This is a genomic window from Amycolatopsis sp. NPDC039088, from assembly GCF_055598845.1.
This window is the reverse complement of sequence record NZ_JBVKAE010000013.1, coordinates 115,039-171,297: the sequence shown is the minus strand read 5'-3', so window position 1 is coordinate 171,297 and position 56,259 is coordinate 115,039. Positions and strand designations below refer to the sequence as shown.

The 56,259-nt window shown below is 67.5% G+C and carries 51 protein-coding genes and 1 pseudogene (2 of these 52 cut by a window edge); 21 read left to right on the top strand and 31 right to left on the bottom strand.

Annotated elements, in window-relative coordinates:
• A protein-coding gene (locus ACZ7KI_RS18945) for an FAD-dependent oxidoreductase (RefSeq protein ID WP_470274415.1) crosses the window boundary here: on the bottom strand, positions 1–246 show its 5' end (the start). It extends 879 nt beyond the left edge of the window; only the first 246 of its 1,125 coding nucleotides appear in the window; the start codon lies at positions 244–246; the stop codon falls past the left edge of the window.
• A gap of 82 nt (positions 247–328) precedes the next feature.
• Here ACZ7KI_RS18945 and ACZ7KI_RS18940 point away from each other — a divergent pair, with 82 nt between their 5' ends.
• The gene (locus tag ACZ7KI_RS18940) at positions 329–1,024 is read left to right on the top strand and encodes a TetR/AcrR family transcriptional regulator C-terminal domain-containing protein (RefSeq protein WP_470274414.1); all 696 of its coding nucleotides are present in this window, start codon (positions 329–331) and stop codon (positions 1,022–1,024) included.
• A 15-nt stretch (positions 1,025–1,039) separates the two neighbouring features.
• Here ACZ7KI_RS18940 and ACZ7KI_RS18935 read toward each other — a convergent pair whose 3' ends face one another.
• Positions 1,040–1,357, bottom strand: a complete 318-nt coding sequence (locus ACZ7KI_RS18935) for a sporulation protein (RefSeq protein WP_470274413.1) — start codon at positions 1,355–1,357, stop codon at positions 1,040–1,042.
• Between the two features lie 5 nt (positions 1,358–1,362).
• Positions 1,363–2,022, bottom strand: coding sequence for a GntR family transcriptional regulator (locus tag ACZ7KI_RS18930; protein ID WP_470274412.1), 660 nt, complete (start codon positions 2,020–2,022; stop codon positions 1,363–1,365).
• A 102-nt stretch (positions 2,023–2,124) separates the two neighbouring features.
• On the opposite strand from ACZ7KI_RS18930, the gene ACZ7KI_RS18925 reads away from it, so the two are divergent.
• A complete protein-coding gene (locus ACZ7KI_RS18925; RefSeq protein WP_470274411.1) occupies positions 2,125–2,925 on the top strand; it encodes a carbon-nitrogen hydrolase family protein in 801 nt (266 codons plus the stop codon).
• A gap of 132 nt (positions 2,926–3,057) precedes the next feature.
• Here ACZ7KI_RS18925 and ACZ7KI_RS18920 read toward each other — a convergent pair whose 3' ends face one another.
• Positions 3,058–5,379, bottom strand: a complete 2,322-nt coding sequence (locus tag ACZ7KI_RS18920) for a penicillin acylase family protein (RefSeq protein ID WP_470274410.1) — start codon at positions 5,377–5,379, stop codon at positions 3,058–3,060.
• A gap of 95 nt (positions 5,380–5,474) precedes the next feature.
• Entirely contained in the window at positions 5,475–6,065 is a 591-nt protein-coding gene (locus ACZ7KI_RS18915) for an ArsR/SmtB family transcription factor (protein WP_470274409.1), read from the bottom strand.
• Between the two features lie 250 nt (positions 6,066–6,315).
• Between ACZ7KI_RS18915 and ACZ7KI_RS18910 the strand changes: the two genes are divergently transcribed.
• Together ACZ7KI_RS18910 and ACZ7KI_RS18905 are read left to right on the top strand one after the other, a co-directional pair.
• The gene (locus ACZ7KI_RS18910; RefSeq protein ID WP_470274408.1) at positions 6,316–7,515 is read left to right on the top strand and encodes a lytic transglycosylase domain-containing protein; all 1,200 of its coding nucleotides are present in this window, start codon (positions 6,316–6,318) and stop codon (positions 7,513–7,515) included.
• Between the two features lie 108 nt (positions 7,516–7,623).
• Complete coding sequence (locus ACZ7KI_RS18905) at positions 7,624–8,052, top strand: pyridoxamine 5'-phosphate oxidase family protein (protein ID WP_470274407.1); 429 nt, start codon at positions 7,624–7,626, stop codon at positions 8,050–8,052.
• A gap of 66 nt (positions 8,053–8,118) precedes the next feature.
• On the opposite strand, the gene gcl is transcribed toward ACZ7KI_RS18905, so the two are convergent.
• The 7 genes from gcl to ACZ7KI_RS18870 form a co-directional block, all read right to left on the bottom strand.
• Entirely contained in the window at positions 8,119–9,813 is a 1,695-nt protein-coding gene (gcl, locus tag ACZ7KI_RS18900; protein ID WP_470274406.1) for a glyoxylate carboligase, read from the bottom strand.
• A 3-nt stretch (positions 9,814–9,816) separates the two neighbouring features.
• A complete protein-coding gene (locus tag ACZ7KI_RS18895; RefSeq protein ID WP_470274405.1) occupies positions 9,817–10,704 on the bottom strand; it encodes a 2-hydroxy-3-oxopropionate reductase in 888 nt (295 codons plus the stop codon).
• Positions 10,701–11,528 carry a hydroxypyruvate isomerase family protein gene (locus tag ACZ7KI_RS18890; RefSeq protein ID WP_470274404.1) on the bottom strand — a complete coding sequence of 276 codons (828 nt, stop codon included), beginning with the start codon at positions 11,526–11,528 and terminating at the stop codon, positions 10,701–10,703. The genes ACZ7KI_RS18895 and ACZ7KI_RS18890 overlap by 4 nt, the downstream gene beginning before the upstream one ends.
• A 1,158-nt stretch (positions 11,529–12,686) precedes the next feature.
• Positions 12,687–13,610 (bottom strand): 2Fe-2S iron-sulfur cluster-binding protein, encoded by a 924-nt coding sequence (locus tag ACZ7KI_RS18885; protein WP_470274403.1) that lies wholly within the window; start codon positions 13,608–13,610, stop codon positions 12,687–12,689.
• Positions 13,607–15,382, bottom strand: coding sequence for an NAD(P)H-dependent oxidoreductase subunit E (locus ACZ7KI_RS18880; protein WP_470274402.1), 1,776 nt, complete (start codon positions 15,380–15,382; stop codon positions 13,607–13,609). Before ACZ7KI_RS18880 ends, ACZ7KI_RS18885 begins: the two co-directional genes overlap by 4 nt.
• 11 nt (positions 15,383–15,393) lie before the next feature.
• Positions 15,394–17,313: a molybdopterin oxidoreductase family protein gene (locus ACZ7KI_RS18875; protein WP_470274401.1), complete on the bottom strand. Its 1,920-nt coding sequence runs from the start codon at positions 17,311–17,313 to the stop codon at positions 15,394–15,396.
• Positions 17,314–17,327: 14 nt separating this feature from the next.
• Complete coding sequence (locus tag ACZ7KI_RS18870) at positions 17,328–18,320, bottom strand: 2-dehydropantoate 2-reductase (RefSeq protein WP_470274400.1); 993 nt, start codon at positions 18,318–18,320, stop codon at positions 17,328–17,330.
• 222 nt (positions 18,321–18,542) lie between these two features.
• Between ACZ7KI_RS18870 and ACZ7KI_RS18865 the strand changes: the two genes are divergently transcribed.
• Positions 18,543–19,271, top strand: coding sequence for a GntR family transcriptional regulator (locus ACZ7KI_RS18865; RefSeq protein WP_470274399.1), 729 nt, complete (start codon positions 18,543–18,545; stop codon positions 19,269–19,271).
• Here the strand turns inward: ACZ7KI_RS18865 and ACZ7KI_RS18860 are convergent, their stop codons facing one another.
• The 4 genes from ACZ7KI_RS18860 to ACZ7KI_RS18845 form a co-directional block, all read right to left on the bottom strand.
• Positions 19,272–20,657 (bottom strand): OFA family MFS transporter, encoded by a 1,386-nt coding sequence (locus ACZ7KI_RS18860; RefSeq protein WP_470274398.1) that lies wholly within the window; start codon positions 20,655–20,657, stop codon positions 19,272–19,274.
• A gap of 76 nt (positions 20,658–20,733) precedes the next feature.
• Entirely contained in the window at positions 20,734–22,863 is a 2,130-nt protein-coding gene (locus ACZ7KI_RS18855) for an acetate--CoA ligase family protein (protein ID WP_470274397.1), read from the bottom strand.
• 12 nt (positions 22,864–22,875) lie between these two features.
• On the bottom strand, positions 22,876–24,105 hold the full coding sequence (gene frc / locus ACZ7KI_RS18850; RefSeq protein WP_470274396.1) for a formyl-CoA transferase: 1,230 nt from the start codon (positions 24,103–24,105) through the stop codon (positions 22,876–22,878).
• Between the two features lie 16 nt (positions 24,106–24,121).
• A complete protein-coding gene (locus ACZ7KI_RS18845) occupies positions 24,122–25,861 on the bottom strand; it encodes a thiamine pyrophosphate-binding protein (protein ID WP_470274395.1) in 1,740 nt (579 codons plus the stop codon).
• A 404-nt stretch (positions 25,862–26,265) separates the two neighbouring features.
• On the opposite strand from ACZ7KI_RS18845, the gene sucC reads away from it, so the two are divergent.
• Both sucC and sucD read left to right on the top strand, forming a co-directional pair.
• Positions 26,266–27,426 (top strand): ADP-forming succinate--CoA ligase subunit beta, encoded by a 1,161-nt coding sequence (gene sucC, locus ACZ7KI_RS18840; RefSeq protein ID WP_470274394.1) that lies wholly within the window; start codon positions 26,266–26,268, stop codon positions 27,424–27,426.
• Position 27,427: 1 nt separating this feature from the next.
• A complete protein-coding gene (sucD, locus tag ACZ7KI_RS18835) occupies positions 27,428–28,306 on the top strand; it encodes a succinate--CoA ligase subunit alpha (RefSeq protein ID WP_470274393.1) in 879 nt (292 codons plus the stop codon).
• A 69-nt stretch (positions 28,307–28,375) separates the two neighbouring features.
• Here the strand turns inward: sucD and fdhD are convergent, their stop codons facing one another.
• Together fdhD and ACZ7KI_RS18825 are read right to left on the bottom strand one after the other, a co-directional pair.
• Positions 28,376–29,203 (bottom strand): formate dehydrogenase accessory sulfurtransferase FdhD, encoded by an 828-nt coding sequence (gene fdhD, locus ACZ7KI_RS18830; protein WP_470274392.1) that lies wholly within the window; start codon positions 29,201–29,203, stop codon positions 28,376–28,378.
• Entirely contained in the window at positions 29,203–30,534 is a 1,332-nt protein-coding gene (locus tag ACZ7KI_RS18825; protein WP_470274391.1) for an OFA family MFS transporter, read from the bottom strand. The genes fdhD and ACZ7KI_RS18825 overlap by 1 nt, the downstream gene beginning before the upstream one ends.
• A 109-nt stretch (positions 30,535–30,643) precedes the next feature.
• On the opposite strand from ACZ7KI_RS18825, the gene ACZ7KI_RS18820 reads away from it, so the two are divergent.
• Positions 30,644–31,798 carry an epoxide hydrolase family protein gene (locus ACZ7KI_RS18820; RefSeq protein ID WP_470274390.1) on the top strand — a complete coding sequence of 385 codons (1,155 nt, stop codon included), beginning with the start codon at positions 30,644–30,646 and terminating at the stop codon, positions 31,796–31,798.
• A 45-nt stretch (positions 31,799–31,843) separates the two neighbouring features.
• Positions 31,844–32,658: pseudogene (locus ACZ7KI_RS18815) on the top strand (MerR family transcriptional regulator).
• A gap of 388 nt (positions 32,659–33,046) precedes the next feature.
• On the opposite strand, the gene ACZ7KI_RS18810 reads toward ACZ7KI_RS18815, so the two are convergent.
• Complete coding sequence (locus ACZ7KI_RS18810) at positions 33,047–33,865, bottom strand: alpha/beta fold hydrolase (protein ID WP_470274389.1); 819 nt, start codon at positions 33,863–33,865, stop codon at positions 33,047–33,049.
• A gap of 50 nt (positions 33,866–33,915) precedes the next feature.
• Here ACZ7KI_RS18810 and ACZ7KI_RS18805 point away from each other — a divergent pair, with 50 nt between their 5' ends.
• Both ACZ7KI_RS18805 and ACZ7KI_RS18800 read left to right on the top strand, forming a co-directional pair.
• On the top strand, positions 33,916–34,482 hold the full coding sequence (locus ACZ7KI_RS18805; RefSeq protein WP_470274388.1) for a GNAT family N-acetyltransferase: 567 nt from the start codon (positions 33,916–33,918) through the stop codon (positions 34,480–34,482).
• Positions 34,479–35,105 (top strand): LysE family translocator, encoded by a 627-nt coding sequence (locus tag ACZ7KI_RS18800; RefSeq protein ID WP_470274387.1) that lies wholly within the window; start codon positions 34,479–34,481, stop codon positions 35,103–35,105. Before ACZ7KI_RS18805 ends, ACZ7KI_RS18800 begins: the two co-directional genes overlap by 4 nt.
• Before the next feature lie 19 nt (positions 35,106–35,124).
• On the opposite strand, the gene ACZ7KI_RS18795 is transcribed toward ACZ7KI_RS18800, so the two are convergent.
• Positions 35,125–36,183 (bottom strand): cobalamin-independent methionine synthase II family protein, encoded by a 1,059-nt coding sequence (locus ACZ7KI_RS18795; protein WP_470274386.1) that lies wholly within the window; start codon positions 36,181–36,183, stop codon positions 35,125–35,127.
• 242 nt (positions 36,184–36,425) lie between these two features.
• Here ACZ7KI_RS18795 and ACZ7KI_RS18790 point away from each other — a divergent pair, with 242 nt between their 5' ends.
• From ACZ7KI_RS18790 to ACZ7KI_RS18765, 6 genes are all read left to right on the top strand, one after another.
• Positions 36,426–36,692: a DUF3040 domain-containing protein gene (locus tag ACZ7KI_RS18790; RefSeq protein ID WP_470274385.1), complete on the top strand. Its 267-nt coding sequence runs from the start codon at positions 36,426–36,428 to the stop codon at positions 36,690–36,692.
• Positions 36,693–36,751: 59 nt separating this feature from the next.
• The gene (locus ACZ7KI_RS18785) at positions 36,752–37,177 is read left to right on the top strand and encodes a YciI family protein (RefSeq protein WP_470274384.1); all 426 of its coding nucleotides are present in this window, start codon (positions 36,752–36,754) and stop codon (positions 37,175–37,177) included.
• 9 nt (positions 37,178–37,186) lie between these two features.
• Entirely contained in the window at positions 37,187–38,239 is a 1,053-nt protein-coding gene (locus ACZ7KI_RS18780; protein WP_470274383.1) for a DNA polymerase IV, read from the top strand.
• 253 nt (positions 38,240–38,492) lie between these two features.
• Positions 38,493–39,968: an adenosylhomocysteinase gene (ahcY, locus tag ACZ7KI_RS18775; RefSeq protein ID WP_470274382.1), complete on the top strand. Its 1,476-nt coding sequence runs from the start codon at positions 38,493–38,495 to the stop codon at positions 39,966–39,968.
• 729 nt (positions 39,969–40,697) lie between these two features.
• Positions 40,698–40,853, top strand: coding sequence for a DUF6131 family protein (locus tag ACZ7KI_RS18770; protein WP_005159014.1), 156 nt, complete (start codon positions 40,698–40,700; stop codon positions 40,851–40,853).
• A 148-nt stretch (positions 40,854–41,001) separates the two neighbouring features.
• Positions 41,002–41,223 carry a DUF2795 domain-containing protein gene (locus ACZ7KI_RS18765; protein ID WP_470274381.1) on the top strand — a complete coding sequence of 74 codons (222 nt, stop codon included), beginning with the start codon at positions 41,002–41,004 and terminating at the stop codon, positions 41,221–41,223.
• A gap of 157 nt (positions 41,224–41,380) precedes the next feature.
• Here ACZ7KI_RS18765 and ACZ7KI_RS18760 read toward each other — a convergent pair whose 3' ends face one another.
• The 7 genes from ACZ7KI_RS18760 to ACZ7KI_RS18730 all read right to left on the bottom strand — a co-directional run bounded on the left by ACZ7KI_RS18760 (position 41,381) and on the right by ACZ7KI_RS18730 (position 46,623).
• Complete coding sequence (locus tag ACZ7KI_RS18760) at positions 41,381–41,593, bottom strand: hypothetical protein (protein WP_470274380.1); 213 nt, start codon at positions 41,591–41,593, stop codon at positions 41,381–41,383.
• A gap of 149 nt (positions 41,594–41,742) precedes the next feature.
• Positions 41,743–42,603: a non-homologous end joining protein Ku gene (gene ku, locus ACZ7KI_RS18755; protein WP_465503142.1), complete on the bottom strand. Its 861-nt coding sequence runs from the start codon at positions 42,601–42,603 to the stop codon at positions 41,743–41,745.
• A gap of 118 nt (positions 42,604–42,721) precedes the next feature.
• Positions 42,722–43,948: a styrene monooxygenase/indole monooxygenase family protein gene (locus ACZ7KI_RS18750; protein ID WP_470274379.1), complete on the bottom strand. Its 1,227-nt coding sequence runs from the start codon at positions 43,946–43,948 to the stop codon at positions 42,722–42,724.
• Positions 43,949–43,973: 25 nt separating this feature from the next.
• Positions 43,974–44,594, bottom strand: coding sequence for a GTP-binding protein (locus ACZ7KI_RS18745; RefSeq protein WP_470274378.1), 621 nt, complete (start codon positions 44,592–44,594; stop codon positions 43,974–43,976).
• Positions 44,569–44,952 carry a DUF742 domain-containing protein gene (locus ACZ7KI_RS18740; RefSeq protein ID WP_044855021.1) on the bottom strand — a complete coding sequence of 128 codons (384 nt, stop codon included), beginning with the start codon at positions 44,950–44,952 and terminating at the stop codon, positions 44,569–44,571. Before ACZ7KI_RS18740 ends, ACZ7KI_RS18745 begins: the two co-directional genes overlap by 26 nt.
• 19 nt (positions 44,953–44,971) lie before the next feature.
• The gene (locus ACZ7KI_RS18735) at positions 44,972–45,406 is read right to left on the bottom strand and encodes a roadblock/LC7 domain-containing protein (RefSeq protein WP_465465010.1); all 435 of its coding nucleotides are present in this window, start codon (positions 45,404–45,406) and stop codon (positions 44,972–44,974) included.
• Positions 45,403–46,623 carry a sensor histidine kinase gene (locus tag ACZ7KI_RS18730; protein WP_470274377.1) on the bottom strand — a complete coding sequence of 407 codons (1,221 nt, stop codon included), beginning with the start codon at positions 46,621–46,623 and terminating at the stop codon, positions 45,403–45,405. Before ACZ7KI_RS18730 ends, ACZ7KI_RS18735 begins: the two co-directional genes overlap by 4 nt.
• 273 nt (positions 46,624–46,896) lie before the next feature.
• Between ACZ7KI_RS18730 and ACZ7KI_RS18725 the strand changes: the two genes are divergently transcribed.
• The 4 genes from ACZ7KI_RS18725 (at position 46,897) to ACZ7KI_RS18710 (ending at position 52,921) form a co-directional block, all read left to right on the top strand.
• Complete coding sequence (locus ACZ7KI_RS18725; protein ID WP_470274376.1) at positions 46,897–47,544, top strand: TetR/AcrR family transcriptional regulator; 648 nt, start codon at positions 46,897–46,899, stop codon at positions 47,542–47,544.
• A gap of 31 nt (positions 47,545–47,575) precedes the next feature.
• Positions 47,576–49,309, top strand: coding sequence for an ABC transporter ATP-binding protein (locus ACZ7KI_RS18720; protein ID WP_470274375.1), 1,734 nt, complete (start codon positions 47,576–47,578; stop codon positions 49,307–49,309).
• On the top strand, positions 49,309–51,354 hold the full coding sequence (locus ACZ7KI_RS18715) for an ABC transporter ATP-binding protein (RefSeq protein ID WP_470274374.1): 2,046 nt from the start codon (positions 49,309–49,311) through the stop codon (positions 51,352–51,354). Before ACZ7KI_RS18720 ends, ACZ7KI_RS18715 begins: the two co-directional genes overlap by 1 nt.
• 112 nt (positions 51,355–51,466) lie before the next feature.
• Positions 51,467–52,921, top strand: a complete 1,455-nt coding sequence (locus tag ACZ7KI_RS18710; RefSeq protein WP_470274373.1) for a DNA polymerase ligase N-terminal domain-containing protein — start codon at positions 51,467–51,469, stop codon at positions 52,919–52,921.
• Positions 52,922–52,949: 28 nt separating this feature from the next.
• On the opposite strand, the gene ACZ7KI_RS18705 is transcribed toward ACZ7KI_RS18710, so the two are convergent.
• The 4 genes from ACZ7KI_RS18705 to ACZ7KI_RS18690 form a co-directional block, all read right to left on the bottom strand.
• Positions 52,950–53,342 carry an SPW repeat protein gene (locus ACZ7KI_RS18705; RefSeq protein ID WP_470274372.1) on the bottom strand — a complete coding sequence of 131 codons (393 nt, stop codon included), beginning with the start codon at positions 53,340–53,342 and terminating at the stop codon, positions 52,950–52,952.
• A gap of 79 nt (positions 53,343–53,421) precedes the next feature.
• The gene (locus ACZ7KI_RS18700) at positions 53,422–53,775 is read right to left on the bottom strand and encodes an STAS domain-containing protein (protein ID WP_470274371.1); all 354 of its coding nucleotides are present in this window, start codon (positions 53,773–53,775) and stop codon (positions 53,422–53,424) included.
• Between the two features lie 75 nt (positions 53,776–53,850).
• Entirely contained in the window at positions 53,851–55,359 is a 1,509-nt protein-coding gene (locus ACZ7KI_RS18695) for a CYTH and CHAD domain-containing protein (protein ID WP_470274370.1), read from the bottom strand.
• A gap of 70 nt (positions 55,360–55,429) precedes the next feature.
• A protein-coding gene (locus ACZ7KI_RS18690) for a helix-turn-helix domain-containing protein (RefSeq protein ID WP_470274369.1) crosses the window boundary here: on the bottom strand, positions 55,430–56,259 show its 3' portion. 184 nt of this gene lie beyond the right edge of the window; 830 of the gene's 1,014 nt are visible here — the last part of the coding sequence; its start codon lies beyond the right edge, outside the window — the gene reads right to left on this strand; its stop codon occupies positions 55,430–55,432.

The following is a 56,259-nucleotide window of genomic DNA, read 5'->3' as shown; positions in this document are numbered from 1 at the left end:
CGGGGCGAGGACCCGCATCGCTTCGCGGCCCTCCAACACGAGGCCGCGGAACTCCTCCATCAGGCCTGCCGCCTGGATGGCGAGCTGCCCGTTGTAGTCGTGGATGTCGAGCATCCCGCCCTGTGCGCGGTCCTCCGGCGAACCCTCTGCCTCGTAGACCACCCCCGGAATGCCGTGTACGTGCAGGACACGGGCCAGGGTGAGCCCGCTGAGCCCAGCGCCGACGATCGTGACGGTCGACTGCATGACACCTCTTCTGGAATGACGTTCCATGATGGAATTTCGTTCCATAGTGGAACGGTGCTCCAGCCGTGTCAAGATGGACGGCATGGCCACACGGACAAGCCGGACACCGCGGCGCACGGAGGCGCTCTCCCGCGAGCGCATCGTCGAGGCCGCCGTCGCACTGCTCGACGCGGACGGCGAGAACGGGCTGACCTTCCGGACACTGACCGAACGCCTCGCCACCGGGCCGGGAGCGATCTACTGGCATGTGGCGAACAAGGCCGAACTGCTCGACGCCGCGACCGACTCCGTCATCACGGACGTCTTGGCCATCGAGCACGACGAGGCATCGGACACGCCTCAGGACGAGATCCGCACCATCGCACTCGGCCTGTTCGACGCGATCGCGGCACACCCGTGGCTTTCCGCGCAACTCGCCGTTCAGCTTTCCCGCAGCCCTTGGGGCTCGGTGACGCCGCGGATCTTCGAAAGCTTCGGACAACGGGTCGCCGCGCTCGGCGTACCCGAAGCCACCTGGTTCACGGCGGCCTCGGCGCTCACGCACTACGTCTTCGGCGCCGCCGGCCAGAACGCCGCGAACGCCCGCGCACTCGGGCCCGGAGTGGACCGGGCCGAATTCCTCCACGCCGCGGCGACGGCGTGGGAAGAACTCGACTCCGGCGAATACCCGTTCATGAAGTCCATCGCCGACCAGGTGCGCGAGCACGACGACCGGGAGCAGTTCCTCACCGGGGTCGATCTCATTCTCACCGGCATCACCGCCCCGAACCGGGCATGAGCGGACCGCCGGGCGTCAAGCTTTCCGGCGCCGGGCCTTATGGATCGTCGCGACCATGATCGCGAAAACCGCCCCAAGGAAGGTCACGTCCACCGCGGGCACCCAGCGCACGTCGCCACCCTTGAGCACGTACGCGCCGACAGGCCGCGCGGCCAGGATGAAGCCGCCGCCCTCGCCTTCCTTGTCCTGTTCGGTGCCGTGCCCGCCGCCACCACCGCCGATGACGCTCGCGGCGGGGATCACCACCACCCCGTCGCGCTCCACCGGTTCGCCGTAGACGCGGCGGACGGTGAGGTTGTCGCGCAGGACGCCGGCGACCTTCTCGAGTCCCATCGCGGTCAGCCTTCCTGCGGCAGAACCGACATGACTTCGGACACCGGGCGCAGATGCTCTTCCAGCAGCCGTGACGCTTCCTTCGCGTCATGGGCGTTCAAGGCAGCGACCAATTCCCGGTGTTCTTCGTTGATCACCGTCAGCCTCTCCGGCCGAGCCTCCAGCGCGCGGACCGTGACGCGTTGCTGCCGCGAGCGGAGGGTGTCGTACAGCTCGGTCAGGACGGAGTTGCCCGCGGCGTTCACGATGGCGCGATGAAAGCGGCGGTCGAAGCCCGAAACGGCGAACCAGTCGCGTTCGTTCCCGGCGTTCACCATCGCTTCGATGAGTTCCGGCAATTCGGCGGGCGCTCCGGCCCGGTTCGCGCAGAGCGCCGCGATCGCGTGGCCTTCGATCAGCCGCCTGCTCTGATAGACCTCTTCCAGTTCGCGTGCGGTGACCGTGCGCACCTGGGCACCCTTGCGCGGCAAGAGACTGATGAACCGTTCGGCGGCCAGCCGGTGGAACGCCTCGCGCACCGGGGTCCGCGAAACGCCGATCTCTCCGGAAACCCACATTTCGTCGAGGAAGCGGCCGCCTTCCAGCTCACCCGAGATGATCCCGTCGCGCAGCCATGTGTAGACCCGCTCGCGTGCCGGGCCGCCTCCTTCGGCGGTCACAGTCATCTCGTCCCCCTCCAAGCCGTCACTTTCCGCGACGGAGCCTACACCTGGACCACTCAAGTATCCATCATGTACACAAGAGTTCCACTTATCGGAAGGGTCCCCATGGTGCACGTCGCGGTGGCGCAGTTCGCGCCCGGCAACGACAAACAGGCCAATCTCGCCCGCATCGCCTCCCTCGTCGGTGAAGCGGCCGACCGCGGGGCGCGAGTGGTCGTACTGCCCGAGTACTCGCTGTTCACCGTACCGACGATGAGCCGGGAATTCGTGACCTCGGCCGAAGAACTCGACGGCCCGTTCGTCACCGAACTCCGAGGCCTCGCGAAGGACCGGCAGATCACCGTCGTCGCGGGCATCAACGAAGCGCTCCCCGAGGGTGAGCGGATCTCGAACACACTCGTCGCGGCCGGTCCCGACGGGGCGATCGCCGCGCTCTACCGCAAACTGCACCTGTACGACGCCTTCGGTTTCCGCGAGTCGGAACTGGTGCGGCCCGGCGACATCGAAGCGCCGGAGACCTTCGGGGCCGACGGCTTCGTCTTCGGTCTGCAGACCTGTTACGACCTGCGCTTCCCGGAGGTCACCCGGCGGCTGGTCGACGCGGGCGCGGACGCGGTACTGCTTCCGGCGGAATGGATGCCGGGGCCGCTCAAGGAGGACCACTGGACCACCTTGGTCCGGGCGCGGGCGATCGAGAACACGATCTATCTGGTCGCGGCGGGGCAGGCGGCGCCGACCGGGTCGGGACACAGCATGATCGTCGACCCGATGGGCGTCGTGCTCGCCTCCGTCGGTGAGCGCACGGGGACCGCCGCCGCCGAGCTTTCGGCCGACCGGGTTTCCGAAGTCCGCGCCAAGAACCCGGCACTGGAACTGCGCCGGTTCGCCGTCACCCCGAAGTCCTGAGTATCTTCTCCAGCCGGGAGTCCGTTCGTGAAGACACGCCCTCGGGCGTGGTGACGCGGCTTCCGTTCGCCTGGGTGCCGGGTGGCCGCCCGGCACCCAGGCTCACTGCTCACGGCACGAGCAACGTGGCGGTCATCGCCTGCTCACACGGACCACCTCGAGCGACGGCGACGCGAGGATGTCCTTCTCGCAGTACCGTTCGGTGACCCACTGCTTGCGCGAGTACAGCTCCGTCTGGTCGCGGTGATGCGCGGACTTCGGATTCGCGGACTGGGAGTAGGTCAGCAACGTCGTCGTGTCCGGGCAGCCGGTGCCGTTGAAGGCCACCACGTGCAGATACGTTCCGCCGTGCACGACGTCGGCGTAACCGTGTGCCGGATCCCATGGCCCGCCCAAGGAGTCGTAGACGCCACGCCCGGCCGTCCCACCGCCCAGCGGGATCTTCTTGCCGCCGCGCACCACATAGTGGTTGTCGCCGTACGGCGCGTCGAGCGGGATCTTCGCCGCGGTCAACTCGGCGACCGCGTCGGTGAGGGCCTTCCGGATCGCGGCGTTCCCGGTGTCGAGGGTGTTCGGCGTGTGGACAGGATCCTTGACGTCGAAGGGCACCTTCCAGATACCGGGCCCCAACCGGGCCACCGCGGACCAGAACCGGTCGAACAGCAACGCGCCCCTGCTCCCGGTGTCCGAACGCCCGTCCCAGCCAGCCAAAGCGGCGCAAGCCGCGTCCATTCCCGGCATCGCGGCGCACATCCCGACGACGTCGGCCCGCACGAGTTCGGCCGCGTGGTCGCGGTGCGAGAACATCAGGTCTCGCATCGCCTGCCCGGTGAAGCCGCCCTTCCGCAACTGGTCGGCGATAGCGACGAAGCCGCCCCGTGTCCGCAGGTTCTGCTCGGAGCGGACCGGCCCCACGATCCGCGCGTAGCCGGTCTTCGGCTCGGCAGGATTGAAGAGCCAGTAACTGTCGTTCGAGTTCGCCAGGTAGTCGTCCCGGCTCAGGTTCGGCAGGCTGGACGGGCCGAAGACGCCGGGCCGCACCGCGTCACGGTCGCTGCCCCACGCACAGGACGTCTTGGCACCGTCGAGCACGGCGACCCCGTTGGCGCCGAACAGTTCCTTGCCCAACGGGGTGTTGCAGCGCGCCGCCTTCTCGTCGGTGACGTGAGGGACCCCGTGGATCTGGCTGTACTCCACGCCGCCGCGATCGTCGGTGGCGAGGATGTTCATCCACGGCAGCCCCTGCGTCTTACGGACCGCGTCGATCATCTCCCCCGCCGTCCGGCCGCGGGCGATCTCGAACATCGAGTTCGTCATCCCGAGGTTCCCGGCGTTGGCGTCGGCGATCGCGAACGCGCTCGAAGCCGTCCACGGCAGTTCCCGTTGCCCGACCCGGGTCGTCACCGGGCCGTATCTTGTCGTCCACTGTGGACGCGTGACCCGCTCCAGGGTCCCGTCCGCTTTGCGCGCCAGGACACTCACGTCCTTGCGCCGCATCGGCTCGGGCTTCCCGTCGACCAGGTAGGTGGTCGGCGAGCCGGGCACGAGCTTCAGCTCGAACAGCGTGTAGGTGCGGGTCTTGTCGGTGGCCGTACCGCTCCAGGCGGCGGTCTCGTTGTGTCCCAGCCACATCAACGGAATCCCGGGGATGCCCGCGCCACTGACGTTGAGCTTGCCCGGCAGGCTCAGCTGCGACTGCCACAGCCTGGTCCCGCTCAGCTGCCACGGCAGATGCGGATTTGCCAGCGAGACCCCGCGTCCGTTCGCCGACGCGGCCGAACCGATCGCGATGGCGTTACTGCCGATCCCGGACTCCCCGAGCATCTGCTCGGTACCGCCGCCCGGCGGCCGCGCGCCCGGCAGCGACGCGGTGATCGAATCCGCCACCCCGCCCTGGCCGAAGATCATCCCGACCGCGTGACCGTGCCGGTGGACGTCGAGTTCGGTGATCGGCTTCAGCCAGCCCGCGCCCCGGCAGGCCGGATCGGTGATCTCGCCGTCGCGCAGGTACTTGTTGACGCCCTCGACGTAACCGCGGATCAGCTCGCGGACCTCGCGGTACGGACCGCGCGGCGCCGGCTCGGTCAGCATCCGCTCGACGGCACCGCTCTCGTTGAGCCCCTGGAAATACAGATCGCTGGCAAGGTTCGTACTCGCCTGGCTCACGCCGCTCGTCGGCGCCGCGTCCGGGCCGAGCCAGCGGGACCGCCCGGCCCGGGTGGTGAGCGCGACGCCCGCGATCGAGCAGATGTTGTCCTTGGCCGCGGCGTAGCCTTGCCCGAAGCCCAGGTTCACGTAATCGTTCGCGACGATATGCGGGATGCCGTACTCGGTGTAGCGGATGGTGGCATCCGCGCGGGATACTCCGTCCGGCGGCTGCGCGGCCGTCGCGGTCCCCGCCGTGAGCAGGCTCATCACGGCACCGACGGCCGCGATTCTCTTCCAGAGCAGCATGCTGCTCCCCCTTGTCTGTGAAGTCGTTCGTGAAGACACGCCGTCCGGCGTGGTGACGCGATCCCGGCGGTCGAGTGGCCGCTCTCCCACCGGCTTCAGTTCCCCTTCTCCCCTTCCTCCCACACTTCCCCGTCCGGATCCGGAAACGCCGTCCAGCGGACGAAGACCTTCCGCGTGTCCGCGCCGGGCTCCACCCGCCGGTAGCGGTGCAGCAGCTCCAGGTACTCCTCCCAGAACTGCTTGAGCTCTTCGATGTTCACGTGCACCGCGCCGCGAGAGAACACCAGGCCATCGCCCCATTCGCCCAGCTCGTCGCGGCGTTCGAGGAAACGCGCCATCTGTTCGAGGTCTTCGGTGAACGCGGCACGCTGCGCCTCGTCGAACACCGCGCGCATCTCTTCGCTCTGCTCGCTGTGTCGTGGCCAGCGGATGTCCCGCGACCTGGCGCGCCACCAGCGTTCCTTGCCGTGCGCGAGTTCCGGTGCCTCCTCGACGAAGTTGTACTTCGCCAGTTCCCGCAGGTGATAGCTGGTGGCGCCCGAGCTCTCCCCCAGTTCCTTCGCCAGCTTCGTCGCTGTCGCGGGACCCCGGCCCAGCGACTCCATGATCCGTCTGCGCAACGGATGCATCACCGCCTTCAGCACGGCGGGGTCGGTGATCTCTTCGGGTGGCGGCGGACCGGTCATGACACCAAGGTAACCATGCAAAGAAGATTGTGCAAAGGCGTCTTTGCACACGGTTCAGACCAGTCCCACAGGGCGGCCGAGGATTCTGCTGGCGTTTCGGTGAACTCAGCGTGAAATTGACAACTTCACTACGAAGGTCTTGTGCCGGGCGGACGAAATCCCGCCGGGCTCGCAGGTTTTTCGTTGTGTCTTCCCCGAAATTCGGTTGTATCGGATAGTTTTGCGCGGAGTCGACCTAGCGGGAGAGAACATGCCGAAGCACCGCCCTCGACAGCCGGACAGGTTGTCCGCCCGGCACCGGACGGCCTTCGCGCTCGCCGGTGGCGCGCTCGCCGTCCTGCCCGCGGTCACTGCGTCGGCCGGTCCCGACACCCCGATCGCGGCGGCGAAGGAACCCGCGCCGCAGAATCAGGCGACGCCCTGGCAGCCGCCGGCGGGCATCGTCCCGGAGATCGCGGTCGACGGCAGCCTCCCCGAGCCGCCCAACCCGGATCCGCTGACCGTCCCCGGCGGCACCGGCAACGTCGGCGGCTCGTTCGCGCCGTCGGGTGCGCTCGGCATCCCCGCCAGCATGATGAAGGCCTACCGCAACGCGGCGGACATCCTCGCGAAGGAACTGCCGGGCTGTCACATCGACTGGGCGCTCATCGCCAGCATCGGCCGGATCGAGTCCAACCACGCGCGCGGCGGCTACGTCGACGCCAAGGGCAACACCCTCGAACCGATCCTCGGCCCGCAGCTCAACGGCGCCGGTCCGTTCGCGGCCATCCCGGACACCGACGGCGGCAAGTACGACGGCGACGCGGTCTGGGATCGCGCCGTCGGCCCGACGCAGTTCATCCCGTCCACGTGGAAGGGCTACGCCTCCGACGGCAACGGCGACGGCGAGTCGAACCCGAACAACATCTACGACGCGACCCTGGGTTCGGGCCGGTACCTCTGCTCCGGCGGAGTCGATCTGACGTCCGAGCAGACCCAACGGGTCGCCGTGTACCGCTACAACCACTCGCTGTCCTATGTGGACACCGTGATCCGGTGGGCGGTCGCCTATCGCGGCGGTGTCGCCACGTTCCCGGACAGCCAGGTCCCCGTCGGCGCCCCCGACTCCCAGGACGTCGCCGCCGGCACGCCCGGCGGGCAGGTCCCGGTGCCGACGCTGCCCGGCGCTCCCCCGCCCGGCACGACCACGCCGCCGCCGACCGCGCCGCCCGGCTCGTCGCTCCCGCCGAGCAGCAGTGCGCCGTCGAGCAGCACATCGCCGTCGAAGCCGAGCAGCACGCCGCCTTCGTCGACACCGCCCTCGTCGAACCCGCCCTCTTCGACACCGCCTTCGAGCACCCCGCCGTCGTCGACGCCTCCGCCGTCCAGCACCACGCCGCCGCCTTCCTCCACCCCGGCGGGCAACACCGGCGACGCGACGCCGACCAGCTCCGCTTCGCCCACGCCGTAACGCCCGCATTCAGTCCTCTGAATGCGGGGTTCACTGACCGGAATGTCCTGATGTCGTCCCGCGTTGTCTTCTCTCGTAGATCATCGAGCCGAGAGAAGCGAGACACGGATGTCGTCTTTCGTCATGACCGCCGAGGAACGGGAAGCCTTTCTGAGTGAGGTCCACATCGGGGTCCTGGCCGTGGAACGGGAAGGCCGGGCCCCGCTGGCCGTGCCGGTCTGGTACGACTACGAGCCCGGCGGGGAACTCCTGATCTGGATGGACGGCGGATCGGTCAAGGACAAGGCGATCAAGAAGGCGGGCAGGCTCAGCCTGGTCGCTCAGTCGGAGACGCTGCCGTACAAGTACGTCACGGCCGAAGGGCCGGTCATCGCGAACGACGCGCCGCCGACCCGCGAGCAGGCGCTGAAGATCGCACACCGCTATCTGCCTGAGGAAGACGGCACGAAGTACGTCGACGGCGCCCTCAACGACAACTCCGTACTGGTCAGGGTCCGGCCGGAGAAGTGGCTGAGCAACGACCAGGGCAAGGCCTGACACCGGATGAGATGAACGGGACTTTCCTCTCGTTTTTGCGATGAAAGTCCCGTTCATCTCACTCTTTTATCCCGCGATCGGCTCGAACTCGACCACGCTGTCGAGCGCCTTGCCCATCGCGGCGTTCCCTTCGCGTTCGATCATGATCTCCACCAGCACCGGCCGCGAGGTCCGCTCGGCCTCCTTGCGCGCCCACTCCAGCGACGCCTGGATCTCGCCAGGCTCGGTCACCCGGGTGCCGGAACAACCGTAGGCCTCCATGATCTTCACGTTGTCCGTGCCGATCTTGTCGTAGTGGATGTCGACCTCGAAGTTCATCTCGTAACCGGTCTCGGCTTGCCGGATGAGCCCGAGGTACTCGTTGTTCAGCATGATCAGCACGAACCCGACGTCGTACTGCGCGGCCACCGCCAGTTCCTCCACCAGGAACTGGAACGAGTAGTCCCCGACGACACCGACGACTTCGGCCTCCGGCTTCGCCTTCTTGACGCCGATCGCCGCCGGGATCTCCCAGCCGAGCGGGCCGGCCTGGCCGCACACCTGGTAGTGGCGGGGCTTGTGCGCGCGCTGGAACTGCCCCGACCAGATCTGGTACAGCCCGATGGCGGTGACGAAGTAGGCGTCCTCGCCGTAGAACTCGTTGATCTCCTTGAACACCCGGGGCGCCTTGATCGGCGTGTCTTCGAAGTCCTCGCGTCGCGGCAAGCTCGTCTTGAGTTCGCCGATCCGGCGCGGCCACGCCCGATCCCGCGCCGGGGAACGTTTCGACGCCGCCTCGATCAGCGCGTCCAGGAAGGCGCCCGTATCCGACACGATCCCGAGATCCGGCCCGAACACCTTGCCCAGCTGTGTCGGCTCGATGTCGACGTGGATGAATTTGCGGCTGCCGCGGTAGACGTCGAGGTCACCGGTGTGCCGATCGCCGAACCTGGCGCCCAGCGCGAGCACCAGATCCGCTTCGAGGAAGGCCGCGTTCGCCCACCGCTGCGACGTCTGGATGCCCGCCATCCCGGCGAACAGCTCGTGGTCCTCGGGGAAGGTCCCCTTGCCCATCAACGTCACGCCGACCGGGACGCCGAGCAGCTCGGCCGCCGTCCGCAGCCGGTCGCTCGCGCCGCCGAGGACCACGCCGCCACCGGCGAGGATCAGCGGCCGTTCCGCGGCGAGCAGCAGATCGAGTGCCCGCTCCACCCTGGCGGGCGACGGCGTCACCGTGGTGACCGGCAGCGGCGAATCGATGCTGGAGTCCCATTCGATCTCCTGCCGCTGGACGTCGATCGGCAGGTCGATCAGCACCGGCCCTGGACGGCCGGACCGGGCGACGCGGAACGCCTCCCGGAACACCCACGGCAGCTGCGCCGCCTCCTTCACCTGGACCGCCCACTTGGTCACCGGCTTGGCGATCTCGACGATGTCGACGGCCTGGAACGCCTCGGTGTGCAGCTTGCGCGAATCGGCCTGCCCGGTGATGCACAGGATCGGGATGGAGTCGGCCTGCGCGGTGTAGAGACCGGTGATCATATTCGTCCCGGCAGGCCCGGAGGTACCGATCGCGACGCCGACGTTGCCGGTGGTCCTCGACCAGCCGTCGGCCATATGGGTCGCGCCCTCCTCGTGGCGCACGATCAGATGCTCGATGCCGCTGCCCTGCATCGCCTGGTACAGCGGGAGGATCGCGGCGCCGGGGCAGCCGAACGCGGTGTCGACGCCCTCACTGACCAGGACGTCGACGACGGCCTGCATGGCGGGGATTCTGGGCATGCGTCACACCTTGCTTTCCGCGCCGGACAGCGCTTCGACGACCTTCAGCAGAGCTGAGTGATCCAGCGAGCCGTGCCCCATCGCCCGTCCGGCGGCGACGAGCTGGGCGACCAGTCCGGTGATCGGCAGCGCGACCTCGGCCTGCCTCGCGGCGGCGAGCGCGATCCCCATGTCCTTGTGGTGCAGGTCGATCCGGAAACCCGGCGCGAATTCCCGTGCCACCATGGACTTCCGTTTGAGTTCGAGGATCCGGCTGCCCGCCAGGCCGCCCGCGAGCACGTCCAGCCCGACCCCCGCGTCCACACCGGACGCTTCGAGCAGCACGATCGCCTCGGCGATCAGCCCGTAGGTCCCGCCGACCACCAGCTGGTTGGCCGCTTTGACGACCTGACCGGCACCGTGCGGTCCCACATGGACGATCGTCTTGCCGACGGCTTCCAGTATCGGTCGCGCGGCCGCGAAGTCCTCGTCCTCGCCACCGACCATAATGGACAGTGACGCCTGCTGGGCGCCCGCTTGACCACCCGAGACGGGCGCGTCGAGCACCCGGATCTCGCGTTCGCCCGCCCGTTCGGCCACCTCGATGGAGGTCTCCGGCCGGATCGTGCTCATGTCGATCAGCAGGGTCCCCGGTTTCGCCGATTCCAGCACCCCGCCCGGGGCCAGCACGACGGCCTCGACCTGCGGGTGGTCCGGCAGCATGGTGATGACGACTTCCGCGTCCGAGACGGCGTCCGTCACCCCGCTCGCGGCCCGGCCGCCCGCCGCTTCCAGCCTCGCGAGCGCGTCGGCTTTCGTGTCGAATCCGCTCACCTGGTGCCCGGCCGCGGCGAGATGTCCCGCCATCGGCCCGCCCATGATCCCCAGTCCGATGAATCCCAGCTTGGTCATGCCAGTCCCCTTCGTTCGAAAGGCAGCCACGACAGCGATTCCGCGCTCGGCCCATCGGGCTTGTACTCCACGCCGACCTGCCCGCGGTAGCCCGCCGTCTGCAGCTTTTCCAGGTACCCCTCGATGTCCAGCGTTCCGGTCCCCGGCTGGTGCCGCCCTGGGGCATCGGCGATCTGCACATGGCCGATCCGTCCGGTGTGGACGGACACGACCCGGTCGAGGTCATCACCGTTGACCGCCAGGTGGTACAGGTCGGCCAGCAGCTTCACGTTGTCCCGCCCGAGTTCGTCGAGCACCTTCAGCACATCGTCCGCGGTCTTGAGCGGGTACTTCTCCGCTCCCGACAACGGCTCCAGGACGATCTCCGCACCGATCCGCGCGGCGGCGTCCGAGGCGAGCGCCAGGTTCTCCCGGCCGAGCTTGTCCTGCTCGGCGGGGTCGGCACCGCCGAGGCGGTTGCCGTAGAGCGCGTTGAACCGGCGGCAACCGAGCCGCTCGCCGAGCTCGATCGCGGAAGCGACGCCGTGGGCGAACTCGTCCTCCCGGCCGATCCAGGTGACCAGGCCACGATCACCGGCGGCCATGTCACCGGGAAAGAAGTTCAGCCCGGTCACCGCGACACCCGCCTTTTCGACCGACGCCACGAACCGGTCGACCTCGGCGGCGTCCGGTACCGGCGTCTCGAACGGCCACCAGTACTCGACGGCGGTGAACCCCGCCGCCCTCGCCGCCTCCGCGCGCTCGAGGAGCGGCAACTCGGTGAAGACCATCGACAGGTTCAGCACGTACGGCAGCGCATGACCCGAACCGGCAAGATCAGCCATCGAAACCTCTGTAATTTCGCTATGCGGAAACTTTCTTTCGTATATCGAGAATAGCCCGCTGACCTGGTCGCGGTCAACGGGCAGGCCTGGGAGCGAAAGGGAGGTTGCGGTGCGCCGGGCGCGAAGGGCACCGGTGGGCGTTCGATGCGGGTGGTCGCAAGTGGCGATTCGGGTTATTGAGGGGAAAGGCAAAACGTGTCGTGGCGTGGGGCCGGTGTCGCTCCTGTGAACACGTTCTTCTGGTAGTGAAGGCCTCCGGTCGTGAAGTACATGAAGGCCTCCTTCCGTGCGCTAGGCGCCAGGGCCCCCGGCAAAGTCGTACCACTGCTGGTCCGTATCGCTCTTGGCGATCCGAAGTCGTGCGTGGCTGCCTGATTCCGGGCTGGCCGGCCGCACCCCGAGTGTCCACAAGGGACACCACTGCCGGACACAATGCCCGATGTGAGCACTTCACGTGGGGGTCGCGAGTGTTTTGTGACGTTAGAACGAACCCTCTCTCAGGTACCTACTCGTAGCCTGCGGGCTTGCTCGCGTGAAGTACATGATGGCCCCCTTCCTTGCGCTAGGCGCAGCAAAGGGGGCCTTCATGTACTGGGGAAGGTGTGAGGGTCGAGTTTCCTCGGCTGAGCCGAGGGAAGGGGTCCTTCACGCGCCGCTGTTGTGACTGGTGGTGCCGCTGGGGTTTGTGATGGGGTTTCGGGTCCGTGAAGGACTCCTTGAGGGACTCTGGGTCCCTCAAGGAGTCCTTCACGGACCAGCGCTACCCAGCTCACCCGCCGTAGGTAACCAAAACACCGTTGGCCAGAACGACACAAAACACTCACGACCCCCACGCAGACCTGTACATATCACATCAATCGGACACTCGGCCGCCAGGAAGCGTCCCTGTGGAAACTCAGAACCCGATCGGTGCGCGCCTACCTGCCGCGGTCACCCGCACGAAGATCGACGAGTGCCGGAATCACCACTTGCAACCCACCTGACCGGCGATTATGCGACTTTGCCGGGACCCTGCGCCAGGCGCCAAGGAAGGAGGCCTTCATGTACTTCGGTAAGCCAGTGCGGTGCCGCGTCACCCAGCCCACCGCCTCGCCCGAGACACGACGCGTTTGCCCTGCCTCTCAATAACCCGGATCGCCACTAGCGACCCACTCGACGTCAGCGGTTCTGGACGTGCTGCCAGCCGAAGCGGCCCTTGATGCAGAGGTTTCCGTGGGTCACCGAACTCTCGTGCGGCGAGGTGACCTTGACGATCTCGTTGTCCTGGACGTGCAGGGTCAGGTTGCAGCCGACCCCGCAGAAGGTGCAGACCGTCGTCGTGGCCGCCTGCCGTGCCTCGTCCCAGGTGCCGTCTTCGCGTTTGTCGTACTCACGCTTGAAACTCAGCGCCCCGGTCGGGCAGACCTCGATACAGTTTCCACAGTAGACACAAGCGCTGTCCGGCAACGGGTTCGCGAACTCGGTCGAGATCCGCGCGTCGAATCCCCGCCCGGCCATGGTGATGGCGAAGGTGTTCTGCCACTGCTCACCGCAGGCATCGACGCATTTGTAGCACTGGATGCATTTCCCGTAGTCGCGGACATAGAGTTCGTTGTCCACTTTGACCGGCTGGCGCACGGTCGCCGCCGTCAGCCCGTCCGGGATCTCGTGTTCCCCCGCTCGCCGTTCGTCCCGGTCGTCCGACGGTGGCGCCGGAGGGCCGAACCGTCCGGGTTCGGCGCCGCACTCGGCCATCCAGTCCGCGACGTCGGGTGTCGTGGACAGGTCCGTCGCCGAACCCAGGAGTTCGAGGACGACCTTGCGACTGAGCCGCGTCCGGTCGGTTTCGGTCCGCACCACCATTCCCGGTTCGGCTTTGCGGGAGCACGACGGCACGAGCGTGCGCGAGCCTTCGACCTCCACCATGCAGACGCGACAGGCGTTCGCGGGTTCGAGGGTGTCGCCGTAACAGAGCGTCGGAATGCTTTTGCCCGCCGCGGTGCAGGCGTCGAGAATGGTGGAGCCTTCGGGTACCCGGACAGCCTCACCGTCCACAGTGAACTCGACGAGCCGACGCGGGAGTCCTATTTCGACGATGCTCATGACTGCTCCTCCAGTACGCCGAGCCGGTCGATCGCCGATTCGATGGCGTTCCAGGCGGTCTGCCCGAGACCGCAGATGGACGAATCCCGCATCACCTGGCCGACTTCGCGCAGCAGCGCGAGATCATCGCCGCCGGTGCCGAGCTTCCGGCGGCCGACGATCCGGTGCAACGCCTCCTCCTGCCGGACGGTGCCGATCCGGCAGGGCACGCATTGCCCGCACGACTCGTCACGGAAGAACGCGGCGATCCGCAACAGGAAGCCGCCGAGATCGGCCTGGTCGTCCAGCGCCAGCACGACACCGGAACCGAGCGTGGTGCCCGCCGCGCGGGTGTCCTCCATGGTCAGCGGCAGGGCGATCTCGTCCGGCCGGACGAAACCGCCCGCCGCACCGCCGAGCAGGATCGCCCGAAGTTCACGGCCTTCGGGCACTCCCCCGGCCAGTTCGAGCAGCTCGGCCAGCGTCGTCCCGAACGGGACCTCGTACACGCCAGGACGCCGGACATTGCCGGACAGGCAGAACAGCTTCGGCCCGGACGAGCGCTCGGTCCCGATCCGGCGATAGGCCTCGCAGCCCTCCGTGAGGATCAGCGGGACGTTGACCAGGGTCTCGACGTTGTTCACCACCGTCGGCTTGCCGAACAACCCTTTCTCGACCGGGAACGGCGGTTTGGTCCTCGGCTCGCCGCGGAAGCCCTCGATGGAGTTGAAGATCGCCGTTTCCTCGCCGCAGATGTAGGCGCCCGCTCCCCTCCTGATCTCGATGTTAAACGAGAACCCTTGCCGTCCCATGATGTTCTCGCCAAGGAAGCCGCGTTCGCGGGCGACGTCGATGGCGTTGCGGAGCAAGCGCAGCGCCCGCGGGTACTCGCCGCGCAGATAGACGTATCCCTTCGTCGCTCCGATCGCGAAAGCGGCGATGGTCATCGCCTCGACCAGCGCGAACGGGTCACCTTCGATCAGCACGCGATCCTTGAACGTGCCCGGTTCGCTCTCGTCGGCGTTGCACACCAGGTACCGGATCCGCTCCGCCTGCCGGGCGGTGGCGTCCCATTTCCGGCCGGTCGGGAACGCCGCGCCACCGCGACCCATCAGTCCCGCGTCGGTCACCTCACGGATCACCCCGGCCGGGCCGAGCAGCAAGGCGTTCCGCAAGGCGGCGTAACCACCGGCGGCACGGTAGGCGTCCAAGCTTTCCGGGTCGACGACCCCGACACGCCGCAACAGCCGAAGCTCCGGATCTCCTTGCTGTGGAACGGAAATCGGCGCTTTGTCCAGTTCGGACACACCGGTGGCCGCCCGGACGGCCTCGCCCGGGCTCGCCGGGGCGAGCAGCCGCTCCCTCGCGGGGTCACCGGCTTCGAAGGCCAGCGCCGCGGGAGCCCGTTCGCAGACACCCAGGCAAGGACTGCGTAGCCAGGTGACCCCACCGGCGGGTCTTCCCGCGACGCCGACGTTCTCGGTCAGCGCGTCGCTGACCGCCTCCGCGCCGTTCACCTGACAAGCCAGGTCGGTGCAGACATGAACGACCCGAGGTGGCCGTTCGGTGAGCGAGAACAACGCATAGAAGCTGGCCACACCGTAGGCCTCCGCCGGCGGGACGGTCAGACGGCGGCAGATATGGTTCAGCGCTCCCTGGCTGATCCAGCCGACCCGGTCGTTCACCGCGTGCAGGGCGGGCAGCAGCTGATCACGGCCGGTTCCGCCGCCGAGCGCGTCGACCGCCTCCCGTTCGGCGTCCGTCGGCTCGGCGTTCAGGAAGCGCAGGTCCATTCCGGGACTCCTCAGACGGTCGCAGGCAGTTTCTCAACCCGGATCGCGGCGGCCTTGTACTCGGCCGTCCCCGCGATCGGGCAGGTCGCCTCGATGGTGATCACGTTGACGTCGATCTCGTCCGGGAAGTGGAAGGTCATGAACGCCAGCCCCGGCCGCAGCCCGTCGTCGATCCGGACCGGTGCCTCGATCTCGCCTCGCCGCGACGAGATCCGCACGACCTCGTCTTCGGTGACGCCGAGCTCGACGGCGTCGCTCGGGCAGAGGTCGAGGGTTTCGCCGCGCCGCAGTGGCGAGGGGAATCCGCCCGATTGGACGCCGGTGTTGTAGGAGTCCAGCCGCCGTCCGGTGGTCAGCCGGATCGGGAAGTCCTCGGTCAGCAGGTCCACCGGCGGGCTGTGCTCAAGCACGGTGAAGGGGGCGGGACGGCCTCGTTTCGCCGGGTCCTCTTCCCAGAGGCGGCCGTGCAGGAACGTCGGTTCGAGCTTGTCCTCGTGGTAACAAGGCCACTGGATGCCGCCGAGCTCCTCCAGCCGGGCATAGCTCATCCCGGCGTGCATCGGCGACAGCGACCGGAGTTCGTTCCAGACGTCCTCTCCGCCTCGGTAATTCCAGTCGTGCCCCAGCCGCCGGGCGAGTTCGCACAACACCTGGATGTCGTCGCGCGCGCCTTCAGGTGGTTCGAGTGCCTTGCGGACCCGCTGGACCCGGCGCTCGCTGTTGGTGAAGGTGCCGTCGGATTCGCACCATGCCGCCGACGCCGGGAGTACGACGTCGGCCAGTTGCGCGGTCTTGGTGAGGAAGATGTCCTGCACCACCAGGTGGTCCACATTGGACAGCCGTTTTGTCGTGTGCTCGCAGTCCGCCTCGGACTGCACCGGGTTCTCCCCGATGATGTAGACGCAGGTCAGCTCCCCGCGCTCCATCGCGTCGAGCATCTGGGTGAGGTTCTGCCCCTTGTGCGGCGGGATGTGCGAGCCCCAGGCCGCGTCGAACTTCGCCCGGACGTCCGCGTCGAGGATGTTCTGGAACCCGGGAAGCCGGTCCGGGATGGCGCCCATGTCACCGCCGCCCTGGACGTTGTTCTGCCCGCGCAGCGGGTTGAGCCCGGCACCGTACCGGCCGACGTGCCCGGCCAGCAGCGCGAGATTGATCAGCGACAGCACGTTGTCTGTACCGTTGTGGTGCTCGGTGATGCCGAGTGTCCACGACAGCTGGCCGCGATCGGCCCTGGCGTAGGTGTGCGCGAGCTCCTTGATCAGCTCGGCCGGGACACCGGTGGTTTCTTCGGCGACGTCGAGCGTCCATGGTTCGACCGACGCCGCGAATTCGGCGAAACCCTCGGTGGCGCGTTCGATGAAGGCGGTGTTGGCGAGTCCGGAGTGGATGATCTCGCGGGCGATCGCGTGTGCCAGCGGGATGTCGGTGCCGACGTGCAGCTGGAGTTGCCGGTGCGCCCAGCTCGCGGTGCTCGTCCGGCGCGGGTCGATGACGAACAGCTTCGCGCCGCGGTGCACCGCCTTGAGCACGTGCTGGAAGAAGATCGGATGGGCCTCGCGCGGGTTGCCACCCCAGACGACGATGACGTCGGCGTCCTCGATCTCCTGGTACGACGACGTCCCGCCGCCGCTGTCGAACACCCGCGCCAGCCCGGCGACACTCGGCGCGTGACAGGTGCGGTTGCACGAATCGACGTTGTTGGTGCCGATCACCGCGCGGGTGAACTTCTGCGCGACGTAGTTCATCTCGTTGGTCGCCCTGGCACAGGAGAACATGCCGAAGGCCTCGGGTCCCTTGCTGTCGAGCGTGCGCCGGAACCCGGCGGCGGCGCGGTCCAGCGCCTCCTCCCAGGTCGCCGGGCGCAGTACGCCCGAGTCGCGGACCAGCGGCTGCGTGAGCCGGATGTACGGCTCGGTGTTCTTGCGCTTCATCGGGCTCCTCCGATTCAGTGCGCTCCGACGGGAACGGCGTTCGCGGTCTGGTCGAGCAAGCCGATCGCCGCGTGCACATGCCGCAGCGCGGGGGCGGGGACACCGGTCAGTTCCGAGAGTTCGACGACGGCGCCGATGATCGCGTCGATCTCCAGCGGCTTGCCCGCTTCGAGGTCCTGCAGCATCGACGTCTTGTGGTGGCCGACGCGCCAAGCCCCGTCGATGCGTTTCTCGACCGACACCTGGGGATCGCTGCCGGCGGCGCGGGCGATCGCGAGGGTTTCGGTCATCATCGTGGCCACGAGCGCGCGGGTGTCCGCGTGTTCGCATATCTGGGCCATGGTCGCTCTGGTCAGCGCGCTGAGCGGGTTGAAGGCGACGTTGCCCATCAGTTTGACCCAGATCTCGTCACGCAGGTCGAGTTCGACCGGTGCCTTCAGCCCGCCCGCGATCATCGCGTCGGCGAGCGCCGCGCACCGGGCGGAGACGCCACCTTTCGGCTCCCCCAAAGCGAAACGCGTGCCTTCGAGGTGCCGGATCACGCCGGGTTCCTCGATCACGGTCGAGCAGTAGACGACGCAACCGATCGCGCGCCTCAGTTCCAGGGCCGCGCTGACCGCGCCGCCGGGGTCGACCGTCTCGATGCGACGGTCTTCGAGCGGATGGCCGGAGAGACCGTGGAAGTACCACCACGGGATCCCGTTCTGCGCCGCCACGATCGCGGTGTCCTTGCCCAGCAGCGGGGTGATGAGTGGACCGCAGGAGACGTACGAGTTCGCCTTCAGGCCGAGGAAGACGAAGTCGACGGGGCCGACTCGCACCGGATCGTCGGTGACCTGAGGCCTGGCGGTGAAGTTCCCGCGCGGGCTGAGTACCCGCACGCCGTGCGCCCGCATCGCGTCTCCGTGCGCCCGCCTCGCGATCAGGTGGACCTCCGCCCCGCCTCGGTGCAACGCGGCCCCGACATACGCGCCGATCGCCCCCGCGCCCAGAACAGCGACCTTCATGACGTGCCTCCCGCTCAGCCGAAAGACTATATTGCATACAGTATCCTGTCTCCAGTCTCCACGCCAAGCCCTTGCCTTCAGGCATTTCGTCCTCTCAATGCGGTCGTGCGTATCGCGAACTACCGCGTTGAGAGGACGAAATGCGGGACGGAGCGGAGATTGTCGGGATTTTGCATACCAAAACCTGTATCCTGAACTGAGTCAGTCACCTCGGAGGTCCCGTTGAGCCAGCCCGTTTCCCCGCTGCCCGAGCGCGGCCCCACCGGCCGCCGGACCAAGGGCACGCTCAGCTCGGCCACCGCCAAACGCGTCGAGCGGCCGGCGCCGTTGCGTCAGGTCGTCTACGACGCGCTCGCCGAGCTGATCATCAACCGGACCCTCGAACCCGGCCAGCACCTGGTCGAGGCAGACCTCGCCGAGTATCTGGGTGTCAGCAGGCAGCCGGTTCGCGAAGCCCTGCAACGCCTGCAGAGTGAAGGCTGGGTCGACCTCCGCCCCGCACAGGGCGCGTTCGTGCACATGCCCACCGACGAAGAAGCCGATCAGCTGCTCAGTGTGCGCACCGTCCTGGAGGCGCACTCCGCCCGGCTCGCCGCCGACAAGGCAGGCGCCGACGACGTCGAACAGCTGTGGAAACTGCAGAAGGCCGGGTTGGAGGCGTTGGCCGCCGACGACACCGAAGGTCTCGTCGCGGCCAACGCCGCGCTCCACAAGTTCATCACGGAGCTGTCCGGGAACACCGTCCTCGCCGAGATGATCGGCATGGTCGATCGCCGGGTGCGCTGGTACTACACGCCGATCGCCCGCCCTCGCAGCCACGACTCCTGGCACGAACACGAGGAACTGATCAAGGCCATCGCCGAAGGGGACGCCGCCACCGCCGAGCGGATCATGAACCAGCACACCGAGCGCACCCGGCAGGCTTTCCACGAACGCCCGAAGGAAGGGTGATCAGGCGGCGGGGTTCAATTCGGGCTCGGGTTTCGGAGCCCGGGTACGCGAACGCCCCGGCTGACGCAACAGCAGGCTGAGCGCGGCCGCGAACAGACTCGTCCCGCCCGCGAGGAAGAACGCGCCGCCGTACCCCCACGCCACCACGACCATCGCCCCGACACCGGAGCCGACCAGGCCCGAGATCAGCTTCGAGCTGTAGACCAGACCGTAGTTGCTGGCGTTGTTGTTCTCGCCGTAGAAGTCCGCCGTCATCGCCGCGAACAGCGGGAAGATCGCGCCGCCGCCGAAACCGGAGATCATCGAAGCGAGCAGGAACAGCGGCATGCTGCCGATCGTGCCGGACAGGTACACCGCGACCTGCGCGAGACCGAGCACCACACAGACCATGAACAGCGTCTGCCGCCGCCCGTAGCGGTCGGAGATCCAGCCGATCACGCCGCGACCGGTGCCGTTGATGATCGCCTTCAGGCTCATCGCCAGCGCGACGATCCCGCCGGCGAACCCCATCTCGTTGCCGAACGGGACTTGCATCGCGATGCCGAAGATGTTCACCCCGGCGGTGCACAGCAGGCAGAACCACATCAGCGGCAGCATCCCGGTCCTGAGCGCTTCCCGAGGCGTGTACTGCTTCACCGCCGGAGGATTCTTCTGCAGTGATCGTCGGATCCGCGGGTCGTCGGACACCTTCAGCGGGTCGACGTGTGACGGCCACCAGTTCTTCGGCGGGTCCTGGAAGTAGAAACCACTCACCGCGAGCACGGCCGCCAGGAAGATGCCGACCACGAGCAGGACGCCCGAATAGTTGGAAAGGTCCATATAGGAGGTGAAGAGGAAGATGAAAGGCACCGAACCGTAGGCGAAGCCACCGTTCACGAACCCGGTTTTCCCGCCCCGCCGTTCCGGATACCACTTCCCCACCATGTTGACGCAGGTCGCGTAGACCAGGCCGGCCCCGCCACCGCCGAAGAAACCGAACCCGAGATAAGCCCAGATCTCGCTGGGCGCGTAGGCGAGGGAAAAATAGGCGAGCAGGGTGCCCACCGCACCCAGCAACATCGCCGCCTTGGCTGGCAGCTTGCCGTTCTCCCGCATCTTCCCCGCCGGGAAGGCCACGATCGCCTGGAAGAACACCCACACCCCGAGCAGCCAGAAGATGGTCGACCCGTGCCAGCCGTGTGCGCCTGCCAGCGTCTCCTCCGCCGACGTGAACGCGTATTCAGAGGAACTGATGGCCATCATGGCGACCCAGGGCAGGATCACCATGGTCCATCGTGGACGGCCCATGATGTCGCGATCGGTCTCGCCGATCCGATATATCCGGCCGTTCGCATCGGTGACTTCTTTGTACGTTCCGGGTGATTGAGCCGCGGTCGATGACGCCATTGTCATTCTCCTTGGGTCGGTTGCTGCTGGAATGCCGCGGGAAGGGCCCGGACGACCCTTCCCGCGGCGGCTGAAATCAACCGAGCAGTCCCGCTGAGCGGGCCCAGCGGTACTTCGCACCGAGCACGGCCACCGGTTTCTCCGTCGTGTACGGATAAGCCACGACACCGTGCTCGTACAGAAAGTCGCTGGCCTGTTCGACCTCGACGTCGCCTGCCAGCGAGGCGACGACGGGCTTGCGGATCCCCTTTGCGCGATATTCGGCGATGACATCGGAAACCAGTTCCGCGAAAACCATCGGCGGGGTGACGATGGTATGCCAGTAACCGAGGATCAGGGAATGGATTCGGTCGTCCTCGAGCCCGAGCGCGATCGTGTTCCGGTAGGTGGCAGGCGGTTCCCCGCCGGTGATATCCACCGGGTTGCCCGCCGCGCCGAACGGCGGGATGAATTTCCGGAAGGAGGCGTCGAGATCGGGCGGTATCTCCATGAGGTTCAGCCCGTTGTCCACACAGGCGTCGGAAAGCAGTACCCCGGAACCGCCGGCACCGGTGATGATCACGACGTTCTCGCCTTTCGGCGTCGGCAGCAGCGGGATACCGCGGGCGTATTCGAGCAGGTCGTTCAGCCCGGGCGCCCGGATGACGCCACTCTGGCGCAGGATGTCGTCGTAGACCTTGTCGTCGCCCGCCAGCGCGCCGGTGTGCGAACTCGCCGCTTTCGCACCGTGGGAGGTTCTCCCCGCTTTGAGCACGACGACCGGTTTCCGCACCGAAACCCGTTTCGCCGTTTCCGCGAACGACCGGCCGTCTTTCAGATCTTCCAGATGCATGGCGATGAGGTCGGTGTTTTCATCCTGTTCGAAGAAGGTGAGCAGGTCGTCCTCGTCGATATCGGCCTTGTTCCCGACGCCGACGATCGCGGAGACACCCATTTTCGCCGACCGGCTGAATCCGAGGATCGCCATCCCGATGCCGCCGCTCTGCGAGGAAAGCGCGACACCGCCCTTGACGTTGTACGGCGTGCAGAACGTCGCCGAAAGGTTCTCGTGCGTGTAGTAGTAGCCGTAGATGTTCGGCCCGAGGATCCGGACGCCGTGCTCCCTGGCGATCGCGACGACCTGGTCCTGCAGTTCGATGTTCCCCGTCTCGCCGAAGCCGGACGGGATCAGGATGGCCCCGGCCACCCCTTTCCGGCCCGCCTCTTCCAGCGCGGCGGGGACGAACTTGGCGGGAATGGCGAACACCGCGACGTCGACGTCGCCCGGGACCTCCGTGATGCTCGGATACGCCTTGCGGTCGAGGATTTCGGCCGCTTTGGGGTTGATCGGGTGGATCTCGCCCGCGTATCCGCCGTTGACGAGGTTCTTCATCACCGAGTTGCCGATCTTGCCCGCCTCGGCGGACGCGCCGATGACGGCGATCGACGCCGGTTTCATGATCCGGGTCATCGACGCCAGGATCTCCTCCTGGCTGAACCGCACCGGCTCGTGGGCGGCTTCCGGGTCGACCAGGATCCGGACGTCGACCGCGGTGGCGCCCTCGGGTGTCGCGAGCACCGGGTTGAGGTCCACTTCGGCCAGTTGCGGGAAATCGGTGACCAGGGCGGCGACGCGGGTGAGCACGTCCGCCAGCGCGTCCCTGCTCACCGGCTCGGCTCCCCGGACGCCGCGCAGGATCTCGGCGGCGGCGATCCCGTCGATCATCGAGAACGCCTGGTCACGGTCGAGCGGGGCCAGGCGGAACGTGACGTCCTTGAGCACCTCGACCAGCACGCCGCCGAGTCCGAACGCGACGATCTTGCCGAAGGTGCGATCGGTGGTGGCGCCGACGATCACCTCCTGCCCGGTGGTCAGCATCTGCTGTACCTGGACGCCGGTGATCCCGGCTTCGGCGTCGTAGGCCTTGGCGTTGGCCACGATGGTCCGGAAACCGTCGGCCACCGCGTCCGCCGTCTTCAAGCCGACGAGCACCCCGCCCGCCTCGGTCTTGTGGAGGATGTCCGGGGAGACGATCTTCAGCACGACCGGGAGGCCGATCTCTTCCGCCTGGGCGACGGCTTCCTCGGCGGTGGTCGCGAGCCGTTCCCGCGGGGTCGGGATCCCGTAGGCCTCGCACACCTGGCGGCCTTCCGGCGCGGTCAGCGAGGACCGGCCTTCCGCGGCGACCTTCTCGAGGATCTTCTCGACGATCTCTTTGTCAGGCATCCGGTCTCTCCCTCAGATCACGCCGGCCGCGCGCAGCCGGTCCAGGTCGTCCGCGCCGTAGCCGAGTTCTCCGAGCACCTCGGCGTTGTGTTCCCCGAGCAGCGGCGAACGCTCGACCTCGACCGGCGAATCCGACAGCTTCAGCGGACAGCCGACGGTTTTGAAGGCACCACGCTCGGGATGCTCGACCTCGACGACCGTGCCCAGCTCGGCCAGCGTGGTGTCCTCGGCGAGTTCCTTGGTGGACAGGATCGGCCCGCACGGGATGTTGTGGGCGTTGAGCGCGTCCATCACTTCCCATTTGGTGTGCTTCTCGGTCCATTCCTCGATCAGCTTGAACGCCTTGTCCAGTTTGGACAGTCGTGCTTCCGGCGTCGCCCAGTCCGGGTCTTCGGCCAGTTCGGGTTTCCCGATCAGCTCGGTGATGGGCTGCCAGCCGACCGGCTGGATGATCACGTAGATGTAGTCGTTCGGTCCGCCCGGAGCGCATTTCACCGCCCAGCCCGGCTGCCCCCCGCCGGACGCGTTGCCCGAACGCGGGACCTCGTCGCCGAAGACGTCGTTCGGGTACTCGTTCAGCGGACCGTGTGCCAGCCGCTGCTGGTCACGGAGCTTGACGCGGCAGAGATTGAGCACCGCGTCCTGCATCGCGACCTGGACCCGCTGCCCGCGGCCGGTGTTGGTCCGCTGGTACAGCGCGGCCAGTATCGCGGCCACCAGGTGGATCCCGGTCCCCGAATCGCCGATCTGCGCGCCGGTCGCGATCGGTGGCCCGTCCTCGAAACCGGTGGTGCTCATGGCGCCGCCCATCGCCTGCGCGATGACCTCGTAGGCCTTGAAATCCGCGTACCGTCCGGGGCCGAACCCCTTGATGGAGGCGTAGATCAGTCGAGGGTTCAGTTCCGCGAGCCGTTCCCACGGGTAGCCGAACCGGTCGACGACGCCGGGCCCGAAGTTCTCGACCAGGACGTCCACAGTGGACGCTAGCTGTTCGAAGACCTTCTTGCCCTGTTCGCTCTTCATGTTCAGCGTGATGCTGCGCTTGTTGGCGTTGAGCATGGTGAAGTAGAGGCTGTCCACCCCGGGCAGGTCCCGGAGCTGGCCGCGGGTGATGTCGCCGCGGCCGGGCGTCTCCAGCTTGATCACGTCCGCGCCAAGCCAGGCCAGGATCTGCGTGGACGAAGGTCCTGATTGGACGTGAGTCATGTCGAGGACACGGACGCCGTCGAGTGCCTTTTCCATCGGTGTTCCCTCCCGGCTACTTGTACATGGTCTGGTTCATGGTTCCGGGCGCGTACACGTCCGGGTCGATCCAAACGTTGACCAGCGAAGGCTTTCCGGACTCGCGGGCGCGCAGCAGCGCGGGTCCGATGTCCGCGGGGTCGCGGACCGCCTCGCCGTGCCCGCCGAGCATCCGGGCGAATTCGTCGTACGGGACGTCGCCGAGGGTGTTTCCGACGCGTTCCCGGCCGAGGCCGTACTTCGCGGCTTGCCCGTAGCGGATCTGGTTCATCGACGAGTTGTTGCCGACGATGCCGACGAACGGCAGGTTGAACCGCACCAGGGTCTCGAAGTCCCAGCCGGTCAGGCTGAACGCGCCGTCGCCGAACAGCGCGACGACCTCTTTGTCCGGCCGGGCGTGCTTCGCGGCAAGGACGAACGGAATGCCGACTCCGAGCGTGCCGAGCGGACCCGGATCCATCCAGTGTCCCGGCGCCTTCGGCTGGACGACCTGCCCGGAGAACGTCACGATGTCGCCGCCGTCGCCGATGTAGAGCGAGTCCTCGGTGAGGAATTCGTTGATCTCGTGCACCAGCCGGTACGGGTGGATCGGGCTGGCGTCGGAATGCTGCAGCGGCAACCGCTTCTGTTTCGCCTTCTCCTCGACGCCCTGTAGTTCTTCCAGCCAGACCTTGCGGGCGACGGCGCCGTTGTCGACCCCGCCGGTCGCCGCTTCCGCGACCGCGGTGAGGATCTGGCCCGCGTCGCCGACGATGCCGAGGTCGATGTCCCGGTTCTTCCCGACGGTGCGGTAGTCGAGGTCGATCTGCACCACCGTCGCGGCAGGCGACAGCCGTTTGCCATAGCCCATGCGGAAGTCGAACGGCGTACCGACGATGACGATCACGTCGGCGTTGTCGAAGGCGTACCGGCGGGAAAGCTGGAAGTGATGCGGATCGCCGGGCGGCAGCGTGCCGCGGCCGGCACCGTTCATGTAGGCCGGGATGTTCAGCCTGCGCACGAGTTCGGCGGCCGGTTCCGAGGCACGGGTGGTCCACACCTGGCTGCCCAGCAGGATGGCCGGTTTCTTCGCGTGGACGAGGAGATCCGCGAGCTTCTCGATGTCGGCGGGATCACCGGCGTTGCGGGTGGACGCCCGGTACCGGCCCGCCGAGGGCACCCGCGCCTTGTCCACCGGGACCTTCGCGTCGAGCACGTCCCTGGGAATCTCCAAAAAGGACGGTCCGGGTGCGCCGTGGTAGCACTCCCGGAAGGCCATCGAGACCAGGTCCGCCACCCGTGCGGTATCCGGGACGGTCGCGGAGAACTTGGTGATCGGCGCCATCATGTCGACGTGCGGGAGGTCCTGCAGCGACCCCATCTTGTGCTGGGTCAACGCCCCCTGCCCGCCGATGAGCAGCATCGGGCTCTCCGCGCGCAAGGCGTTCGCGACCCCGGTCACGGCATCGGTCGTCCCCGGGCCCGCGGTGACGACCGCGCAGCCGGGACGGCCGGTGATCCGCGCGTAGCCGTCGGCAGCGTGCGCCGCCACCTGCTCGTGCCGGACGTCGATGACTTCGATGCCCTCGTCGACGCACCCGTCGTAGATGTCGATGATGTGCCCGCCGCACAGGGTGAAGATCGTGTCGACGCCCTCCGCCTTGAGTGCTTTGGCCACCAGGTGGCCGCCGGAGATCAGGTCCGGGGCGGGCTCGGAACCGTTGGTGGTGGCCTTCGCCGTGGTCTCCCCCCCGGCGGTGTCGGTCTTTGGCGCCATCGTTCACTCCTCTTTCTCGCACGCCGGACCTCTCTGATCCGTGCGCTCGTTCCGGATCTGCTCAGCCCGCTCGCCCTTGCGCTAAGCCCCGGTCGCGGCAGACTGTAGATTGCATACCGTATGAGGTAGCCATATAGTTACTCTTCGAGCGCTCCGGTGTCCAGGGCCGTAGGCAGGTTTCTCCGCCGCCCGCCGGGGCTCGTCCTCCTCCGCAGGGCCTGTGGGCGGAGCTGAGGACGTACCTCGAAAAGGGGCCAAATGTGTGAACCCGCCCGGCCGAAGGCCCCGCTATCGCGGTGGCAGGACGCCCCGATCGGCCATCGAGAGGTGGAAGACCAGGCAGCGTCCTGCCGACGTCGATCGCGGACGCGGGTTCACCAACAGACACAGAGAAAGGACTTCGCGTGGACCTTTTCGAGCACGAGGCACGAGATCTGTTCGAGCGGCACGGCGTCCCGGTTCCCCGCGGAAGGGTGGCCACCACCCCGGAAGCGGCGAGGGCGATCGCCGTCGAACTCGGCGGATCCGTCGTGGTCAAGGCGCAGGTGAAGACCGGCGGACGCGGTAAAGCCGGTGGCGTCAAGGTGGTCCGCTCCCCCGACGACGCCGAGCAGGCGGCCGAGGACATCCTCGGAATGGACATCAAGGGACATCGGGTACACAAGGTCCTCGTCACCGAAGCCAGCGCGATCGCCGAGGAGCACTACCTCTCGTTCCTCCTCGACCGCGCCGACCGGACGTTTCTCGCGATGGCGTCCGCCGAGGGCGGGATGGACATCGAGACGGTGGCGGCCACGAAACCCGAGGCGCTGGCCCGGATTCCGGTCGATCCGCTGACCGGTGTGGACACCGCCCTGGCGGGACGGATCGTCGAAGCCGCCGGGTTGCCCGAGGCCGCGATCGACACCGTTGTCTCGCTGTGGAACGTCTTCGTCGCGGAGGACGCCACGCTGGTGGAGGTCAATCCGCTGGTACTGACCACGGACGGAACGGTCGCCGCGGTCGACGGGAAGGTCACGCTCGACGCCAACGCCGCGTTCCGGCAGCCTTCGCACGCCGGTTTCATCGACTCGCCGGACGAGGATCCGCTCGAACGGCGCGCTCGCGAAGCCGGGCTCAACTACGTCAAACTCGACGGCGACATCGGCGTGATCGGCAACGGCGCCGGACTGGTGATGTCCACTCTGGACGTCGTGGCGGCGGCCGACGAGGCCGGTGCGCGCGGGCCTGCCAACTTCCTCGACATCGGCGGCGGCGCGTCGGCGGAGATCATGGCGGCCGGGCTCGGCGTCATCCTCGGCGACGACCAGGTGCGCAGTGTCTTCGTCAACGTCTTCGGCGGGATCACCGCCTGCGACGCCGTCGCCGACGGGATCGTGCGCGCGCTCGCCCTGCTCGGCGCCCGCGCCGCCAAACCGCTCGTGGTGCGGCTCGACGGCAACAACGTCACCGAGGGAAGGCGGATCCTCATCGAGGCGGCCCATCCCTTGGTGACCCTGGTGGACACGATGGACGACGCCGCGGGTGCGGCGGCGAAACTGGCGGCCGCGGAACCGGAGGCGTGAGATGGCGATCTTCCTCGAAGAACGCAGCAAGATCGTCGTCGCCGGGATGACCGGCGCCGAGGGACGCAAGCACACCGCCCGCATGCTGGCCGCGGGCACGAACGTCGTCGGCGGGATCAACCCGCGCAAGGCCGGGCAACAGGTGTCGCTCGGCGGCCGCGAGCTGCCGGTGTTCGGCGATACCGCGGCGGCCGTCGCCGCGACCGGCGCGGACGTCTCGGTCCTGTTCGTACCCCCGCCCGCGGTCAAGGACGCCGTCATCGACGCGGTCGACGCCGGAATCGGACTGGCTGTCGTCATCACCGAAGGGGTCCCCGTGCACGACGTGGCGACTTTCTGGGCCCATGCCAAGGAAAGCCCGACCCGTGTCATCGGGCCGAACTGCCCCGGCGTGGTCAGCCCCGGCCGGTCCAACGCGGGGATCATCCCGGACGGGATCACGAAACCGGGCCGGATCGGGCTGGTCTCGAAATCCGGCACCCTGACGTATCAGCTGATGCACGAGCTGCGCGAACACGGCTTCTCCACGTGCGTCGGCATCGGCGGCGACCCGATCATCGGCACCACGCACATCGACGCCGTCGAGGAGTTCGAGAAGGACCCCGAAACGGACGTCATCGTGCTCATCGGCGAGATCGGTGGCGACGCGGAGGAACGCGCGGCCGAGTACATCCGCGCGAGCGTCAGCAAACCCGTGATCGGGTACATCGCCGGGTTCACCGCGCCGGAGGGCAAGACGATGGGCCACGCGGGCGCGATCGTCTCCGGATCGAGCGGGACCGCCGAGGCGAAGAAGAAGGCACTCGAGGCCGCGGGGATCCTGGTCGGCCGCACTCCCGGCGAAACCGCGTCGCTCGTCAGGGAAACCCTCGCCCAATGAGCGCGTTTCGTCCTCTAAATGCGGTAGTTGCACACGCAAGTACCGCATTTAGAGGACGAAACGCGGGGTTCAGGAGAGGCCCAGGCGGTCCGGGCGGCTGTACACGTTCATCGACGCACCCCGCAGGAAACCCACCAAGGTGAGTCCCATCTCCGCGGCGAGGTCCACCGCCAGCGACGACGGCGCGGAAACCGCCGCCAGCAGCGGAATCCCGGCCATGACGGCCTTCTGGACGAGTTCGAACGACGCCCGTCCGCTGACCATCAGCACCGTCCCGGACAGCGGCAGCCTCCCGTCGCGGGCCGCCCAGCCGACCACCTTGTCGACGGCGTTGTGCCTGCCGACGTCCTCCCGCAGACACAGCAATTCCCCGTCGGCGGTGAACAACCCGGCGGCGTGCAGCCCGCCCGTCCGGTCGAACACCAGTTGCGCCGTACGGAGCCGATCCGGGAGTTCGGCCACTGTGGACGGTGTGATCACCAGGTCGTCACCGTCCACCGGCCAAGTGGCGGTGGTCCGCACGGCGTCGAGGCTCGCCTTCCCGCACAGACCGCACGACGAGGTCGTGTAGAAGTTCCGCTCCAGCGACGCGTCGGGCGGGGCGACGCCGTCGGCGAGGACGACGTCCAGCACGTTGTAGGTGTTCGACCCGTCTTCGGTGGCACCCGCGCAGTACCGGATCGAGTGGATGTCCTTGCTGGACCGCGAAACGCCTTCGCCGACGAGGAATCCGGCGGCGAGGTCGAAATCATGCCCTGGCGTGCGCATGGTGATAGTCAGCGGTTTCCCGCCGACGCGGATCTCAAGCGGCTCCTCGACGGTTAGGGTGTCCGGGCGAGCGCCGGGTACACCGTCGACGACCCGGACCACCCGGCGCCTGCTCGTCACGCGGCCCATCAGCGGATCGCCGGCAGCAGCGATTTCGGCCGTCCCGGCTGGGAAAGCCGTCCGCCGAGCAGCGCGCCGAGGACGCTGAGCGCCCCCGCCACCGCGAACGCGCCGAGGTAGCCGTGGGTGGACACGACGAACGCGGCCAGTCCGACCCCGAGCAGCGCGCCGACCGCTTTCGCGCTGTACAGCACCCCGAAGTTCGCCAGCGCGGACTCCTCGCCGAAATAGTCGCGGACCAGCGACACCAGCAGGGAATAGCAGCTTCCGTTGCCCAGCCCGGCCAGCGCGGCGCCGCCGAGAAGTCCCACCGCGTGCTCTCCCGAGTACAGCAGGACGAACTGGGCGATCCCGCCCGTGGCCAGTGCCAGCCGCAGGATGCGACGTCGGCCGAGCCGGTCCGAGAGCCCGCCGAGCAGGACCCGGCCGGCACCGGTCACCCCGGCGAGCACCGCGAGCGCCACGGCGCCGAGTACCGGCCCGCCTCCTTGCCCAGCCACGAAAGTCGCGAGATAGGCCACGTCGAAAAGGAGTACCGCGGCGGCCAGCACGACGATGACGTACATCGCCAGCGCGGTGGGGCACCGAAGCACCTCCCCCGGCCGATACTCACGCAAGGCGGGCCGATTCATCGCGATCCCACGGTTGCGTACCTTGTCGGCCGCCCATACCCGCGGGTCCGGGTGTTCCGGCCACCAGCGGCGCGGCGGGTCGCGAAGCAGGACCGCGGTCCCGGCGATCATCATGAGCACGGCCACCGCGACGACGTCCAGCAGCGGCCCGCGGTTGCCCTCCGACAGCCAGAACCCGGCCATCAGCACGAAAAGGACGCTGCCGTAGGCGAAAGCGCCGCTGACCGCGCCCACCCGCGCCGGAACGCGATCGGGGAACCAGTTCATCACCGTGCCGACGCAGGTCGCGTAGACGACGCCGGTCCCGACGCCGCCGAGCACCGAGTAGCCGATGAACATCGCGACCAGGTTGTTCGCGTGGCCCAAGGTGAACATCCCGGCGGAACACAGCACCCCACCGGCGATCACCGCCACCGCGGGCGGGAACATCCCTCTCTCGCGCAGCAGCGCGGCCGGATACACCACGCATGCCTGGCACACCGTCCAGAGCGCGAAGGAGACGACCACTTCGGGGAACGTCCAGCCGTACGTGGTCATCAGGACCGGTGCGACGGCGCCGAAGCCGTATTGCTGGATCCCGGCGGCGAACATCGCGGTCCAGCTGAGCCACAGCATCCAGGACCGAGGGCGGCCGAGCAGGTCCACGTCGCTTTCACCGACGCGGTACCGGCGTCCGTAGTGGTCTCGCAGGATTCGAGGATCGGGCATGGGTCCCACCCCGCTCACGGCAGATTGTATACAGTATGTAGTCTGGTTATAGCATCCGGCCGTCCGGAAGTCCACGAATTGTCGGACCCCGCCGTTACCGTCGACCACCATGGACACGACGCCCTTCCGAGCCAGGGTCCCGGAGGCCGAACTCGAAGACCTCCGCGACCGGCTCCGCCGCACCCGCTGGCCAGAGGACGAGACCGTCGACGACTGGTCGCAAGGGGTCCCCGCCGCCTACCTGCGCGAACTCTGCGCGTACTGGGCGGAGACCTACGACTGGCGTGCCGCGGAGTCCCGGCTCAACGCGATTCCCCAATTCCGGACCGAGATCGACGGCCTCGGCATCCACTATCTGCACGCCCGCTCCCCGCATCCCGGCGCGCTGCCGCTGATCCTCACGCATGGCTGGCCGGGTTCGGTCTTCGAATTCCTCGGCGTGCTCGGCCCGCTCACCGATCCGGTCGCGCACGGCGGCGACGCGGCCGACGCCTTCCACGTCGTCGTCCCGTCCCTGCCCGGTTACGGCTTCAGTGACAAACCGGCCGGCACAGGCTGGTCGATCCAGCGCATCGCCGACGCGTGGATCCACCTCATGACAGGCCTCGGCTACGAACGCTTCGGCGCGCAGGGCGGTGACTGGGGCACGAGCATCACCACGCTCATGGGACGAACAGCCCCCGAGCGTCTCGCCGGGATCCACCTCAACCCGCCGCTCGCCGCACCGGACCCGGCGACCTTCGACGACCTGACCGAGTTCGAACGGAAGTCGCTCGACGATCTCGAACACGCCAAAGCAGACGGTTCCGGTTACGCGAACCAGCAGGCGACCAGACCTCAGACGATCGGCTACGCGCTGACGGACTCGCCGGTGGCACTGTGCGCGTGGATCCTCGAAAAGTTCCAGGCGTGGACGGATTGCGACGGCCACCCGGAGAACGCGCTGAGCCGCGACGCCATGCTCGACGACATCACGCTCTACTGGCTGACCGGCACCGGCGCCTCGTCGGCCCGGTTGTACTGGGAGAGTTTCGCCGAGGTATCGAGCTGGTTCTCCGACTCCACTGTGGACACGATCACCGTGCCGACAGGGTGTTCGATCTTCCCGCGCGAGACCCCGCGTCCGTCCCGCCGCTGGGCCGAGCGCCGGTTCACCGATATCCGGTACTGGAACGAACTCAAGCGAGGCGGGCACTTCGCGGCCTTCGAACAGCCGGGCGTCTTCACCGACGAGGTTCGGTCGTTCTTCCGGCTCGTGCGCTGACCGCTTGACAGTGACACCGTGTCAGGCTGTCTGGTGGGAGGCGTCATGTTCAGCATCGGAGATTTCGCCAAACACGGCCGGGTATCGGTCCGGATGCTGCGTCACTACGACGCCATCGGGCTGCTGCGGCCCGCTCACGTCGACCCGTTCAGCGGCTACCGGTCCTACACCGGTGACCAGCTGGCGCGGCTCAACCGGGTGATCGCGCTCAAGGATCTCGGCTTCACGCTCACCCAGGTGCAGGAGATCCTCGACGCCCAGATCGGCGTGGACGAGTTGCGCGGGATGCTGCGGCTCCGGCGGGCCGAACTCGAAGCGGCGATCGCGGCCGACGAGGCGCGGCTCAAGGCCGTCGAAGCGAGGCTCCGGTCGATCGAAAGCGAGGGAACCATGCCTTCCGAAGACGTCGTGGTCAAAAGCCTGCCCGCGGTACGTGTCGCCGAGCTGACCGGACGGCGAGCGGATACGTCAACGAGGAGATCGGGCCGGTGGTGCAGCGGCTGTACAAAGAGCTGTTCGGCGCGCTCGGCCCGATCACGCCGTCGGGCCCGTTGATCGCCTACTACGAAGACGACTCCGACGGAGAAAGGGTGCTGATCCACGCCGCCGCCCCGATCTCGACCGAAACGAACGGAAGTGAAGGGTTCTCGACGGTGAACCTCGCCGAGGTGCCGTCCGCCGCGACGATCCTGCACCGGGGGTCGATGGAGACCGTGCTCTCCAGCTACCAGGCGCTGGCGAAATGGGTCGACGCCCACGGGTATCGCGCGAGCGGACCGGCGCGGGAGTACTACCTCGAATGCCCTGAGGACAGCGAGAAGTGGGTCACCGAGCTGCAGCAGCCGATCACCAAGGACTGAGGCCTCCAGCCGGCAAGTCCGTGAAGGCCTCCTTCCCTACTCTCAAGGTCAGGGGCCCGGCAAAGTCGAAATCTTGCAGGTCGGGGACCTCTTCGTCATGGCGCAGGCCGACGTCTATGAAGGAATTAGGACGTTGAGTGCCCCAATTCCTTCATAGACACGGGGTCGCACCCCGGTTGCGAAGCTTGATCAACAGAACTTCAGGGGCATGCCCCTGAACCCGGTACACCTCGAGTGTGGAGGATTTGGGACGTTCACCGTCCCAAATCCTCCACACTCGAACCCCGCAGGCATCAGCGATGCCACATCCAGACCACCAAGAACAGTGCCGACCAGCAACTTTGCGGCTTTGCCGGGACCCTGACTCTCAAGGTAGGGAAGGAGGCCTTCACGGACCCGCAATACCGGTCAGGAAATCGAGCACCGCGGCGCGGAACGCGTCGGGCGCCTCCAGCCACGGCACGTGGCCGACGCCGGGCAGCCGCACCCGGGTCACCGACGGCAGCGCCCGCTCCAGCGAGTCGACCGCCCATCGAGGCCGGTTGTCCGCCACTCCGTCGATGATCAGGACCGGCACGGTGAGCGCGCGACAGGCCTCGACCAGTTCCTGCTCCGACGTCGCCCGCATTTCTTCGCTCAGCGCGAGGTTCGCCTCGTAGTTGATCGGGAACCACGGTGTCGCCATCGCCTCGGCGTGGCGGGCTCCTTCCCGGACGAAGTCGGCTGCCCATTGCAGCACCGCGAGCTCACGCTCTTCGGCCTCATCACGCTCCTTCGCGCGAAGCTCGGTCCACCGCGCGAGCCGTCCACCCAGTGCCTGCTCGAAGTTCCGCTTGAACTCGGCGTGCCAGCCGTGGCCAAGGCCGACGCCCGACACGTAGACGAGCGCGCTCACCCGTTCCGGGTGCGCGAGCGCGTACAGGAGACCGAGATGCGCGCCCCACGAATGCCCGAGCACCGGGACGCGATCGAGCCCGTGCCACGCGCGGACGGCATCGACGTCGGCCACCATCCGGGCCAGGGTGTGCGGACCGCGCGGGTCCGATCGTCCGGCACCGCCCTGATCCCACCGGATCAGCCGGAACCGCGCACCGAGATCGAGCGTGCCGAACATGTCCCACAGGCCGGGGCCGCCGTGACAGCACAGGATCGGTTCGCCCCGGCCCGTCGCCGAGGTCCAGAGCTCCCGGCCGTCGTCGGTGATCATCCCGCGATTATCCAGTAGGCGCGATCGCCGTCGTTGGTTATCTTCCGCGCATGACGACGTACACGCCGCCGCAGCGGACGGCAACACTCGCCGACGCGCCCGCCATCGCCGCGCTGATGCGGGCGTCGGTGCTGGAGTTGTTCCCCCGGTTCTACGACGAGCGGCAGACCGCGAGCGCGGCGGAGCACATCGCGCACCTCGACCTGCGCTTGATCGAAGACGGCACCTACTTCGTGCACGAGGCGGACGGCGAGATCGTCGCCTGCGGCGGGTGGAGCAGGCGCAACAAGACGCACGCGGGCGCCGGCGACGCGGCGGACGACGACCGCCCGCTCGACCCGGCGACCGAGCCCGCGCGGGTTCGCGCCATGTTCGTCCGCGGTGACTGGACCCGGCGGGGGCTCGGACGCGCGATCCTCGAATCGTGCCGCCTCGCGGCGAAAGCCGAAGGCTTCACGTCGCTGACGCTGACCGCGACCCTGCCCGGTGTCCCGCTGTACCGGGCGTTCGGTTTCACCGAGGTCGAGCGGGTGACGGTGACGACGCCTGACGGTGTCGACGTCCCGGGCGCTGTCATGGTCCGGGACATCGACCGGCCGGATAGCATCGGCCGATGATCTCCGGGGCCACCGCACTCTCGTTCGTTTTGGTCTGCCTGCTCGGCGCGATGGCGCCCGGCCCGGATTTCCTGGTGGTGACCCGCAGCGCGATCCTCGGCGGACGCAGGGCCGGGATCGCCGCCGGACTCGGTATCGCGCTCGGCGTCTTCGTCTGGGTGGTCGCGATCGCGCTCGGTGTCGCGGCGATTCTCACCGCTTCGGCGATCGCCTTCACCGTGGTGAAACTGATCGGCGCCGCGTATCTGGTCTTCCTCGGCGTCAAGGCCTGGCTGGCGGTGCGCCGCGGCGACTACAGCGAACTCAAGGACAAGGTGACGCCGGTCGTCGCGCCGAGGGCGGCGTTCCGGCACGGACTGCTCACCAATCTGCTCAACCCGAAGGTCGCGGTGTTCTTCCTCGCCCTGCTCCCCCAGTTCCTCCCGCACACCGCCTCGACAGCGCAGACCCTGCAGCTGGCGATGCTGGCCACCGCGGTGGCCGTCGTGTGGACCTTCGTCCTGGCGACACTGGTCGGTTCGCTGCGAAGTTTCTTTTCCGCCGGACGGGTGCGGCGCGCGATGGACGCGGTGATGGGCACCTTGCTGGTCGGGCTCGGCATCCGGGTCGCCGTCCAGAGCTGAAGGTGCCCATCAGCCCCGGCTACAGCGATTCCGCGGCGAGACGCGTGCCCTCGACACGAGCGGCGATCTTGGCGAACGCGATCTCCCGCGACGTCGACGTGTCGTCGGCGAACGGCGAGAAACCGCAGTCGTCACAGGTGCCCAGCCGCTCGGCCGGGATATACCGCGCCGCCTGAAGCACCCGGTCCCGAACCTCCTCGGCGGTTTCGACCCGGGGATCGATCGGGTCGGTCACGCCGACGAAGATCCGCTGCTCCGGCCGGGAGTGCTCGGCGATCACGCGGAGCGCTCGCTCGGGATCCGCCTCACTGGCCAGCTGCACGTAGACGTTGCCCACCTTCAGCTGGAACAACGTCGGCAGGAGCGCGGCGTAGTCGACATCGAGGCTGTGCACCGAGTCCTGATCTCCACCGGGGCAGGTGTGCACACCGATCCTCGCGCGCTCCTGCTCGGAAAACCGGTCCAGCACGGCGTTGTTCAGGTCCACAAAGGACTGCAACAGCCCGCCGGACGGATCGAGCTTCAGTGACAGCCTGCCTTCGGTGAAGTCGATCTGGACGCTGTCCGCGCCCGCGTCGAGACTGCCGCGGATATCGGCCTCCGCTTCGTTCACCAGGTCGGCGATGAACTGTTCTCTGCTGTATCCGGTCAATTCCTCACCGGGATAGATCAGCCCGATCGCCGAGGCCGCGATCACCGCCTGCTTCACCGGTTTGGTCGTGTGTTTCTTGGCCTCGCGCAGATAAGAAGCGGCGTAGGTCTGATAGCGGAACGGACCGGCGGTGAGCCGCGGAAGCTGCCGGGTGTGCCCGTCGGCGAAGGGGATGACGACGCCGTCCGGCGCGAGCGAAGTCAGTCCCGCCAAGGGATACGTGGCGAAACTCGGCTTGCCTTGTTCGCCATCGGTGATGACCGGCGAACCGGTCTCCTCCAACCGGTTGACGGTCTCCACGATGGCCTTTTCCGTCGCCTCGCCGAGCCCGTCGGCGTCCAGCCGACCGGCCGCGTGCTCACCGAGCGCTTCGAGGAGATACGCCGGACGGGGAATGCTGCCGATCGGTTCGGTGGGTATCGTCATCGTGCGTTTCCTCCCAGGTGGAGCCGTCTACGGCCGTGATCACGAAAACTACCGATCGTTCCCTTCGTTGAGGATCTTTCTGCGTGCGGAAGCCCCGGATGGGCCAACGCGATCCAACCGAACGCACCATTCGCCGGGCGTATAGGTCGTTATACAAAAGCCGGGTCGGATTCGATGCTTATACCGCACTGGCCCTGGGTATTCCCTCGTTGTCGAGCGGGCGCGCGCCGAAGGAGAAACCGATGCTGAGCCATCACGATCGGCAGGAGCTGGAGAAGATCGAGCGCTGGTTCGAATTGACCGAGCCCGCGCTGGCCGCCCGGCTCCGGTCCGGCAAGCCGGCACGGCCTCCCCTTGCCCGGCTGGCGATCGTTCTGAGCATCGATCTGACCGCCGGACTGCTGATGCTGCTGGGCATGGTGACGAACAGCCCGGCCTTGCTGCTGATCGGGATGATCACCGTGACCGCGGCCGTGATCGTCCACCTGTCCCGGTTCGGCCGTGACTGAACACCTTCCCGCACCCCGGTAATGTTCGGGCGATACGTCCGGTTACTGGGAGGAAGACCATGCGGTTCATGATCATCATCAAGGCGGACGAGGATTCCGAAGCCGGGAAGATGCCGCCGATGGAAGCCTTGACCGCCATGGCGAAGTTCAACCAGGAGATGCTCGACGCCGGGGTACTGGTGGGCGGCGAAGGTCTGCAGGAAAGCTCGAAGGGCGCGCGGGTCACCCTCGGCGCCGCGGGGGCCACCGTCACCGACGGCCCGTTCACCGAGGCCAAGGAACTCGTCGGCGGCTTCTGGATCGTCGACGTCGCCTCGCGGGCCGAAGCGATCGAGTGGGCGAAGCGCTGCCCCACTCCCCCGCACGGCGACACCGTGCTGGAGATCCGCAAGATCCTCGAAGCCGAGGACTTCGGCGAGAACTTCACGCCGGAACTGCAGGAGAACGAGCAGCGCATGCGCGACGAGATCGCCGAACGGTCCTAAGCTCGCCGTATGGCCGTCCGGGAGTGGGTGCTCCACGTCGACCTCGACCAGTTCATCGCGGCTGTCGAGGTCGCCCGGCGGCCTGAGCTGCGCGGGAAGCCCGTGGTCGTCGGCGGCAAGGGTGATCCGGCCGAACGGGCCGTGGTGGCGACGGCGTCGTACGAAGCGCGAGAGTTCGGTATCCAGTCCGGGATGCCGTTGCGCACCGCCGCGAGACGCTGCCCTGAGGCGATCTTCCTGGCCACAGACGCCCCCGCCTACCAAGAGGTCTCCGACCGGGTGATGGCGACGCTGCGCGAATTCCCCGTGGTCGTCGAGGTACTCGGCTGGGACGAGGCTTTCCTCGGTGCCACCACCGACGATCCCGAAGCCCTCGCCGCCGACATCCGGCGGGTGGTGGCCGAGGAGACCGGGCTGTCCTGCTCGGTCGGCGTCGGGGACAACAAGCTGCGGGCCAAACTCGCCACCGGATTCGCCAAACCGGCCGGAATCTTCCGTCTCGTCCAGGAAAACTGGTGGGACGTCATGGCCGAGAGGCCGACGGACGCGCTGTGGGGTATCGGCACCAAGACCGCGAAGAAGCTCGCGGCGGCCGGCTGGCACACCGTGCTGGACCTGGCGGGCGCCGACCCGGCCGACCTCGCCGCACGATTCGGCCCGAAGCTCGGCCCGTGGTACCGGATCCTCGCCGGCGGAATCGGCGATGCCGAGGTCACCGCGACGCCGTATATCGCCCGGTCCCGCAGCCGTGAGACCACGTTCCAGCAGAACCTGACCGACCCCGGGGCCATGGCCGCCGAGGTCGTCGCGCTGGCGAAACGCGTTTCCCAGGACGTCGCCGACGAAGGCAGGCCCGCCGCGCGGGTCGCGGTCAAGGTCCGGTTCGCGCCGTTCCTGACCCACACCCACAGCGTGACCCTTCCCGCACCTACGGCGGATCCTGGTGAGATCGAGAAGGCGGCGCTGGCCGTACTCGACATGTTCGACCTCGGCAGACCGGTCCGCCTGCTGGGTGTCCGCGCCGAATTCCCCTCGGCGGCGGCGCGATCCGCGTCGCCTTGACAGCGCTCGCGGCGCTTTGCCATTCTGGTTTCGGGCCGAGAGGCGCTGCGACGGAATTCTTCCGCCACGCTCGGCCCGCTGTGACTGACGTAAGGGCGCCTCCCACTGCGGAGGTGTCCTTTTTGCGTTGTAACACTTTTCCGGCTGTCGCCGTCTTCGAGGCCGCACGCTGAACTCCCGCGCTGACTCCGTTCTTCCCGCCATCGGCGAGAAGAACCGCTCCGCCCTGCCTTCCTTCACGATTGGAGAACCTGTGAGCCCCACCCTGACCAAGGTCAACGGGATCGAATTCGCCGTCGCCGACCTTTCCCTCGCCGAGGCCGGCCGTAAGCAGTTGCGCCTCGCCGAGGTCGAGATGCCCGGCTTGATGGCGCTGCGCCGCGAATTCGGCGCCTCGCAGCCGCTCAAGGGCGCGCGTGTCGCGGGTTCCCTGCACATGACCGTCCAGACCGCCGTGCTGATCGAAACGCTCGTCGCGCTGGGCGCCGAGGTGCGCTGGGTGTCCTGCAACATCTTCTCCACGCAGGACGAGGCGGCCGCGGCCGTCGTCGTCGGCCCGAACGGCACCGTCGACGCTCCCTCGGGCTCGGCCGTGTTCGCGTGGAAGGGCGAGACGCTCGCCGAATACTGGTGGTGCACGGACCAGCTCTTCGACTTCGGCGGCGGCCGCGTCCCGAACATGATCCTCGACGACGGTGGCGACGCGACCATGCTGATCCACAAGGGCGTCGAGTTCGAGGCCGCCGGTGCCGTCCCGCAGCCGACCGAAGACGACCCGGAGGAATACCACTCCGTGCTGCGCACGCTGAGCGAGAGCCTCGCGCGTGACGCCGGCCGGTTCACCCGCATCGCCAAGGAGGTCCGCGGGGTCACCGAGGAGACCACCAACGGCGTCAAGCGGCTCTACAAGCTCGCCAAGGAAGGCGAGCTGCTGTTCCCGGCGATGAACGTGAACGACTCCGTGACGAAGTCGAAGTTCGACAACAAGTACGGCATCCGGCACTCACTCATCGACGGTCTCAACCGCGGCACCGACGTGATGATCGCGGGGAAGGTCGCCGTCGTCTGCGGCTACGGCGACGTCGGCAAGGGCGCGGTGGAATCGCTGCGGGGTCAGGGCGCCCGCGTGGTCGTCACCGAGATCGACCCGATCTGCGCGCTGCAGGCGGCGATGGAGGGCCTCGACGTCGTGGAGCTCGACGACGTCGTCGAGCGCGGCGACATCTTCATCACCACCACCGGCAACTTCGACATCATCATGGCCGACCAGATGGCCAAGATGAAGCACAACGCGATCGTCGCGAACGTCGGGCACTTCGACAACGAGATCGACATGGCCGGCCTCGCGAAGATCCCGGGCATTCAGAAGATCGAGATCAAGCCGCAGGTGCACGAGTGGGTCTTCCCCGCCACCGGCGACCGCGAAGCGCACTCGATCATCGTGCTGTCCGAGGGCAGGCTGATGAACCTCGGGAACGCGACCGGCCACCCGAGCTTCGTGATGTCGAACTCCTTCACCAACCAGACGATCGCGCAGATCGAGCTGTACTCGAAGCAGGGCGAATACACCACCGACGTCCACGTGCTGCCGAAGCACCTCGACGAGAAGGTGGCGCGCCTGCACCTCGACGCGCTGGGTGTCCGGCTGACGAAGCTGACCAAGCGCCAGGCCGAGTACATCGGCGTGGACGTCGAAGGCCCGTACAAGCTGGACCACTACCGGTACTGAGGCATGTCTCGTGAGTGGCGATGACGGTCAGAGGGCGGTAAGTCAAAGGTGGCGTGATCGGCTCGCTGCCGTGAAGGGCCCCTTGCCTACCCTGAAGGTAGCGAAGGAGGCCTTCGCTACCTGGCCGGCGACGCCGGACTGTGTGGATGTCTGGTCATCTGACGCACCAAGATCCACACAGTCGATGTCTCGGCCCGGTGTCACGCCGGGTCGCTGAACCGACCGCGGGCGCGACACGTTTGCCTTACCTCTCAAATAGAACCGTCTCCTAGGGCCCTACGCGTGGCCTGCGGCTTTGCTCGCGTGAAGTACATGATGGCCCCCTTCCTTGCGCCTAGCGCAGTGAAGGGGGCCTTCATGTACTCGCGAAGGTGTGAAGAGTTCCCTCGGCTGAGCCGCGTAAAGGGGGCCTTCACGCGCCGCCGTTGTGACTGATGGTGCTACTGAGGCTTGTGATGGCGTCCAGGACGAGCGAGGGGAACTTTGAGGGACTCTGGGTCCCTCAAGGAGTCCTTCACGGACCGGCCGCTTCCCGGCTCACCCACCGTAGGTACCCAAACACCCTTGGTTAGAACCGTTATTACCACTCACGAGAGCGAGGGCACTAGGCCGAATGCGTGAAAACTGCCGCCGGATGGACCTGTTTCCCCGGCCGTGGACCGGGCATTCCCTAAGTAGCCACACCCCGGCATCAACTCGGCCGGGCGACTACGAAGGAGAAGGTGCCCCGTGATCATTCTCGGCGTCATCCTGATTGTCATCGGTGTCATCGCCAGCATCCCCGTTCTGTACTCGATCGGGATCGCGCTCGCGGTCATCGGCATCATCCTGGCCGTCCTCGGCAACACCGGGAAGGCCATCGGCGGTCGCGCCCACTGGTACTGAGCACCGAATCGAATCTGGTACTGAGCCCCCGGTACCAGCGCTGAAAGAGGACGGGCACCCGGCGTACCCCTCACGCCGGGTGCCCGTTCTGTTTCCGTTCCCCGTCCATCGGGTAACCACCCAGGACGAGGAGAAGGAGGGAGAGCCGATGCCCGGAACGGACCCCCGCCCCTACTTGACGGCGGCGAAATACCCGTGCGGACGCGACGAACTCCTGCGGGCCGCCGCGGCGGCCGGAGCGGGCGACGACGTCCTCGGTCCACTGGGGACACTTCCCGCGACCGATTACGCGGACGGGGACGGCGTCTGGGAAGCGGTGTGCGCGTGCGACGGCGCTTCGATCCACGACACCGCGAAGGAAGCACCGTGACATGAAGGGGTCCCCCGGCTCCGAGGGGGAGGGAGAGCCGGAGGACCCCGTCATAGTTAACACATTCACGGCCAAGATGTACACGAATGCATACACCTTCGGGTGGCAATCGGTCCTGATCGCCCCGATCGGGCCGGACTGGTGTATTCGCCGCCGGTCAGGAAGCCCGCAACAGCAGCCGGGCCTCGACCTCCGCGCACGTGCAGCCACCGTCGACGTCGAAGCACTCGATCGTCAGTGTGTGCCGGGCGAAGTCGAAGTCGACGCAGCCGTCCTCACTGCATTCGGTGAACCCACCTTCACGGTGGACCACGAGGGTTCCGTGGCAGTGGTCGAGACCGTCGGCGCAGAACGCGCACTCCATGCTCATGCCGCCTCCCGCGATCGGATTCAAGATCGCTTCGGAAAAGTTCTCCTCGATTGCCTTACTACCACCGAGGGACGACAGATCCTGGCATACGCGCGGCGTGTCGCGAGACCCGGCCTGGTGAGTCCGGCCACACTGTCCACAAAGGAAGGTCAGGCGCTCTTCGGGGTTCGCTTGCCCGTGGCAGGTTTCTTCGCCGCGGTGGCCTTCTTCGCGGACGACCCCGACGACTTCCGGCTCTTCTTCGCCTCGCTCACGCTCGCCTGCAGGGCCTCCATGAGGTCGACGACGTCACCCTTCGCGCTGACGGCCTTCGGTTTCGTCGTCTCACTCCCCGCGGCCTTGGCCTCGATCATGGCCTCCAGCGCCTCACGGTAGGAGTCGGTGTACTTCTCGGGCTCGAACACCGGCTCCGAAAGCGAGTCGATCAGCGATCCGGCCATCGTCAGTTCCTGCGGCCGTACCTGCGGCGGATCATCGTGCAGGAAACCGAAGTCCGGGACGCGGACCTCGTCGGGCCACAGCATCGTCGTCATCATCAGGACGTCGTTGTGCACCCGCAGTACCGCCAAGGCCTCCCGCTGCCGGATGGCGACCTTCGCGATCGCGACGTGACTCGCCTTCTGCAGCGCGTCACGCAGGACGACGTACGGTTTGACCGCGTTCTTCTGCGGCTCGAGGTAATAGGTCTTGTCGAAGTTGATCGGGTCGATGGACTCCAGCGGCACGAACTCGAGCACGTCGATCGCCCGTGACGACGCCAGTGGCAGCTCGGCCATGTCCTCGTCGGTGAGCACGACCATCTCGCCGTCGGGCAGTTCGTAACCCTTGGCGATCTCGGCGTAGGGCACTTCCTCACCGTCGATCGTGCAGAACCGCTTGTACTGGATCCGGCCACCGTCGGACTCGTGCACCTGGCGCAGCGAGACGTTCTTGTTCTCGGTGGCCGCGTAAAGCTGGATCGGGATGCTCACCAGCCCGAACGACACCGAGCCCTTCCACATCGAACGCATCGCGCCGCACCTCCACCGCCGTTACCGACCGTACTCACGCTCGGTAACAACGGTAGCCCGAAACGTCGGACCGCGACAGTCCCGTGAACCCGATCGCGGGACGGTCGCGGTCCGGAAATCACGCTTCGGCCAGGTACTTCTCCGCCTTTGCCGGGTCGAGGAACCAGTGCTGGAAGTCGGTGGGATCGGAGAATCCGTTCGCGAACCGCTTCGCCACGGCGGGGTTCTCCCCCGCCGCGCCGATGATCTGCAGCACGTGCGGGGGCGGTGGCTGCAGCATCGCGTTGGTCCAGATGGTCACGTGCTGGGCGTACTCCCAGTACTTCTCGAACGCCGCCGTCATCCACTCGGCGTCGAACGGCTTGTCCCCGCGCTCGAGGATAGAGTCCAGATAGGACGCCGCGCAGTGGCTCGCGTTGTTGGAACCCTGCCCGGTGATCGGGTCGTTGGCGACCACGACGTCGGCCATGCCCAGCACCACCGTGCCCGAGTCCAGCCTGCCGACCGCGTTCCGCACGACCGGGGTGTAGCCACCGGCCAGCGTCGCCTTCTCGTCGGTCAGCACGGCGTTCTTGGACCGCTCGTACTCCCACGGGAGGAACTGCTTCATCAGCGACAGGATCCGGTCGAGGTGCTGCTGCGGCGACGGCCGGTCGTTCCAGCAGTCCAGCGGCCCGCCGGGGACGCCCTCGAAGAACAGGATGTCGCAGTTCCCGCTCAGCGTGTACGCCGGGATCATGAACAGCTCGCCGACCCCGGGGATGATGTTGAACCGCACGGCGGCCTTGTCCGGGTGTTCCGGCCGGGGCTCGAGACCGTGTACGTAAGCCAGCGAGAGCGCACGCTGCGGTTCGGTGTAGGGGGAACGCTCCGGGACGCGATCGAACAGCTGGACCAGCTCGCCCTTGCCCGCGGCGATCACCACGAGGTCGTACAGCTTCGCCAGCGGCGCCAGGTCCGAGGTGGTGACGCCGTGGATGACGACTTTTCCGCCGCGCTCCTCGACCAGTTCGAGCCAGCCCGCCATCTTCACCCGCTGGTCCACCGACTGCGCGTAGTGCTCCAGCGGCCCGAACCAGTCCAGCACCCGGCTGGAGTCGGGGCCGGCGATCGACACGCCGAGGCCTTCGACCCGGACCGTCTCGTCCTCCCACAAGTTCAGCTTGTGGTCGCGCTCGTGCTGCAGGGCGGAGTGGAACATGCACTGGGTCGACATCACCTTGCCGGACCGGATCTCGTCCGGCGTCCGCGCCGACATCACCGTGACGTCGTAGTCGTGGGCCAGCAGGCTCAGTGCCAGCTGCAGCCCCGACTGCCCGGCACCGACGATCAGAACCTTGCGCATCCTCGACATTCCTCCAGTAAGAGAATCAGCCCACTGAACCGACGAATTCACGACCGGGCCCGGAGACCACGGCGAGGGACAACGTGTGCGACACCAGCTCCTGCAGCGTCGCGACCGCCGACTTCGGATCGCGCGCGTCGCAGGTGACCAGCGGGATGTCCGGGGACAGCGCGAGCGCGTCGCGGACCTCGTCAAGGTCGTGCACGGGCATTCCCTCGAACTGGTTGACCGCGACGATGAACGGCAGTTCGGAGTCGTTCTCGAAGTAGTTGATCGCGGCGAACGACTGGTCGATGCGGCTCGTGTCGACCAGCACCACGGCGCCGAGCGCACCGCGCGACAAGTCGTCCCAGAGGAACCAGAACCGGGCCTGACCGGGCGTGCCGAACAGATACAGGAGCAGGTCTTCCCGCAGCGTGATCCGGCCGAAGTCCATCGCGACCGTGGTGGTGGACTTGGTTCCCGGGGGCACCAGCTCGTCGACGCCGGCGCCGGCCTCGGTCATCCAGGCCTCGTTGCTCAGCGGCGGGACCTCGGAAACCGAGCCGACGAACGTCGTCTTGCCCACGCCGAATCCACCGGCGACCACGATCTTGGCGGAAATCGCCAGCAGATCGGCGTCAGACCGGGAGGCGCTTGAGTCCATCGAGGATCCTCTCGAGCACGTTCGTATCGTGGTTGTAGGCGTGTGCCGTCGGATGCACGAAGACCGCGCCCTGGGTGGCGAGGTCGCCGATGAGGACACGGACCACGCCCAGGGGCAGGTCGAGCCCCACCGACAGTTCGGCGATCGACGAGCGATCGCGGGCGCGCTCGTACAGCGAACGCGATTCGGGCATCAGCGCCTCGGCCAGCGCCGGGTCGTAGCGCGGCACCGAGATCAGGGTCTCCACCAGCAGCAGGTGACTGCTCTTGGTCCGGCCGCCGGTCAGCGCGTACGGCCGGATTCTGCGGCTGCGCATCTTGACGGGCCGGTCCGGAGCTTGGTCGCTGGACACGGTCATCCCTTCCTTCTCCGGATTCTCAGGCCTGCGGCCGTCGGGCGGTCAGGACCTGCCGGAGTCCCGCACGCACCTCGGGGGTGAGGGCGTGACCGGCGTTGGTGATGAACTGGGTCATCTCGTAGGCGACGACCTTCATGTCGCAGTCGGGTTCGGTGAGCACGGCCAGTCCCGCCTCGGCACCGATTCCCATGAACAGGAAGTAGCCGCGGGTGAGCCGGATGATGATCTGCTCGCAGTTTCCCTTGCCGAACAACGAAGCGCTGTTGCCCGCGAGGCTGAGCAGGCCGCTCGCGATGGCGGCGAGCTGCTCGGCGTCGTCGCTCGACACCGATTCCGACGCGGTCAAAGGGAAACCGTCGACGGACATGATCAGCGCGTGGCTGGCGCCGTGCACCTTGCGCACGAAATCGTCGAGCAGCCACGTGAAATCCGTGGTCGCGTCCTGGGCGGTCACTGGGTGTTTCCTCCGGTCTCACGCTCGCGCCGGTCATCGAGAGCGGCGCGCTCGCCGTCGGTGAAGGCGTCGAGGTCGGCCAGCAGCGCCTCGTGCCCGTCCGCCGCGTCGGCGGGCGGGGTGGTCGGCGGGGCCGGTTCGTCGGGCAAAGTCCTGATACTGCGGGAAACCCGGCGCGGCAGGCCACTGGGCGTGGTACCGCCGTCGGCGGGCGGCGGGACGGCCGTACGCGGACGCGGGCTGGGCTTCTGCTCCGGTTCCGCCGACGGCGCCGGGCGGCGCCTCGGCAGCGCCGACGGCGTCGCGACCGGGCTGCCCAAAGGTGCTCCGTTGGCGATCTTCGTCTGCGGCAACACCACGGTCTGCGTGCCGGACCACTGCGTCTCGGCCAGCTCCGACACCACCGGGACCGGCAGCAGCACGGTCGCGACCGTGCCGTGCGGGGTGCGGCGATCGAGCTTGACGGTGATCTCGTGCCGGTCGGCGAGCCTGCCGACGACGGCGAGTCCCATATGCCGTACCGAATCGTCGTCGAGGACGGGACCGGCGGCGAGGCGTTCGTTCAGCACCGCGAGACGTTCCGGCGGCATGCCGATGCCCTCGTCCTCGATGCGGATCAGCACGCTTCCCTGTTCGGTGAGATGCGCGCTGACGCTGACCGGTGAACTCGGCGACGACTGGTTCGCCGCGTTGTCGAACAGTTCCGCGAGGATCCGGCTGACGTCCTCGGCGGCGAAACCGACGACGCCGAGCGGGACGACGCGGCCGATCGTGATCCGCGAGTAGTGGTCGATCGACGACATCGCGGCCCGCATCACGTCGAGCACGGACGATGTCCCGGTCGCCGCGTCGTCGGCGTCACGGCCGGCGAGGACGCGCAGGTTCTCGGCGTTGCGCCGCAACCGGGTCGCCAGGTGGTCGAGCCGGTAGAGCTCGGCGAGACGGTCGGAGTTCTCCTCCCCCGCCTCCATCGTCTCCAGCTGCGCGAGCAACTGGTCGAGCAGGTTGAGGTCGCGCAACGCGACGTTGGAACAGACACCCGCGAGTGCTCCGGCGTCCGGCGCCTCCACGGCAGGCCGCTGTTCCGCCGCCGGTTCGGCGGGCGGCGCCGCCGGGGCGTGCCGGGGCGGTGCGGCGAGGAACTGCGCCGCGGCGACCCGGGAGCGGTCCAGAAGAACCCGTGAGCGGTCAAGCAAGCCTCGAGCCCGCGTCACCATGTGCTTCCACTTCTTTCTCTTCGCGTACCCGGACCCGTGTTGCACTCCCCAGTGACAACGTCCGACATGCAAGCAGACGGAACTATCGGTGTCCACAACCGGTTTCCGTTCAACCGCTGGCAGTGACGTGATAACGAAAGCGTTGCGGCTGGTGAGCGGTGCACGCTAGGCCATTCGGCTCAATTTGTCCGTTGCCCGCGTCGTGTCGTGTCCGAAAAGTGCGGAGTGCGCATAAATTTGCGTGACACGCAACTTTTCTCTACCCTTGCCGCCGTGACCACCGACCCGGCCGCTCCACTCGGACTACGCGAACGCAAGAAGCGCGCGGCACGGCGCGCCATGAGCGAAGCCGCGCTGAAACTCGCGGCGGAGAAGGGCGTCGAACAGGTCCGCGTCGAGGACATCGCCAGCGCCGTGGGGGTTTCGCCGCGCACGTTCAACAACTACTTCTCCAGCAAGGAGGAGGCGATCTGCTCGTTCATCGTCGAACGGCAGGAACGCGTGCGGGAGGCGCTGCGCGAGCGGCCCGCCGAGGAGACACTGTGGGAGGCCGTCAGCGCCGCGACGCTGGAGGCCTACGGCAGCTCGGGGGAACCGGACCGCGGCACGGTGAAGGTCGCGCGGTCGATGATGCAGCACCCGTCGATGCACGGCGAGTTCCTCAAGGCACACGCCACCGTCGAGCAGGTGCTGGCCGAGGCGATCCTCGAACGGGCGGGCGCCGGACGGGAAAACGCGTTGAACGCGCGGCTCATGGCGGCGATCGTGGAGTCCGCGGTGAAGACCGCGTTCTTCGACTGGCTGGTGAACGAGGGCGCCGAGCCGTTCCTGGACACGGTCGAGACCCTCCTGCGCGAGGCCTCGTCCGGTGTCCCCTCGCTCACCGGACGCGAACCGGTGAAGAAACCGAACAAGAAGTAACACCCTACCCACCACTGGGGGAGTAACCGTTGTGCTGACGAAGCTGTTGCGCACTCACCTGCGCCCATACCGGCGAGACCTGTGGCTGATCGTGCTGCTGCAGTTCGTCCAGACCCTCGCCGGGCTCTACCTGCCGACGCTGAACGCCGACATCATCGACGACGGCGTGGTCAAGGGCGACATCGACTACATCCTCGGCGTCGGCGGCGTGATGCTGCTGGTGTCGCTGGTGCAGATCTCGTGCTCGATCGGCGCCGTCTACTTCGGCGCCCGCACCGCGATGGCGGTCGGTCGCGACGTCCGCGCCGCCATCTTCCACCGCGTACAGGACTTCTCCGCCCGCGAAGTCGGCCAGTTCGGCACACCGTCGCTGATCACCCGCACCACCAACGACGTCCAGCAGGTGCAGATGCTGACGTTGATGTCGTTCACTTTGATGGTGTCGGCGCCGATCATGTGCGTCGGGGGCATCGTCATGGCACTGAACCAGGACGTGACGCTGTCGTGGCTGCTGGTGGTCGTGGTCCCGATCCTGGGTCTCTCGGTCGGCGTGATCATCGCGAGGATGCGCCCGGCCTTCCGGCTGATGCAGGAGCGGATCGACAAGATCAACCAGATCCTGCGCGAGCAGATCATGGGCATCCGCGTGATCAGGGCCTTCGTCAAGGACACCCACGAGCGGCGGCGGTTCACCGAGGCCAACACGGCGCTGCTGGACGTCTCGCTGATCGTCGGCAGGCTCATGGCCCTGATGTTCCCCATCGTCATGCTCGTGATGAACACCTCCAGCGTCGCCGTGCTGTGGTTCGGCGGGCTGCGCATCGACGACGGCAGCATGCAGATCGGCGCGCTGACCGCGTTCCTGTCCTACCTGATGCAGATCCTGATGGCGGTCATGATGGCCACCTTCATGTTCATGATGGTGCCGCGCGCCGAGGTCAGTGCCGAGCGCATCACCGAGGTGCTCGACACCCACTCCAGTGTCGTCCTGCCGCTGAACCCGATCAGCCCGGGCGAGGTGCACGGGCGGCTCGAATTGTCCGATGTGGAATTCCGATACCCGGGAGCGGAAAAGCCGGTCCTGCAGGAGATCTCGCTGCTCGCCATGCCCGGTGAGACCACCGCGATCATCGGCAGCACGGGCAGCGGGAAGACCACGCTGCTCAACCTGATCCCGCGGCTGATGGACGCCACCGACGGCTCCGTGCGGGTCGACGGCGTCGACGTCCGCGAACTGGATCCGACCGTGCTGTCCGACGCCGTCGGGCTGGTGCCGCAGAAGCCGTACCTGTTCGCCGGGACGGTCGCGAGCAACCTCCGCTACGGCAAGGCCGACGCCACCGACGAGGAACTGTGGCACGCGCTGGAGGTGGCGCAGGGCAAGGAGTTCGTCGAGCGGATGCCCCAGGGCCTCGACTCCCCCATCGCGCAGGGCGGCACCAACGTCTCCGGCGGTCAGCGGCAGCGGCTCGCGATCGCGCGCATGCTGGTGCGCCGCCCCGAGATCTACCTCTTCGACGATTCCTTCTCCGCGCTCGACTACGCGACCGACGCCGCGCTGCGGCGGGCGCTGGTGGCCGAGACCGCCGAGGCGACCGTGGTGATCGTCGCGCAGCGGGTCAGCACGATCCGCAACGCAGACCGCATCATCGTGCTCGACGAGGGCCGGGTCGTCGGTAGCGGAACGCACACCGAACTCATGGACGGTAACGAGACCTACCGGGAAATCGTGCTGTCCCAGCTGACCGAACAGGAGGCCGCCTGATGAGCACGCCCGAGTCCACAACGGACACTTCAGGCAGTTCAGGCGCCTCGGCCACTCCGGCGAAAGGCGTGGGCGAGAGAGCGAGCGCGCCCCGCGGGCCAGGAGCGGGCGGAGGTGGAGCCGTCTTCAGCCGTGGGCCCGCCGCCCTCATGGGCGGTCCGGCCGAAAAGGCCTTGGACTTCAAGGGATCGCTGAAACGCCTGCTGCGCCTGCTGCAGCCGCAGCGCGCCGTGCTCTACGGCATCCTGGCCGCCGGTGTCGCCAGCGTGACGCTGAGCGTCATCGGCCCGAAGATCCTCGGCATGGCGACGGACCTGATCTTCGCGGGCGTCGTCGCGCAGGACCTGCCCAAGGGCGTCAGCAAGGAAGAGGTCATCGCCGGGCTGCGGGCGAAGGGCGACAACACCCTCGCCGACATGTTCTCGGCGATCGACTTCGTACCGGGTCAGCGGATCGACTTCGACGCCGTCGGCCAGGTCCTGATGTGGGTGCTGCTGCTCTACATCGTGGCGTCGTTCTTCGCGCTGCTGCAGGCCCGGCTGACCACGAACCTGGTGCAGCGGGCGGTGTTCGAACTCCGGGAGAAGATCGAGGAGAAGTTCGCCAAACTCCCGCTGAGCTACTTCGACCGCCAGCCACGCGGTGAGGTGCTGAGCCGGGCGACCAACGACATCGACAACCTCGCGCAGTCGCTGCAGCAGACCCTCGCGCAGATCGTGACGTCACTGCTGACGGTCGTCGGCGTGCTCACGATGATGTTCGTCATCTCGCCGCTGCTGGCGCTGGTCGCGCTGCTTTCGGTCCCGGCTTCGGTGCTGGTCGCGGCGAAGATCGGCAAGAGGGCGCAGCCACAGTTCATCAAGCAGTGGTCCACCACCGGGCGGCTCAACGCGCATATCGAGGAGATGTACACCGGGCACTCGCTGGTCAAGGTGTTCGGCCGCCGTGAGGAGGCACAAGAGGTCTTCCGCGAGCACAACGACACCCTCTACGGCGCGAGCTTCAAGGCGCAGTTCATCTCGGGCACCATCCAGCCCGCGATGATGTTCATCGGCAACCTGAGCTATGTGCTGGTGGCCGTGATCGGGGCGCTGCGGGTGGCGTCCGGGACGCTGTCGCTCGGCGACGTCCAGGCGTTCATCCAGTACTCGCGGCAGTTCAGCCAGCCGGTCACGCAGATCGCCAGCATGGCGAACCTGCTGCAGTCCGGGCTCGCGTCCGCGGAGCGGGTCTTCGCGTTGCTCGACGCGGACGAGCAAGAGCCCGAGCCCGCCGAACCCGCGCGGGTGCCGGCGGTACGTGGCCAGGTCGAATTCGAGCACGTGTCGTTCCGGTACGCGCCGGACACTCCGCTCATCGAAGACCTGTCGCTCACCGTCGATCCGGGACACACCGTCGCCATCGTCGGACCGACCGGGGCCGGGAAGACCACGCTGGTCAACCTGCTCATGCGGTTCTACGAACTCGACGGCGGCCGGATCACCCTCGACGGCGTCGACATCGCCGCGATGGACCGCGAGGACCTGCGGTCCAAGACCGGCATGGTGCTGCAGGACGCGTGGCTGTTCGGCGGCACGATCGCGGAGAACATCGCCTACGGTTCCGCGGGCGCCACGCACGAGGAGATCGTCGCGGCGGCCAAGGCGACCCACGTCGACCGGTTCGTCCGCACCCTGCCCGACGGCTACGACACGGTCATCGACGACGAGGGCGGCACGGTCAGCGCCGGCGAGAAACAGCTGATCACCGTCGCGCGGGCGTTCCTGGCGAAGCCCGCGATCCTCATCCTCGACGAGGCCACCAGTTCGGTCGACACCCGGACCGAGGTGCTGATCCAGCGGGCGATGAATTCGCTGCGCGAGGGTCGGACGAGTTTCGTCATCGCGCACCGGCTCTCCACCATCCGCGACGCGGACGTCATCCTGGTGATGGAGAACGGCTCGATCGTCGAACAGGGCGACCACGAAACACTGCTGCTCACCGGCGGTGCGTACTCCCGGCTCTACGCCGCCCAGTTCGCCGAGGCGTTGGCCGAAACCGACTGATCCGCCCTTCGTGAAGGCCCCTTTCCCTACTCTCACAGTGGGAAAAGGGGCCTTCACCACACGTAAGGGCGGTGAACGGCGCTAGGCTTGCGTGACCGGGATCCGGAGAGGGGTGCGCTGGCCGACCATGGCGGAGAAACTCGGCGAATATCGCCGTAAGCGCAAACCGGGACGGACTCCCGAACCCATTCCGGATCGCGATGGGGCAACCGGGTCCGACGATCTCTTCGTCATCCAGGAACACCACGCGAGCAGCCTGCACTGGGATGTCCGTCTGGAACGGGACGGGGTGCTGGTCTCCTGGGCGGTGCCTAAAGGCCTGCCGATGTCGCCTGATCTCGAACGGCTGGCGGTGCACACCGAGGACCACCCGATGGAATACCTCACCTTCGAGGGCGAGATCCCCGCCGGCGAATACGGCGGCGGCCGCATGACCATCTGGGACACCGGCCGGTACGAAACACTGCACTTCAACGACCACAAGGTCGAGGTCGTCTTCCACGGGACGCGGGCGCGCGGGAAATACCTCTTCCTCAATGTGAAGAAGGACGGGAACGATCGCGGCTGGCTGCTCAAACGGCTCGACCCGGCCGATCCCGGCCGGACGGAACTTCCCCCCTTCCTCGCCCCCATGCTGACCAAGCCCGGACGTCTCCCCTCGACCGGCGAAGACGCGGAATGGGCCTATGAATTCGACTGGTCCGGGCGACGCACCTTGATCCGGGTGTCCGGTGGCCGGATCACCGCCTACGACGATTCGGGCGACGACGTGACCGGCCTGTACCCCGAGTTGCGCGGGCTCGGTGAGCAACTCGGTGCCACGGAAGCCTTTCTCGACGGGGAAATCGTCGTCTTCGACGGCGGGAAGCCGAGTGCGGAAGGGCTCGGGCACCGGGCGCGTGCCACGAAGGCTTCCGCGAAACGGCTCACCTCCCGGTATCCGGCGTTCTACCTGGTGGCCGACCTCCTGCATCTGGACGGCCGTTCCTGCCTCGAATCGCCCTACGTCGAGCGGCGGGATCTCCTCGACGGGCTCGGCCTCGCCGGACCGCATTGGCAGGTCCCCCGGCACTACCTCGGAGACGGCGGCGCGGTCGCACGGGCCGCCCGCGAACACGGCCTCGCCGGGATCATCGCGAAACGCGCCGGCTCCGCGTATCACCCGGGAAGGCGTACCGGGGACTGGCTTTCCATCACCGGCACGAGAGTCCAGCAGGTGGTGCTGGGCGGGTGGCGGCCCGGTGGCGGCAGCCGCGCGGGCACCTTCAGTTCGTTGCTGCTCGGCGTCCCGCACGAAGACGGCTTGCGGTACATCGGAAACGTCGGCGTCGGATTCGCGGGCGACGAACTGGAAGAGCTTTCACGGCGGTTGTTCCGCCTGGAGCGCAAGACGTCCCCGTTCCGCTCCGTACCGGACAAACAGGCACGGGACGCGCGCTGGTCGCGGCCGACCATCGTCGGCGAGGTCGTCTTCGGCGGCTGGACGGACGCGGGCTGCCTGCGCAACCCACGCTGGCGTGGCCTGCTGCCGGACGTCTCAGCCGACGAGGTCGAACTCGACGGCTGAGCACCTCGTCGGTCAAGTAAACCGGCGGTCAGGCGGACCGGCGGTCACGGGCGATCATCACGATCCCCGCGACGACGACCAGCGCGCCCGCGACGATGTTGCCCACGATCCCTGATGTCGTCGGCGGCGTGACCTGCTCGTCGGACGTCGGGATCGCGAACGGCGAGATCGCCGCCCACAATCCGAGTACCGGAAGCACCCACGACAACGGCTGGAACCTCGTCGAAGACAGCGTGCGACCGGCGGCGAGCAGCGCCAAGGCGAGTCCGGCGACCGTGTTGCTGACCGCGAGATCCGCGGCCCCGCCGAAACCCATGATCCAAGGCGCCACGATCAGGTAGAGGCCGGCCAGCAGGATCAGCCCGGCTTCGGGGTGGGTCTTCGGCCGCGCCCCGACCACCGGGCCAGTGGTGGCGTTCATACGATCAACCCCTTTCCCGGGATAGGTACCCCGGTAGGGGGAGAGCTCAACATCCACTGCGTCGAACGGGTGAACGAGACTAGTTCAGGACTTCTTCGACATCTCGGCGGACGTCGAGGTCGGCGCCGACCCCGCTGATGTCCAAGATGCGCGACACCAGCGTGGTCTTCACGATCACCGAGAACCGGGACGACACGGCATTGGCCTCTTCGAGCGCGTGCAATCCGGCACAACTGAGGAAGCCAACGCCGGACAGGTCGAGGATCACCCGCTTCGCCGAGACGCACGCACCGCTGAGCTCGGTGCGGAACCGGCCGACCGTGGCCGCGTCGATCTCCCCCACCGCGGTGAGGACGAGGACGCCGTCCGGACGGCGGCTGCTGGTCACGGCCAAGGGAGGCGGGTCGCCGGGAACACGCTTGCCAGGCAACATTGGGGGCGCCTCTCTCCAGACCACCAAGTGCCATCGACGGTACTCGGCGGCGGCGCGAGGTCAAGGAGGGCTAGCTCATTTGAGCCATTTCGGGCGAGAACCTTTACGTACCTCTTGCCATTCCCCGGCGAAACGGCGGTGCGCGGCTTCGGCCGTGGCCAGCGAACGGCCATACAGGAGACCGTACGTGAAAGCGTTTTCACTTTCGGCGTAGGCGCGGAGTCCGAGCAGTCGCAGGAGGTCCCGGGTGACCACCACGTCATGATGCGTACCCAGCGTGCTCTGCACCGCCTTGACGTTCTTCCGCCATTTTCGAAGTTTCTTGCCACTCACCGGCCGCACCGTGTCCGCGGCGTACCGGGCACGCTTGGCCTTCTTGCGCACCTCGTGCAACGCGGCGTCCTGCTCCGCACCGGGCTCCAGCTCGACGGCCGCCGCGACGGCCTTGCGCAGCTTCCGGTCCGTACGCGCCACTGCCTTACGGAGTTCTTTCTTGCCATCCTTGATCTTTCGCGGCTTCGCGGCGAGCTTCTCCAGTGCTCGCAACAGATCTAGGTACCGCTTGCTGTCGAGCGCCCGGATGGCGCGCGCCTGCGCCTCTTGGGCTTCGCGCCCGAAGTGCCGCGTCATCAGCTGCTCGACGTTGCCGAGGACCAGTTCCGGAGGGAGCGCCTTGACCTCGTCGTGCAGGCGTTCGGCCATCACCTCGGTGTCCCGCGCCGGCCCGAGTTCTCCACCGAGCCAGCGCAGTTCGGCGGCGAGCCCGTTCGCGACGTCGGCATCGAGGGAACGCCGGAACGTCCGCAGCGCGCTCCGCAGCCGCCTGCTCGCGACCCGCATCTGATGGACCGCGTCCTCGACGTCCCGGCGAACCCCGATGTCGTTGCGGCGCAACGCGTCCAGTTGTTCGGAGAGGTAGTCCGCCAGCACCGAACCGGACGCTCCCGCCGCCGACGGGACGAGCTCGTCAGTCAGTCGCCGGAGCTTAGACGGCCACCTCGACCGCTCCGCACCCGCCTTCACGACAGCCCGATCCAGACTGTCGAGTACCGCGGGGTCGGCGCCGGGCGAAAGCTCGATCTCTATCTCCCGCCAGCGGTCGAGGTGCGCCTTCTCGCCACCGGCCTCGCCGGTGACGACGTCGTCGGTCAGTGTCGCGAGTTCGCGACCGTCCGCGTCGAGCAAGGCGTACGACGTGCGCTCGGTGCGCAGATGAGCGGCCTGGACGAGTTTGGCGCCGAGGGTGTGCCCGCGCACCAGTTTCGCCAGTGCGCCGGGCACCTTGTCCGGCTTACCCGACAGCGGGACACGCAGTTCCTCGCGCCTGTCCTCGCTGACCGGGAGTTTGAGGTGCCAGCCCTCATCGCTTCCGCCCAGCCTGCGCCGCAGCGTGATGCCCGCCTGCGCGAGCCGGAAGTCTGCGGTGTCGAAGTACGTGGCGTCGAGGACGTCCACCCTCGGTTCGGCCTGGTTCGTGACGGGACCGGCCGGGACCAGCGGCGGGATGGGCCGATCGGCCGCCAAGTCGTACTTCCGCTCGATCTCCGCCTCGGCGACCGGGGCACCACCCTGAGTCTTCGCCACCACGAACTCCTTCTCCTCGGCTACCTGGAAGGATTACCCCCGGATGAGGTGCCGGGAAACCCCGATCGGGTCATTCCTCCATCCGGTCGTACCGGTCGGCCCACTCGGCGAGCAGTTGCCGCGACTTCTCCTCGGTCAGGCTATCGCTTTCCAGTCGCGCAACAAGAGAATAGTACGCTTCGACCGCCACCCGGTCGTCGATGAACACTCCGGCCGCATAAGAATCCGTGTACACCACCGCGGGATGCTCGGTGAATTCCATGATGGTGAACGAATTCTCGATTGTTCTGCTCACTTCGTTCGTTTCGGGCACGATGCGAATGGAACAATAAGGCAGATTCGCCGACAGGACGAGGTGCAACAGTTGCTCGTGCATGATCCGCGGGCCACCGATGACCGAACGCAGCGCGCGTTCGTGAACGTAGAACCGGCACCGCGGCGGGCGATCCCGCTGGAGCAGCTTCTGCCGGTCCATCCTGGCGTTCACGACCTGGTCCAGTCGCGCCTGGCCGCGGTTGCCGATCAGCTCGTAAGTGGTGCGGGCGTACGGCTCGGTCTGCAGCAGCCCGGGTAACGTCAGCGACTCGTAGCGCACCAGGGTGTGCGCGAGATTCTCTTGGATCATCAGGGATTTCATCGGATCGACGAGTTCGTCGAAGTACGGCCGCACCCAGTAGAGGTCGTTGCCCGGCTGCGTGAGTTCCAGCAGCAGATCGCGCTCGGGTTCCGCCTCGCCACAGGTCGCGAGATACAGCGCCGCGTCGACCACGGACAGCTCCCGAAGCCCTTGTTCCCACCTCGTGACCTTGCTCTGCAACCAGCCGTTACGGCGGCTGACGTCGGCTCCGCTGAAGTGCCTGCGCTGCCGGAACGCCTTCATGCGGTGGCCCAGTTCCCGGG

What these genes read in the sequence shown, in the direction of transcription:
- ACZ7KI_RS18940 (WP_470274414.1), top strand. Translation starts at nt 329, where the DNA reads ATGGCCACACGGACAAGCCGGACACCGCGGCGCACGGAGGCGCTCTCC.
- ACZ7KI_RS18935 (WP_470274413.1), bottom strand. Translation starts at nt 1,357, where the DNA reads ATGGGACTCGAGAAGGTCGCCGGCGTCCTGCGCGACAACCTCACCGTC.
- ACZ7KI_RS18930 (WP_470274412.1), bottom strand. Translation starts at nt 2,022, where the DNA reads ATGACTGTGACCGCCGAAGGAGGCGGCCCGGCACGCGAGCGGGTCTAC.
- ACZ7KI_RS18925 (WP_470274411.1), top strand. Translation starts at nt 2,125, where the DNA reads ATGGTGCACGTCGCGGTGGCGCAGTTCGCGCCCGGCAACGACAAACAG.
- ACZ7KI_RS18920 (WP_470274410.1), bottom strand. Translation starts at nt 5,379, where the DNA reads ATGCTGCTCTGGAAGAGAATCGCGGCCGTCGGTGCCGTGATGAGCCTG.
- ACZ7KI_RS18915 (WP_470274409.1), bottom strand. Translation starts at nt 6,065, where the DNA reads ATGACCGGTCCGCCGCCACCCGAAGAGATCACCGACCCCGCCGTGCTG.
- ACZ7KI_RS18910 (WP_470274408.1), top strand. Translation starts at nt 6,316, where the DNA reads ATGCCGAAGCACCGCCCTCGACAGCCGGACAGGTTGTCCGCCCGGCAC.
- ACZ7KI_RS18905 (WP_470274407.1), top strand. Translation starts at nt 7,624, where the DNA reads ATGTCGTCTTTCGTCATGACCGCCGAGGAACGGGAAGCCTTTCTGAGT.
- gcl (WP_470274406.1), bottom strand. Translation starts at nt 9,813, where the DNA reads ATGCCCAGAATCCCCGCCATGCAGGCCGTCGTCGACGTCCTGGTCAGT.
- ACZ7KI_RS18895 (WP_470274405.1), bottom strand. Translation starts at nt 10,704, where the DNA reads ATGACCAAGCTGGGATTCATCGGACTGGGGATCATGGGCGGGCCGATG.
- ACZ7KI_RS18890 (WP_470274404.1), bottom strand. Translation starts at nt 11,528, where the DNA reads ATGGCTGATCTTGCCGGTTCGGGTCATGCGCTGCCGTACGTGCTGAAC.
- ACZ7KI_RS18885 (WP_470274403.1), bottom strand. Translation starts at nt 13,610, where the DNA reads ATGAGCATCGTCGAAATAGGACTCCCGCGTCGGCTCGTCGAGTTCACT.
- ACZ7KI_RS18880 (WP_470274402.1), bottom strand. Translation starts at nt 15,382, where the DNA reads ATGGACCTGCGCTTCCTGAACGCCGAGCCGACGGACGCCGAACGGGAG.
- ACZ7KI_RS18875 (WP_470274401.1), bottom strand. Translation starts at nt 17,313, where the DNA reads ATGAAGCGCAAGAACACCGAGCCGTACATCCGGCTCACGCAGCCGCTG.
- ACZ7KI_RS18870 (WP_470274400.1), bottom strand. Translation starts at nt 18,320, where the DNA reads ATGAAGGTCGCTGTTCTGGGCGCGGGGGCGATCGGCGCGTATGTCGGG.
- ACZ7KI_RS18860 (WP_470274398.1), bottom strand. Translation starts at nt 20,657, where the DNA reads ATGGCGTCATCGACCGCGGCTCAATCACCCGGAACGTACAAAGAAGTC.
- ACZ7KI_RS18855 (WP_470274397.1), bottom strand. Translation starts at nt 22,863, where the DNA reads ATGCCTGACAAAGAGATCGTCGAGAAGATCCTCGAGAAGGTCGCCGCG.
- frc (WP_470274396.1), bottom strand. Translation starts at nt 24,105, where the DNA reads ATGGAAAAGGCACTCGACGGCGTCCGTGTCCTCGACATGACTCACGTC.
- ACZ7KI_RS18845 (WP_470274395.1), bottom strand. Translation starts at nt 25,861, where the DNA reads ATGGCGCCAAAGACCGACACCGCCGGGGGGGAGACCACGGCGAAGGCC.
- sucD (WP_470274393.1), top strand. Translation starts at nt 27,428, where the DNA reads ATGGCGATCTTCCTCGAAGAACGCAGCAAGATCGTCGTCGCCGGGATG.
- fdhD (WP_470274392.1), bottom strand. Translation starts at nt 29,203, where the DNA reads ATGGGCCGCGTGACGAGCAGGCGCCGGGTGGTCCGGGTCGTCGACGGT.
- ACZ7KI_RS18825 (WP_470274391.1), bottom strand. Translation starts at nt 30,534, where the DNA reads ATGCCCGATCCTCGAATCCTGCGAGACCACTACGGACGCCGGTACCGC.
- ACZ7KI_RS18820 (WP_470274390.1), top strand. Translation starts at nt 30,644, where the DNA reads ATGGACACGACGCCCTTCCGAGCCAGGGTCCCGGAGGCCGAACTCGAA.
- ACZ7KI_RS18810 (WP_470274389.1), bottom strand. Translation starts at nt 33,865, where the DNA reads ATGATCACCGACGACGGCCGGGAGCTCTGGACCTCGGCGACGGGCCGG.
- ACZ7KI_RS18805 (WP_470274388.1), top strand. Translation starts at nt 33,916, where the DNA reads ATGACGACGTACACGCCGCCGCAGCGGACGGCAACACTCGCCGACGCG.
- ACZ7KI_RS18800 (WP_470274387.1), top strand. Translation starts at nt 34,479, where the DNA reads ATGATCTCCGGGGCCACCGCACTCTCGTTCGTTTTGGTCTGCCTGCTC.
- ACZ7KI_RS18795 (WP_470274386.1), bottom strand. Translation starts at nt 36,183, where the DNA reads ATGACGATACCCACCGAACCGATCGGCAGCATTCCCCGTCCGGCGTAT.
- ACZ7KI_RS18790 (WP_470274385.1), top strand. Translation starts at nt 36,426, where the DNA reads ATGCTGAGCCATCACGATCGGCAGGAGCTGGAGAAGATCGAGCGCTGG.
- ACZ7KI_RS18785 (WP_470274384.1), top strand. Translation starts at nt 36,752, where the DNA reads ATGCGGTTCATGATCATCATCAAGGCGGACGAGGATTCCGAAGCCGGG.
- ACZ7KI_RS18780 (WP_470274383.1), top strand. Translation starts at nt 37,187, where the DNA reads ATGGCCGTCCGGGAGTGGGTGCTCCACGTCGACCTCGACCAGTTCATC.
- ACZ7KI_RS18765 (WP_470274381.1), top strand. Translation starts at nt 41,002, where the DNA reads ATGCCCGGAACGGACCCCCGCCCCTACTTGACGGCGGCGAAATACCCG.
- ACZ7KI_RS18760 (WP_470274380.1), bottom strand. Translation starts at nt 41,593, where the DNA reads ATGAGCATGGAGTGCGCGTTCTGCGCCGACGGTCTCGACCACTGCCAC.
- ku (WP_465503142.1), bottom strand. Translation starts at nt 42,603, where the DNA reads ATGCGTTCGATGTGGAAGGGCTCGGTGTCGTTCGGGCTGGTGAGCATC.
- ACZ7KI_RS18750 (WP_470274379.1), bottom strand. Translation starts at nt 43,948, where the DNA reads ATGCGCAAGGTTCTGATCGTCGGTGCCGGGCAGTCGGGGCTGCAGCTG.
- ACZ7KI_RS18745 (WP_470274378.1), bottom strand. Translation starts at nt 44,594, where the DNA reads ATGGACTCAAGCGCCTCCCGGTCTGACGCCGATCTGCTGGCGATTTCC.
- ACZ7KI_RS18740 (WP_044855021.1), bottom strand. Translation starts at nt 44,952, where the DNA reads ATGACCGTGTCCAGCGACCAAGCTCCGGACCGGCCCGTCAAGATGCGC.
- ACZ7KI_RS18730 (WP_470274377.1), bottom strand. Translation starts at nt 46,623, where the DNA reads ATGGTGACGCGGGCTCGAGGCTTGCTTGACCGCTCACGGGTTCTTCTG.
- ACZ7KI_RS18715 (WP_470274374.1), top strand. Translation starts at nt 49,309, where the DNA reads ATGAGCACGCCCGAGTCCACAACGGACACTTCAGGCAGTTCAGGCGCC.
- ACZ7KI_RS18705 (WP_470274372.1), bottom strand. Translation starts at nt 53,342, where the DNA reads ATGAACGCCACCACTGGCCCGGTGGTCGGGGCGCGGCCGAAGACCCAC.
- ACZ7KI_RS18700 (WP_470274371.1), bottom strand. Translation starts at nt 53,775, where the DNA reads ATGTTGCCTGGCAAGCGTGTTCCCGGCGACCCGCCTCCCTTGGCCGTG.